Genomic DNA, 57,671 nt, shown 5'->3' with positions numbered 1-57,671 from the left:
CGCGAGGTGCGCCTGCTCGCTCCACAACTCGAACTTGTCGCCCATGCCCACGAGCACGGCCTTCTTCTCGATGCCGACCGCGTTGCGGTGGCTGGCCGGGATGCTGATGCGGCCGCTGCCGTCGGGCTCGACGAAGGTGGCCGCGCCGACCAGCTTCAGCTGCAGCAGGCGGCTGTTCTTCTTGGTCCGCGGCAGCTTGTTGATCCCGTCGCGCACGCCTTCCCAGACCGGCAGCGGGTACAGGTACAGGCAGCCGGCCTCGAAGGGGTTGTAGGTCAGGACCAGGTGGTTGCCGCACTCGCGCGCAACGACGTCCCGGTAGCCGGTCGGGACTGCCAACCGGCCCTTGTCGTCGATGGTGATCGCGGTCTCGCCCTGGAACACAACAACCCTGGCCCACTCATGTCCGTCTTCGGGCGGACTTCAGCACAGGAAAACCACGAATCTCCCGGTTTTCCCACGAGTCGCCACCTTATGGGCGGCCCACAGGGTTGTCAACAGCTTCACGCGTGATTTTCGCCAATGGCGTCAATGACTTGCGCGATACTTGAGAGAATTGTTCAAGCTTTATCCACAAGCACCTGATTCGTCTCAAATTTTGAGAATTGGGTTCTGCGTCGCAGTCTGAACGGGGTCTCGACATTGCTGAAGGGCGGGCCGCAGGGATCGCGCCCTGGGCCGGTCGACTGCGCATTGTTCCGGATATCGAGACAATCGCGTGCTTGCCCGGCAATCGTCCCGGAACTCTCTCAGACCGCAACGTCACAGTCCGCAGGATCTGCTTCTTCCCCGGTCGTAGGTCGGGGCTACTGCCCCGACGGCTTTTGACCTTTGGCTCCGGAAGATCCGCGGGTGTCGGGGGCGTAGCCCCGACCTGCGGCAATTCGAGTGGCGGAGCCGGCCGATAAGCCGGGTCCTGTCTTGGACAGTCATTCCTCTAGGCGCAGCGTCACCGCTACGCTCAAGCAGCCTACCCGGACCCGACGCGGGCAACGTCATGAGGTCCCTATTTGGCCTTGCTCCCGGTGGGGTTTGCCGTGCCGGCCTGTTGCCAGGCTCGCGGTGCGCTCTTACCGCACCATTTCACCCTTGCCACGCGCCCTTGCGGACCGTTCGGCGGTTTGCTTTCTGTTGCACTTTCCGTCGGCTCGCGCCGCCCAGGCGTTACCTGGCACCGTGCCCTGTGGAGCCCGGACTTTCCTCGGCATTCTTGCGAATGACGCGACTGCCTGGCCGACTCCGCCAAGGCCATTATCTCACGTTGCCCCGCCCGGCAGCGGCGAATCGGGACCACCTCTGGAGCCGACGCGAGACGGCTGCGGCTGCTGTTGCTGTTGATCTGAACTTGACCTTCAGGGGCCCCTCCGCAGCGGCGGAGTCGGCGGACAAGACCCCGCAGGGCGCCGCACATGGATGTGCGGCGTTTTTCGCAGGGGCAGGATGCCCCTTCGAAAAATTCCCGCCGGCTCCGCGGACCCGACGCGTAGCGTCGGGCGCGAAGGCGGGGTGTGTTTCTTTGCGCCAGGTTTCTTTGCACAAGCAAAGAAAGGTGGCTCGCGCCGTCACGGCGCGAAAGCTTTTGATCTTTCTTGATCTCAGTGGAACCGGAACAGCAGGCGGGTCAAGACCCGCCCTACGACGGCGCCGCGACGCGAAAAGCGCGTCGGGGGCGTAGCCCCGACCTACGGCAGCTACCCTGGTCCTCGGGAAAATCTCGCCCCTAGGATCCGTACAGAGCCTTCCGCGGCGCCCCGCTGATCTCGGCAGCCAGCTTCGCCGCAGTCGACGGCGGCAGGTGCTCGCCAAGCTTCGCGTACACCCGCCGGCCTTCGGCAATGCGCGCATCGGCATCGTCGCCCGCGCCCTGCACCAGCAGCACGAACTCGCCCTTGCGCTGGTTGGCATCGGCGGCAACACGTGCATGCACGTCGGCCAGCGTCCCATCGAGCACGGTCTCGAACAGCTTGGTCAGCTCCCGCGCGACCACGGCCGGGCGATCCGCGCCGAACGCGGCCACGCAGTCGGCCAGCGTGTCCTCGATGCGGTGCGAGGATTCGTAGAACAGCAGCGTGCGCGGCTCCCCGGCCAGGGACGTCAGGCGCGCGCGGCGGGCGCCGGACTTCGCCGGCAGGAAGCCTTCGAACACGAAGCGGTCGCTCGGCAGCCCCGCCACGCTCAGCGCGGCGACCAGCGCGCTGGCACCGGGTACCGGGCTGACCCTCACGCCGGCCTCGCGGGCGGCGCGCACCAGCCGGAAGCCGGGATCGCTGACCAGCGGCGTGCCGGCGTCCGACACCAGCGCCAGCGACTCGCCGGCCAACAGCCGCGCCACCAGTCGCCCGGCCATCTCGTCCTCGTTGTGCTCGTGCAGGGCGACCAGCGACTGCTCGATGCCGAAGTGCGCCAGCAGCTGGCGCGTGTGGCGGGTGTCCTCGGCGCAGATCGCCGCGACCGCGCGCAGGGTGTCGAGGGCACGCGGCGACAGGTCGGCCAGGTTGCCGATCGGCGTGGCGACGACGTGCAGCGTGCCGGCGGCGCCGCCCGGGGCGGTGCTTGCGGCGGGATCGTGGTCGGGGACAGGCATCGTTCTCCTTCTGGCGCTGGCGCCGGTGGACCGGGCGCGACGGCGGCCGGCGTCGCTTCAGCTTCCGGCCCCTGCATCGCGCATGGAACGGTAGAATCCTAGCCGTTCTCGCTTCCGGGCCGGCATATGCGTCATTCATCGAAACGGATCTTCGCCCTCGCGCTGCTCGCCACGCTCGTCGCGGGCTGCTCGACCGTGACGGTCGCGCCGACCGCGCCGCCGGCCGAGGCGCCTGAAGACACCACGCTGCGCAACGCGCACTGGCAGTTCGACGACTCGATCCGCCCGCCGGCCGAGCGCGACGGCTACCGGCCGCCGCTGAAGCTGGCCGTGCTGCTGCCGCTGAGCGGCGACCTGGCCACCGCCGCGGCCTCGGTGCGCGACGGCCTGCTCGCCGCCTACTACGGCGAACGCCGCACGCGCCCGGAAATCCGTTTCTACGACACCGCCAACAGCAGCGGCGGCGCGATCGCGGCCTACAACCGGGCCGTGGCCGACGGCGCCGACCAGGTGCTCGGGCCGCTCGGCCGCGACGGCGTGGACGCGGTGTTCCGCAATGTCCAGCCGGGCGTGCCGGTGCTGGCGCTCAACCGCGGCACGGTCGCGCCGCCTTTCAACAGCGCGAGCTTCTCGCTGGCGCCGGAAGACGAGGGCAGCAGCGCCGCCGACCACGTCGCATCACTCGGCGCCAAACGCGTGCTGGTGCTCAGCTCCGGCGACGACTATGCGCGCCGCAGCGCGAGCGCCTTCGCCACCCAGCTGACGACGCACGGCGGCAGCGTGGTGCAGACGCTGGCCGTGGTCAGCGACGAGCCGGCCGACATGACGCCGCTGCTGCAGTCGGTGGCCACGCGCGACGGCGGAATCGACGCGGTGTTCATTGCCCTGCGCGGCAACCAGGCGCGCGCGATCGCGCCGCAGCTGGCCGCGGCCGGGCTGTCGTACAAGCCGCGCGTGGCAACCTCGCAGCTGCTGTCGGGCACCGGCAAGGCCGAGGAAGACCGCGTGCTGGACGGCATCAAGTTCCCGACCGAGCGCTGGGGGCTGGTGCAGGTGAACGGCCTGCCCAACGCCGCCGAGACGCAGAAGTCGCTGCCCACCGCGCACGGCCCGGGCGCGAAGCTGTTCGCCTTCGGCGCCGACGCCTGGCTGCTCACCGCCTACCTGCAGCACCTGGCGCTGACGCCCGAGGCCACGGTGGAAGGCGCGACCGGCGCACTGCGCATCGGCCCGGAAGGCAACGTGCTGCGCACGCCGCTGTGGTCGACCTTCAGCAACGGCTACGTGGTCTCGCTCGGCGCCGGCGGTTGAGCGGCACCCGCGCGCGCGGCGCCGAAGTCGAGGCCGCCGCACGTGATTTCCTGCTTGGCCAGGGGCTGCGCGCGGTCGCGGCGAACGCGAACTACCGCTTCGGCGAACTCGACCTGGTGATGCTCGACGGCGACACGCTGGTGTTCGTCGAGGTGCGCTTTCGCCGCAACGCGGGCTTCGGCGGCGGCGTGGCCTCGGTCGACGCGCGCAAGCGGCGCAAGCTGGTCACGGCGGCGCGGGCGTTCCTCCACTCACACCGCAGCCTTGCCGACGCGACCTGCCGCTTCGACGTGATCGATGCCAGCGGCGACCCGGCCGCGCCGGCATTCGACTGGCTGCGCGACGCGTTCCGCGCCGACGACTGAGCGCGGGCGTCGGGCGCGTAGGCCCGACCTACGGCAAAGCGATCTGGCGGAGGACGGACGTAGATCGGGGCTACGTCCCCGACGGCTTTCGCACCGCGCGGGTCATCGGGCACGCAGGCCCGGCGCCTACAATGGCGTCCATGGATACGCCGCTTCTTCCCGAACGCCTCGACGCCGCGCTGCGCGCACGGCTGGGCGACGGCTGGCTGCTGGGCGAGGATACGCGCCGCCGCCATGGCGAGGACAGTTCGAAGCGATGGGCACTGCCGGCCGCGGTGGCGCTGCCGCGCAGCGTCGAGGACGTGGTCGCGATCGTGCGCGCCTGCCACGAACACCGCGTGCCGATTGTCGCGCGCGGTGCCGGCACCAGCAGCACCGGCGCGGCGATTCCCTACGGCGGCGGCGTGGTGGTCTCGTTCGAACGCATGGCGCGCGTGCTCGAAATCCGCGCCGACGATCGCCAGGCCGTGGTGCAGCCGGGCGTGCTCAACGGCGACCTGCAGCACGCGCTCGCCCCACGCGGATTGTTCTGGCCGCCCGACCCGGCCAGCGCCGGCCAGTGCACGATCGGCGGCAACCTCGCCTGCAACGCCGGCGGTCCGCACGCGGTGAAGTACGGCGCCACGCGTGACAACGTGCTCGGGCTGGTCGCCGTCACCGGCACGGGCGAGATCATCCGCGTCGGCAGCAGCACCACCAAGGACGCCACCGGCTACGACCTCACCCATTTGCTGGTCGGCAGCGAAGGCACGCTGGCGCTGATCGTCGAGGCGACGCTCAAGCTCGCGCCGCTGCCTACGCGCCGCGCCAGCCTGCGCGCGTCGTACGCCGATGTCGCCAGCGCCGGCGCGGCGGTGGCGCGGATCATGGCGCAGCCGGCGACGCCGTCGATGCTCGAATTCATGGATGCAGCCTGCATCCGGCTGGTGCGCGAAGTGGGCGGCGCCGACATCGCCGACGCCGGCGCGCTGCTGATGATCGAGGCCGACGGCGACGCGGGGACGCTGCCGCACGTGGTCGAAGCATTGGAGCGCGCCGCGCGCGGCGATGGCATGGTCGAACTCGCTTCGGCCAGTGACCCGGCCGCCAACGAGGCGCTGTGGGCGGCGCGCAAGGCGCTGTCGCCGGCGCTGCGCACGATCGCGGCAGGCAAGATCAACGAGGACGTCGTGGTGCCCGTCTCGCGCCTGCCGGCGCTGGTCGCCGGCATCGAGGCGCTCGCGCGCGAGTTCGACCTGCCGATCGTCGCCTTCGGCCACGCCGGCAACGGCAACCTGCACGCCAACATCCTGTTCGATCCCGACGACGCCGCACAGTCGGCACGCGCGCACGCCGCGCTGCCGCGGCTGTTCACGCTGACCCTCTCGCTCGGCGGCACGCTGTCGGGCGAACACGGCATCGGCGTGGCCAAGCGCGACTTCATGACCGAAGCGTTCGACGCGCCGACGCTGGCCGCGATGCGCGCGGTGAAGGCGGCGCTCGATCCGGACGGCATCCTCAATCCCGGAAAAGTCCTGCCGCCGTGAGCGGCGCGCTGGACGGGTTGCTGCGTGACATCCGCGCCTGCCGCATCTGCGAGGCGCACCTGCCGCTGGGGCCGCGCCCGGTGCTGCAGGCAAGCGCCACCGCGCGCATCCTGATCGCCTCGCAGGCGCCGGGCGTGCGCGTGCACGAAACCGGCATCCCTTGGAACGATGCCAGCGGCCGGCGCCTGCGCGACTGGCTGCAGATGGACGACGCGACCTTCTACGACCCGCGCAAGGTCGCGATCGTGCCGATGGGCTTCTGCTATCCGGGCAAGGCCGGTTCCGGCGACGCGCCGCCGCGGCCGGAGTGTCGCGCGACCTGGCATCCGCGCCTGTTGCCGCTGCTGCCCGACATCCGGCTGACCTTGCTGGTGGGCCAGTACGCGCAGGCGTATTTCCTCGGCAAGCGACGCAAGGCGAGCCTCACCGACACCGTGCGCGCGTGGCGCGAGTACATGCCGACCATTCTGCCGCTGCCGCATCCGAGTCCGCGCAACGTGGGCTGGTTCAAGGCCAATCCGTGGTTCGAGGACGATGTGTTGCCGGCGCTGCGCGTGCGGGTGCGCAAGGTGTTGGCATCGTAGGTCGGGGCTACGCCCCCGACGGGGGATGTCCAACCTTCGCGGTCGTCGGGGGCGTAGCCCCGACCTACGGCTGGTTCGACCTTCGCTGGTGTCGGGGGCGTAGCCCCGACCTACGGCGGGGTCGACCTTCGCGGGTGTCAGGGGCGTAGCCCCGACCTACGAGGCGAAATGGTCGAAACCCTGCCGCGGCGGTTTCCAGCGCCGGCCGTCGCGTTCCAGCGCGACCGCCGCGTCGCCGGGAACCACGCGCCCGATGCGCGTCATCGCGACGCCCACCGCTTCGGCGATCGCCGCGATGTCGTCGCGCCGTTCGCGCGCGGCGGTGAAGCACAGTTCGTAATCATCGCCGCCCGTGCACTGCAGTACGCGCCGCTGCCCGGGATCGAAGGCCGCCGCCAGCATCGGCGACACCGGCAGCGCTTCCAGTTCGATCTCAAACCCCACGCCGCTGGCGGCGCAGACGTGGCCGAGATCGGCGAGCAGGCCGTCGGACACATCGATCGCCGCATGCGCAAGGCCGGCAAGCGCCAGCCCGGCCTCGACCCGCGGCGCCGGCCGCTCCAGGCGCGCGCGCAGCGCGGCGTCGCGTTCGCTTCCTTCGCGCCACTGCGCCAGCGCGCCGGCCGCGTCGCCCGGCGTTCCCGTCACCCAGACATCGTCGCCGACGCGAGCGCCGTCGCGCCGCAGCGCCCTGCCCGGCTCGACCAAACCATGCGCGGTGACGCACACCGACAGCGGCCCGCGCGTGGTGTCGCCGCCGACCAGCGCAACATCGTGCTGCGTGGCGAGGGCCAGGAACCCGTCTAGAAAACCGTCGATCCATGCCGTGTCACCGTCGGGCAGCGACAGCGACAGCGTGCACCACGCCGGCTGCGCGCCCATCGCGGCCAGGTCGGACAGGTTCACCGCCAGCGCCTTCCAGCCGATGTCGGCTGGCGCGGTGTCTTCGGGGAAATGCACGCCGGCGTTGAGCGTGTCCATCGCCACCGCCAGCTGGCGGCCGGCGGGCACGGCGAGGATCGCGGCGTCGTCGCCGATGCCGAGCACCACGTCGGCGCGCGCGGACGCGCGGCGGGCGATGGCGTCGATCAGGGAGAATTCGCCGGGCATGCGCTTCAAGCCAGCAACGACCATGCCGAGCGCAATGCCAGCGCGAGCAGCGCCCACGCGAACACGCCCAGGACGTTGATCGAATTGGCGCAGCCGCGGCACCAGTCGTTGCGATCGGCGCGCAGGCCGAACAGGCGCAGCGGCAGCATCAGCAGCGGATGGCCGGCGCCGGGCACCGCTTCACGCTGCTTGCATTCGCGGCAGCGCGCCATGGCCGCTCACTTCCCGCGCGCGGCCTGCATCTCGAGCGCGCGCCATTCCGCGGCCGCATTGTCGAGCACGCCGTTGACGTAGGTGTGGCCGTGTTCGGATCCGAAGCGCTTCACCGCCTTGAGCGCCTCGTCGATGATCACCCGGTAGGGCACGTCGAGACGGTGCTGCAGTTCGTAGGCCGAGATGCGCAGCATGGCGCGCTCGATCTGGTCGACTTCCTCGATGCCGCGGTCGAGGAACGGCTGCAGCGCGGCATCCAGCTCGCGCCGGTGCTTCTCGACACCGCGCACCAGGTCCTCGAAGTATTCGAGGTCGGCAACCTCGTGCGCCTGTTCGTGCGCGAACTGCGCGATCGCGTTCTTCGCGTCGGCGCCGGAGAGCTGCATGGCGTACACCGCCTGCAGCGCGCGCCGGCGCGAGCGCGAACGCGCGGCGTGGTCGATTCCGTCCCTGCCGCGGTGGGTGCGCTGGCGGTTCACGGCAGCTTGCCCAGCAGGCTGGACATCTCGAGCGCGACCAGCGCGCACTCCTCGCCCTTGTTGCCGTGGCTGCCGCCGGCGCGGCGTTCGGCGTCTTCCTGCTCGTCGACGGCGAGCACGCCGTTGGCGACCGGCAGGCGGTAATCCAGCGCCACGCGCATCAGGCCGTCGGCGCAGCGGTCGGCAACGTGTTCGAAGTGGCGCGTGTCGCCGCGGATCACGCAGCCCAGCGCGATGATCGCCGCGTACCCGCCGCCGGCGGCGATGCGCGCGGCCACGGCGGGGATTTCCCACGCACCGGGCACCCGCACCACGTCGACGGCATCCTCGGCGACGCCGTGGCTGGCGAAGGTTTCACGCGCGCCGGCCACCAGCGCATCGCTGATGCGCGGGTTCCAGCGGCTGGCGATGATCGCGAAGCGCGCGCCGTCGGGTGCGCGCAGGTCGCCTTCGTAGTGGGCCATGGGGAAACTTGCGGGAAAGGGCGGACAGTTTAACCCGCGTGGTCGGGGTCAGCGCCGACACCAGTCGAACGGAGCGGAGTAGGTCGGGGCTACGCCCCCGACACCGGGCGAACGCCATGGTCGTGGATAAAAGCTCGCGGCTGAAGCCGCTCCCACAAGGAGCGGCGCGGGCGTCGGGGGCGTAGCCCCGACCTGCGACTTGCCGCGATGGCGGTCGGGCGTAGCCCCGACCTACAGGTATTCGACGACTTCCAGGCCGTAGCCGGCCAGGCCGACCTGCTTGCGCGGGGTGCCCATGACGCGCAGCTTTCCCAGGCCGAGGTCGGCGAGGATCTGGCTGCCGGCGCCGTTGCGGCGCCATTCGGCCAGCGCACCGGCGCGCGCCGGCTCGGCCTGGGGCTGCTGGCGGATGCGCGCCAGCAGCGCCTGCGCCTGCTCGGCCTCGCTGCGGTGGGACTCGCCCAGCAGCACCAGCGCGCCGCGGCCTTCCCGGTCGATCGCGGCCAGCACGTCGCCCACCAGCGGGCCGAAGTCGACGCGCCGCCAGTGCAGGCCATCGGCCAAGCGGTTCTGCACGTGCACCCGCACCAGGGTCGGCGTGGCCGGATCGGGCTCGCCGCGCAGCAGGGCGAAGTGCAGCGTGTGGCTGAGCCGGTCGCGGTAGGTATGCAGGCGGAACGCGCCGTGCTCGGTGTCGATCTCGCGCTCGTCGACGCGCTCGACCGTGTGCTCGGTTTCCAGGCGATGGCGGATCAGATCCTCGATCGAGCCGATCTTCAGCCCGTGTTCGCGCGCGAATGCCTCCAGCTGCGGCCGCCGCGCCATGCTGCCGTCGGCGTTGAGGATCTCGACCAGCACCCCGGCCGGCTCCAGCCCGGCGAGCATCGCCAGGTCCGCCGCCGCCTCGGTGTGTCCGGCGCGGCTGAGCACGCCGCCCGGCTGCGCGGTGAGCGGGAAGATGTGGCCGGGCTGGGCGAGGTCGCGCGGCTGCGCGTCGGGGCGCACCGCGGTGCGGATGGTGTGCGCGCGGTCGTACGCGGAGATGCCGGTGGTCACGCCCTCGGCGGCCTCGATGCTGACGGTGAAGTTGGTGTGGTGCGAGGAGGTGTTGTCGCGCACCATCGGCGGCAGCCCGAGCTGGGCGCAGCGCTCGCGGGTCAGCGACAGGCACACCAGGCCGCGCGCGTGGGTGACCATGAAATTGATGTCGGACGGCTTGACCAGCTCGGCGGCCATGATCAGGTCGCCCTCGTTCTCGCGGTCCTCGTCGTCGACCACCACGACCATGCGCCCGGCGCGCAGCTCTTCGAGCAGCTCGGGGATCGGGGCGAAGCTCATGCGCCTGCTCCTGCAGCCAGCAGTCGCTCCACGTAGCGCGCGACCAGGTCGATCTCCAGGTTCACCGGATCGCCCACCTTCGCCTGCGCGAACGCCGTGTGCGCGACCGTGTGCGGGATCAGCGCGACCTCGAAACCCGCGTCGTCGACCGCGTTGACGGTCAGGCTGACGCCGTCCACGCAGATCGAACCCTTCCGCGCGATGTACCGGTGCAGCGATGCCGGCGCATCGAACGCCCAGCGCTGCGCGCGCGCGTCGTCGGCGATGCTGCGCACCCGCCCCATCCCGTCGACGTGGCCGCTGACCAGGTGACCGCCCAGACGATCGTCCGCGCGCATCGCGCGCTCCAGGTTCACCGCCGCGCCGACCGGCAGGTCGCCGAGCGTGGTCAGCGCCAGCGTCTCGGTCGAGGCATCGACATCGAAATGCGTCTCGCCGAACGCCACCACGGTCAGGCAGGCGCCATTGACGCTGATGCTTTCGCCCAGCGCGACATTGTCGAACGGCAGCGTGCCCACGGCGATCCGCAGCCGCGCATCGCCGTCGCGCGGCTCGCGGGCGGCCAGGCGGCCGACGCCTTCCACCAGCCCGGTAAACATCAACATGCCACCGCAAAGGACGCGCGGATGGCCGGCGGAACGACTCCCGCATGGCACGCGCTCGCCTTCCCCCGCATGCGGGGGAAGGATGGGATGGGGGCGCACGCAGACGTTGGCCTGTTTGTCGGCAAACGCATGGCAAATGACAGGGACTGGAACATGAAACGTTTTCCTCGCACTGGGCAATGAAAAACGCCTCGGGGCATGCGGCGGCACGCGGCTCCGGGCCGCGCGCTGCTGTCTTCTTTCATCCGGACTGTGAGGAAGCGTGCCGCTTCCAACCGTCGGCTCCGGCATCGGACCGGATCTGCTGGCCTTCCGATGCCTGCGAAGGACTCGCAAACCACGGAAGCGCTCGCGGGCTCGCGCGTGGCCTCGTGGAGGCGCCGCGCCTACCGCCGGTGGGGAATTTCGCCCCGCCCTGAAGACGTCTGGTTCTGGTGGATCGCCGGCAAATCCGGCAGCGCGATTCTAGCATCCGGGGCGCGGTGAACCGGTGCGACGGAGCATTCCACCGCCGCGCCGCGTAGGTCGGGGCTACGCCCCCGACGGCTTTCGATTCTGTCCCAGACCCCGATCGCGAAGATCGAAGATCAAGAGCCGTCGGGGACGCAGCCCCGACCTACGGTGACGGGTTGGCTTTCGGCCGCAGCAGCAGGCGCAGGTCGTCGCCAACCTGGCGGGTCTCGACCAGCTGCAGCTGCAGCCGCTGCGCCATCGTTTCGATGCCCAGGCCGGCGAACAGCGGACGGGCGTCGCCGCCGAGCAGCACCGGCGCCATGTAGACCAGCAGTTCGTCGACCAGCCCGGCGCGGAGGAAAGCGCCAGCCAAGGTGGCGCCGGTTTCCACCTGCGCCTCGTTGATCCCGCGCGCGGCCAGCAGCGCCAGCACCGCCGCAAGATCCAGCTCGCCCTCACGCAGCCGTACGGCCGCGCGCTCGGCGGCGAAATCGCGTGGCGGCTTCACGTCCGGCGCGTGCAGGTACAAAGTGGGCGCGTCGCCTTCGCGGACCTTGCCGCGGGCAATGGTCGCCAGGCCGGTGTCGAGCACCACGCGCAGCGGCGGCACAAATTCAGTGTCGTCACCGAAGCGCACTGTGAGCTGCGGGTCGTCGGTCAGCACGGTGCCCGAGCCGGTCAGGATCGCGCCGCTGCGCGCGCGCCAGTGCATCACGTCGGCGCGCGCGGCCTCACCGGTGATCCACTTCGAATCGCCATTGGCCATCGCAGTGCGGCCGTCGAGGCTGCTGCCGAGCTTGATCCGCAGCCACGGCCGGCCGCGCCGGATGCGCGAGAGGAAGCCGCGGTTGAGCGCCTGCGCCTGCGCTTCCATCAGCCCCGACTGGACCTGCACGCCCGCCGCGCGCAGGCGTTCGAATCCCTTGCCATCGACGGCCTCGAACGGGTCGCGCATCGCCGCGACCACGCGCGCGACGCCGGCGGCGATCAGCGCATCGGCACACGGGCCGGTGCTGCCGGTGTGCGCGCACGGCTCAAGCGTCACGTAGGCGGTGGCGCCCTTCGCGCGTTCACCGGCCTGTTCCAGCGCGAACACCTCCGCATGCGGCCCGCCCTGGCGCTGGTGCCAGCCCTCCCCCACCACGTCGTCGCCCTGCACGATCACGCAGCCGACCATCGGGTTGGGACGCGTCGTGTACGCCCCCCGCTCGGCCAGGCGCAGCGCGCGCGCCATCAATGCATGGTCATTCGCCGTGAAATCGCTCATTGCTTCTCCAGTGACGACGGCGTGGTTATCCGTCGGGGAAAAGGACCAGAGTCACTTTCCCTTGTCCCCGTTCGGCTGCCATGAGCCTTGGGGGAAGGTGACTCTGGCCCCTTTTTCAGCGCTTCTTGCCCTTGCCGGCGTTCTTGTCGAACGGCACGACCTCGGCGCCGAGCAGCGGCAGCTGGCCTTCGCCGGGCAGGTCGCGTTCGAGGCGGTCGAGTTCTTCGCGGAAGTCGGCCACGTCCTCGAACGAGCGGTAGACCGAGGCGAAGCGCACGTAGGCAACGTGGTCGAGCTTGCGCAGCTCGGCCATCACGAACTCGCCCACCCGGCGCGATGGCAGTTCGCGTTCGGTGGTCATGCGCAGCTGGTGGATCACCGCGCGCACCGCGGCCTCGGTCTGCTCTTCCGACACCGGGCGCTTGTGCAGCGCGCGGTCGAAGCTTTGGCGCAGCTTGCGCGCGTCGAAGGTGTCGCGGCGCCCGTCGGACTTGATGATCCCCGGCAGCTTGAGCTCGATCGTCTCGAGCGTGCTGAAACGCTCGCCACAAGCCTCGCACTCGCGCCGGCGCCGGATCGTCGCCCCGTCCTCGCTGACGCGCGAGTCGATGACGCGGGTGTCGGAGTGCTGGCAGAAGGGGCAATGCATCAGTCGCCGTCAACCATAGACCGGGAACTGCGCGCACTGCTTCTTCACGTTCTCGCGCACGCCGGCGATGACGTTCTCGTCATTCGGCGCATCGAGCACGTCGCACATCCAGTTCGCCAGCGCCACGCAGTCGGGCTCCTTGTAGCCACGCGTGGTGACCGCCGGGGTGCCGATGCGCAGGCCCGAGGTGACGAAGGGCTTCTGCGGGTCGTTGGGCACCGCGTTCTTGTTGACGGTGATGTTGGCCTTGCCCAGCGCGGCTTCCGCATCCTTGCCGGTGATGCCCTTGCCGATCATGTCGACCAGCATCAGGTGGTTCTGGGTGCCGCCGGAGACGATCCGGTAGCCGCGGTCGATGATCACCTTCGCCATCGCCTGCGCGTTCTTCACGACCTGCTGCTGGTAGGCCTTGAACTCCGGCTCCAGCGCTTCCTTGAAGGCGACCGCCTTGGCCGCGATCACGTGCATCAGCGGGCCGCCCTGGATGCCGGGGAAGACGATGCTCTGCAGCTTCTTGGTCATCTCGTCGAACCTGTCGCCCGCGCCCTCGCGGCTGGCCACGATGATGCCGCCGCGCGGGCCGCGCAGGGTCTTGTGGGTGGTCGAGGTGACCACGTGCGCGTGCGGCACCGGATTGGGGTATTCGCCGGCGGCGATGAGGCCGGCGACATGGGCCATGTCCACGAAGAACCACGCGCCCACCTTGTCGGCGATCGCGCGGAAACGCGCCCAGTCGATTTCCTGCGAATAGGCCGAGAAGCCGGCCACGACCATCTTCGGCTTGTGTTCGACCGCGAGGCGCTCGACCTCGTCGTAATCGATCAAACCATCGTCATTGACGCCGTACTGCACGGCGTCGAGGACCTTGCCGCTGATGTTGGGCTTGGCCCCGTGGGTGAGGTGGCCGCCGTGCGCCAGCGACATGCCGAGGATGGTGTCGCCCGGCTGCAGCAGCGCGAAATACACGGCCTGGTTGGCCTGCGAACCCGAATGCGGCTGCACGTTGGCGTACATCCCTTCCGTGGAGCCTGCACCGAACAGCTGCTTGACCCGGTCGATTGCCAGCTGCTCGGCCACGTCCACGTACTCGCAGCCGCCGTAGTAGCGCTTGCCCGGATAGCCCTCGGCGTACTTGTTGGTCAACTGGCTGCCCTGGGCCTCCATGACCCGCGGGCTGGCGTAGTTTTCCGACGCGATCAGCTCGACGTGGTCTTCCTGGCGGCGATTCTCGGACGCGATCGCCGCGGCCAGTTCGGGGTCGTAGCCTTCGATGCGGGCATCGCGCGGGAACATCGTCATCTCCGGGACAGGGCAGGGTTGCGCCAATTGTAGCCCGCGCCCCGGCGGGAACGGCCGTCGCCGGGGATCGCATGCCGCTGCCTGGTCGCCGGCCATCGCTTCCACGAAAAAGGGCGCGCCGGCCGGCGCGCCCTCGGTTCGGCCCCGCCCTGCCCCGGCTCAGTGGCTCAGGATCAGGTCGGCGATGATGCCCGTGGCGATCGCCACCAGCAGGTAGTCGCCGGCGTCGCTGCGGCGCCAGTAGTAGCCGCTCGGCGGACGACGCAGGCCATAGCTGTAGTAGTCGTTGACGACGTAGGTGCGGCCGTAGCCGGGACCGTAGTAGCGGTGGCCGCGGGCCCAGCGCGGCGGGCCGCGATGCACGACCACCGGGCGCGACACGTAGCGGTCGCGGTAGACCACGCGCGGCGCGGGCCGGAAGACGATCCGCCGGTCATGGCGCCGATCGTGGCGGCGGTCGCGGCGATCGTCCCGGCGGTCGTGGCGTCGACCGTCGCGGTAGCCGTCGTAGTAGGCGCTGCGGCGGTCGTGGCCGCGGTCGTAATGGCCATGGCGGTCGTGGCCGCGATGGCCACGATCGTTGTCGCGGCCGGCCGCGGACGCCGGCATTGCGACTACGGCCAGGGCGAGCAGCAGGGCGGAAAGCTTCAGGGTCGCGGACATGCGGCGGATCCTCCACGGTGTGTGCGTGGTGTGAGCATGGCCCGGCGATGCTGAATCCAGTCCGCCCCGGGCCGGTTCGGGGCGGACGCGTTCAGCGTCCGGCAAGCCCTCGGCTATCCCCGTCAGCCGGTATAATCACGGACTTCCCAAGTCCCCTGCCGCCGGCGCTCCACAGCGCGGGCGCGGCTGGTTTCACCCCGCCGGTCCGCCGGCGGCTGTCCACCGGAGCCTCCATGTCGCAATACATCTACACCATGAACGGCGTCAGCAAGACCGTGCCGCCGAAGCGCCAGATCATCAAGGACATCTCGCTGTCGTTCTTCCCCGGCGCCAAGATCGGCCTGCTGGGCCTGAACGGCGCCGGCAAGTCGACGGTGCTCAAGATCATGGCCGGCGTGGATACCGACTTCTCCGGCGAGGCGCGGCCGCAGGCCGGCATCAAGGTCGGCTACCTGGCGCAGGAACCGCAGCTTGACCCGGACAAGACCGTGCGCGAAGCGGTCGAGGAAGGCGTCGGCGACATCCTGCAGGCGCAGGCGCGCCTGGACGAGGTGTATGCCGCCTACGCCGAGGAAGGCGCCGATTTCGACGCGCTGGCCAAGGAACAGGAGCGGCTGGAGGCGATCCTCGCCGCCGGCGACGCACACACCCTGGAGAACCAGCTGGAAGTCGCCGCCGATGCACTGCGCCTGCCGCCGTGGGACGCGAAGATCAGCAAGCTCTCCGGCGGCGAGAAGCGCCGCGTGGCGCTGTGCCGCCTGCTGCTGCAGAAGCCGGACATGCTGCTGCTCGACGAACCGACCAACCACCTCGACGCCGAGTCGGTCGAGTGGCTGGAACAGTTCCTCGCCCGCTACACCGGCACCGTGGTGGCCGTCACCCATGACCGCTACTTCCTCGACAACGCCGCCGAGTGGATCCTCGAGCTGGATCGGGGTAGAGGCATCCCGTGGAAGGGCAACTACACCGAGTGGCTGGTGCAGAAGGAAGACCGCCTCAAGCGCGAGGAATCGCAGGAGAAGGCGCGCCAGAAGGCGATCGCCAAGGAGCTCGAGTGGGCCCGCAGCAACGCCAAGGGCGGCCGCAGCAAGGGCAAGGCGCGCCTGGCCAGGATCGAAGAACTGCAGTCGGTCGACTACCAGAAGCGCCAGGAAACCAACGAGATCTTCATCCCGCCGGGCGAGCGCCTGGGCAGCAAGGTGATGGAGTTCAAGAACGTCTCCAAGAGCTTCGGCGACCGCCTGCTGATCGACAACCTGAGCTTCCTGGTGCCGCCGGGCGCGATCGTCGGCATCATCGGCCCCAACGGCGCCGGCAAGTCGACCCTGTTCAAGATGATCACCGGGCAGGAGAAGCCGGACTCGGGCTCGATCGAGATGGGGCCGACGGTCAACATCGCCTACGTCGACCAGAGCCGCGACAAGCTGGAAGGCAACCACAACGTCTTCCAGGAAGTCTCCGGCGGCGCCGACATCCTCAACATCAACGGCATCGAGATCCAGTCGCGCGCCTACATCGGCCGCTTCAACTTCAAGGGCCAGGACCAGCAGAAGCTGGTCGGCACGCTGTCGGGCGGCGAACGCGGCCGCCTGCACCTGGCCAAGACCCTGCTGCAGGGCGGCAACGTGCTGTTGCTCGACGAACCGTCCAACGACCTCGACATCGAGACCCTGCGCGCGCTCGAAGACGCGCTGCTGGAGTTCCCGGGCAACACGTTCGTGATCTCGCATGACCGCTGGTTCCTGGACCGCATCGCGACCCACATCCTCGCCTTCGAAGGCGACTCGCACGTGGAGTTCTTCCAGGGCAACTACCGCGAGTACGAGGAAGACAAGAAGCGCCGTCTGGGCGACGACGCCGGCCCGCATCGGCTGCGGTTCAAGGCGCTGAAGTAGTGACGATCCGGCACCAGCACGAACTCGACGGCCTGCGCCGGGCCGGTGCGCTGGTGTCCGGCATCCTGGCGGCGATGCGCGAACAGGCGATCGCCGGCGCGGTGTCGCGTGACCTCGACGCCTACGGCGCAGAACTGATGCGCAACGCCGGGGCACGCTCGGCGCCGGCCTTGACCTATGACTTCCCCGGCGCGACCTGCATCAGCGTCAATGCGGTCGCCGCGCACGGCATTCCCGACGGCACGATCCTGCGCGACGGCGACCTGGTCAACATTGACGTCTCCGCCGAACTGGACGGCTATTTCGCCGACACGGGCGCCAGCTTCGTGGTCGGCGAGGCCAGCCCGGCACAGCAACGACTGCTCGACGCGACCCGCGAGGCGCGCGACACGGCAATCACGCAACTGCGCGCGGGCGGCCTGCTCAATGGAATCGGCCGCACCGTGGAAACGGTCGCGGCCAAACGCGGCTTCCGGGTGATCCGCAACCTCGGCAGCCACGGCGTCGGCCGCGCGCTGCATGAGGCGCCGGGGACGATTCCCGGCCACTACGAACCGCGCGACACGCGGCGGCTGCACGACGGCATGGTGATCACGGTCGAACCGTTCCTGGCCACGCACTGCAGCCAAACCCGCGAAGGCGACGACGGCTGGTCCATGGTCTGCCCGCGGGGCTTCGCCGCGCAGTTCGAGCACACGGTCGTCGTCACCCACGGCGAACCGATCATCGTCACCTGATGCCGGCCGGTCCGGGGAGATCGCGATGACCTTCATCATGCAATTGCGTGAACGCTGGGCAAGCAGCGACAGCATGGTCTGCGTCGGCCTCGACCCAGAGCCGGCGAAGTTCCCGCCGAAGTTCGCCGGCGAACCCGATGCGCTGTTCGCCTTCTGCCGCGACATCGTCGACGCCACCGCCGAGTACGCTTGCGCCTTCAAGCCGCAGATCGCCCACTTCGCCGCGCGCGGCGCCGAGGATGCGCTCGAAAGGCTCATCGCGCACATCCACGCCACGCATCCCGGCATCCCGGTGATCCTCGACGCCAAGCGCGGCGACATCGGCAGCACCGCGCAGCATTACGCGGCCGAAGCCTTCGACCGCTTCCGCGCCGACGCCGTCACCGCCAATCCGTACCTAGGCCGCGACTCGGTGCAGCCCTTCCTCAACCGCGCCGACAGGGGCGTGGTGATCCTGTGCCACACATCCAATCCCGGCGCCGGCGATTTCCAGGACCTGGACGTTGGCGGCCGTCCGCTCTACCAGCACGTCGCCGAACGGGTCGCCCGCGACTGGAACGGCCACGGCAACTGCGCGCTGGTGGTCGGCGCGACCTGGCCGGAGCAACTGCGCGAGGTTCGCGCGATCGTCGGCGACATGCCGCTGCTGATCCCCGGCGTCGGCGCGCAGGGCGGCGACGTCGCCGCGGTGGTCGCCAACGGGCTCGCCGCCGATGGCGCCGGCCTGCTCGTCAGCTCCTCGCGCGCGATCCTGTATGCCTCAAGCGGCGACGATTCCGCCGACGCCGCGGCAAGCGCCGCGAAGTCGCTGCGCGATGAAATCAACCGTCATCGCTGAGCTCCGACAACGCCCGTAGGAGCGGCTTTATCCGCGAGCTCTTGCCCCTCCCCCTGCGACGGCGGAGGAGGTTGGGAGGGGGTGCTCTCGGTTCAGGATGATCCCAAACGACACCCCTCCCCGACCCTCCCGTGCCGTCGCAGGGGAGGGAGCAAGGCTCGCTGGGAGCCGATCAAGATGCACCAGCCCCGAGGTTGGCGAGCAGGACGGCCGGAAGCCGCGTGGCCCAGTGCAACCAGATCGCCAGCCACACGCCTGCGCGGACGAAGATGTTCCGTTTCGGCGCCTCGAACTTGCGGAAGTAACGCCACATCCCACGATGCTTGTGCCACTCCGAGAAGCCCGGCCGCGAGCGGCTGGATACGCCGCGCACGTGCACCACGCGCACGTCGTTGGCGACGGCGACCATCGCGCCGGCCTCGCGCGCGCGGCGGCACAGGTCGAGGTCCTCGACGTGCAGGCGGTAGCCTTCGTCGAAGCCGCCGATGCGATCGAACAGCGCGCGCGGCAGCAGCATCAGCGCACCGGAGATCGCCTCCACCCGCTGCAATGGCCGTGCGTCGTCGGCCTGCACGTCCAGCGGCCGGCCGCCACGCACACGCAGCGGGCCGCGCAGCATCGCGCCGAAGTCGGGGTCGTTGCGCCGCGCGGCGCCGTCGCGCACGCCGACCTCGTCCACCAGGTCGGCACCGAGCAGCGTGTCGCCGTCGATCTCATGCGCGTACGCGAGCAGCCGCGCCAGTGCGTCCGGTTCGACGAGGCAGTCGGGATTGACGAAGGCCAGCCACGGCGCGTCGCTGTCGCGCGCGCCCTGGTTGCAGGCCACCGCGAAGCCGGGGTTGTCGGGGTTGGCGATGAAGTGCACGCGCGGGTCGGCGGCGGCGTGGCGCTGGACGATCGCCAGGGTTTCGTCGCGCGAACCGTTGTCCACGACGCGGACCTGCGACACGCCGCGCGCGGCAAGCAGCCGCGCCAGGCAGTCGTCGATCGTCTCCGCACTCTCGTGGGTGACGACGATGGCGGCGATGCCCTCGCCCGCGGGGGCCTGGACGCTTGCGGCGCCCGACATCAGCCCTTCTCCGCACTTGTGGCGGTCGTGGCCTCCGCCACACCCCCGCCGTCGTTGCATCCGTTGGCCACGGGCGCATCGATCGCGGCATCGGCATCATCCTCGCGCGGGGTCGCTTGCAGTCCGTCCGTTTCGACGACGGCATCGTGGCCGGCGGCGAACAGGTCGCGCTGGGCCTGCGGCGCATCGATCCCGCGTTCGATTCGCAGCAGCAATTCGCGCGTTTCGTGCAGCGGGTCGTGCATGAGGAAGTTCGCCAGCCGCGCGTGCCACGCCGGCCAGCGTGCGGCCAGCGCATCGAGGTCGCCATCGGCCGGGCCGCCTTCGCCGCCGCGTGCGACGAACGCCGTCTCGCACAGGGCATTGCGCCAGCCCAGGCCAGACAGCCGCAGCGACAGGTCGATCAACGCCGCATACCACGACGCATAGCTGGCCGTGTCCAGGCCGCCGGCCTTGTGCCGCGCACTGCCGCGCAGCATCACCGCGTGGTCGACCGCGGCCGGCAGCTCCGGGTGCCGGGGTGGCATCGATCCCGCGGCCCGGGCCACGCGATCCAGGTCGCCCGGGATCGGCATGATCTCGCCGCAGCGCGGCCAGCCCGCCGCCTCGCCCGCGTTGCACCAGGGCGTGGCGGTGGCGATCGAAGCATCGCGCGCGAAGCAGGCGGCCAGCTGCGCGGCCCATCCCGGTGCCGGGATCGCATCGGGCGCGAGCACGATGACGTCCGAGTCGCCGCAGGCGCGGAGCATCTCGTCCAGGTGCGCGACCTGGCCGATCGAACGCGGGCGCCTGGTGTAGTCCGCGCGCAGCGGCGTGCTCGCGATCCAGCGCTCGATGATCGCGTAGCCGCGCGGCCCGGATTGCGCGTCGTCGGCCAGCCACACGCGCGTGCCGGCCGGCGTGCCCGCGTCGAGGGCGGCCAGGCAGGCGTCGAGCGCGTCATCGTCGACGCCGACCGGCAGAAGCACGATGGGCAGTTCACTCATGGCGGCAGGCTCGGCACGTCGGGCGTGGCACCGCCGGGCTCAGGCCATGCCCCGTGCGTGCATCAGTTCTTCCGTTTCGGATTCAGCGGCTCCATCGCGCGGAAGCGACGGCTGTATTCGTCGGTCAGCTCGCGCGCGTCCTGCGGATTGCGGATGATCACCGGCGTCAGCAGGATGATGACCTCGCTGCGGCCGGTGCCCGAGGTCTGCTGGCCGAACAGGCCGCCGATGATCGGGATCCGGCTCAGGCCGGGGAAGCCGCTGGAGCGCCGTCCCACCTCGTCCTTGATCAGGCCGGCGAGCATCACCGTGTCGCCGCTGCGCACGGCGGCCTGGGTCTTGAGCTTGCGCGTATCGATGCGCACGTTGCCGTTCTCGTCGGCAGTCGACTCCGGTGCCGGGGTGCTGACTTCCTGGACGATGTCGAGGAACACCATGCCGTCCTTGGTCACCCGCGGACGCACGTTGAGGATGGTGCCGGTCTCCATGTACTGCACGTTGTTGTACGTGCCGCTGCTGCCGACGCCGGGGTCGAAGGACACCGACGAGATCGGGATCTTGCTGCCGACGTTGAACGTGGCCTCCGCGTTGTTGCGCACCATCACCGAGGGCGACTGCAGGATCTGCACGTCGGTCACCTCGTCAAGCGCACTGATCACCGCCGCCGCGTTGCGGCCCAGGAAGGTCCAGCTCAGGCCGCCCCCCCCACCGGAAACCGCCGGGATGACACTGCCGGCCAGCGTGCTCCAGGTACTGCGGCCGACGGCGTTGGGCAAGCCCGCGTCGGTGACGGCTCGTTCGAAATACCAGTTGACGCCGTACTTCAGGTCACCGGTGAGGGTGACCTCGGCGATCTGCGCCTCGATGTGCACCTGCATCGGCATCACGTCCAGGCGCTCGACCACGTCGCGGATCGATTTCCACGCGCGCGAGGTGGTGCGCACCAGCAGGGTGTTGGTTTCGTCGACCGCGGACACGCCGACGCGATCGCCCTCGACCTGGAGGGTGACGCTGGCGTTGCCGTCCTCGCGCGGATCCAGGCTCAGCGAACCGTCGCCGAGGCCACTACCGCTTCCCATGCCGCTGTTCATGCCCGAATCGATGCCGCCGGTGTCGCTGTAATCCCCGTCCTTGCCGCCGGCGCCGCTGATCGAGAACGGATCCGAGCCCGGCATCAGCGACACGTTCCCGTCGCCGCCGGTCGCGCGGCCACCGCCGCTGCTGCTGCCGCCGAACACCTCGGCCAGCCGGTCGGCCAGGTCCTTGGCCTTGATGTACTTGAGCTCGTACGAGAACAGCTGCACGCCCGCGCCTGCGCCGTCGATGCGTTCGAGCCACTGCTGGATCTGGTCGAGATAGCTGGCCTGCGGGGTGATCACCAGCACCGCGTTGGCGCCTTCCAGCGGCATGAAGCGGAACATGCCGGCCACCGGCGTCTTGCTCTGCTCGCCGAAGACCTTCTCCAGGTCCTGCACCACCTTGCTCGCCTTGCCGTACTGCAGCGGGAACACGCCCACCGACATGCTCGACATCCAGTCGACGTCGAAGATGCGGATGGTGCGCAGGTAGTTCTCCAGCTCGGTGCGGCTGCCGGCGACGGTGATGACGTTGCGGCCGGAGTCGACGTTGACGATCGAGTTGGGGCGCGCGTACGGCTTGAGGATCTTCTCCATCTCGGCGGCCGAGATGTACTGCAGCTGCACCACCCGCGACTCGAAGCCGCGCGCGTTGACCGGCGACCCGGTGCGCGGCGCCACCGCGCCGGTGGCCATCGCGGTGTCAGCCGGGACGATGTTGTAGCGGCCGTCGCTGTAGATCATGCGGGCGTTGTTCCAGCCCAGCACCATCTCCAGCAGGCTCAGCGCCTCGGCCGGGCTCACCGGCCTGGACGTCACGTAGGTCACCGTGCCCTGCACGCCCGGCGCGATGACGTAGTTCTGGCCGAGCATGTCGCCGAGGATCGCCTTGACCACGGCCTGCAGAGATTCGCCCTCGAAGTTGAAGGTGGTCTCGCCCGTGGTGCCGCCCAGGTTCGGCGGCGGCGAGGCGGCCACGGCGTTGTTGATCGTGCGGCCGGTGCCGCGGCGGATCTGCGCCTGCGGCAGGCCGGCGTCGCCCTCCGGCATGGCCTCGGCGGACACCGGCCCCGCGGCGGTGCCGGCCTGGCCTGCATCAGCGGTGGCGGCGCGGGCGCCGTCGCGGCTCAGGCTGGGCGCGGGCATCGTGGAGCAAGCCGCCAGCACGGTGGCGATGAGGGCGGCGGCGAACGCCTTGGACAGGGAGCGTGGGTTCATTGCGTGCACTCTACGGTGTCTGGCCGGACGATGACGAGTCGCGCGCGTCCTGCCGCAGCTTGGCGCGCCGGGCCTCGATGCGCTTGCGGATGGCGTCGATCTGCTCGGCCGAGGCGCGATTGTCCGTTTCCGCGGCGTCGGGCGGCGGCTGGTCGGGACCCGCGGGCGCAGGCGCGGGGTCGTCGGCATCGCGCACCGCCGGCTCGGTACCGCCTGGCGGCGCGACGCCGGGCGGCGAGGGCCGCGAAGCGCCTGGCATGTTCGCCCCGGCAGACGTCGGGGTCGGCGGAATGCCGCCCTCGCCGTCGAACACGCGCAGTTCGAGCTTGCGCTCGCCTTCGGGGCCGTCGAACACGGCCCTGCGTGGTTCGAGCGACACCAGCTGCCACCCCGGCGCGGCCTCCGGCGCCGTGCCGACGCGCACGCGGATCGAATCGCCACCTTCCCTGGGCTGCAGGATCGCCATGCGGAAGTCCGGCGCGATCAGCACGCTGGTCAGCACGTAGTCGAAGTCGTTCCTGCCCTCGCCCTGTTCGTCGGGATTGATGACGAACGGCTGCGGGCGGCGGTCCGAGGTGAACAGCGGGCGGCGTCCGATCTCCGAGTACTGCTGCAGCGGCCCGAGCCGCTCCGGCGGCGGCTTGCTCGCCTGCGGCAGCGGCTGCAGCAGCGCGGGATCCTCGGCCAGCCTGCTCACGCCGCCGCCCATGCCCAGCAGCGCCAGCAGCCAGGCGCCAAGCGCCCAGGCCGCGGCGGCGCCGAGCAGCCAGGTCTTCGCGCTGGCGGTATCAGCGCGCATCGGTCGCGGCTCCTGGCGGCGGCTGCAGGTAGCCGTACAGGTCGAAGCTGACATCGAGCCCGCCACCACCCTGCATTTCCATCCCGCGGCGCGAGCGGAAGTTGCCCAGCGTCAGCACGTTGAGATTGTCGACGAACAGCCGCGGCGATCCGCTCTCGAGCGAATGCAGCACCGTGGCCAGTTCGGGATTGCCGCAGCGCAGCCGCACCTGCACCGCCACGCGCGGAAAACGCGGCTGCCGCGCCTCGGTCAACGGCGAACGGTTGATGATCGCGCAGCTGCGGTTGCCGGGACTGGCTTCGAGCACGACCGTTTCCAACCGCTGCACCAGCGCGGAGGTGGCCAGTTCCGGGCTGCGCTGGGGCATGAAGCCGGGCACGCGCTCGGCCTCCGCGCGCACCGCCTGCAGGCGCTTGTCGACCTCGGGCGCCTGGCGCAGTTCCATGCGCGCGCGCAGGTCGCGCTGCTGGAGGTCGTCGATGCGCCCTTCGACCTCCAGCATCGGCACCGTCCACCACGGATGCACCAGCACCAGGTAGGCCAGCAGCAGCAGGCCGCCGAGGATGGCCAGCGCCAGCCAGCGGTCGCGGTCAGGGTTGGCTGCGCGCATCGGCCGCTCCCTTGTTTGCCGGTGTGTTCGCCGGCGCGTTGTCGATCGCCAGCTGCGCGGTCATCGTGAAGCGGTCGCGGCCGGTGCGCGGATCCGGCTGCAGCGCGCCGGTCAGCGCCGGCGAGCGCCACAGCTTCGAGCCTTCGAGCTGGCCGACCAGCGCCGAGGCTTCGCTGCTCTGGCCGATCAGCAGGATCTGGTCGCCTTCGATCGACAGCTTTTCAAGATACGTCGAATCCGGCAGGAGGCGGCCGAGTTCGTCGAGCACTTCCACCGTGGTCGGCCGCGCGGCGCGCGCGTTCTGCAGGTACGCCATGCCTTCGACCAGGTCGACCAGCTGGCGCTTGTCGACGGCCACGGCGCGCGCTTCGCGGGCGCGGGCGTTGGCCTGTTCGGCGAGGGCGTCGGCGGCGGCGCGGCGATTGGACAGCAGCTGCCACATCGTCATCGCGACGGCGATCACGGCGATCGCGGCGAACGCCCAGTTCCATCCCCGCCACGGATCGGCGCGGCGGCGGCGAACGGCGTCGGCCAGCAGGTTGACGCCCAGCGGCGCGCCGTCGTCGCCGGCCACGTCGACGCCGGCCACGGTGCCGGCGACGGTGCCCAGCGCGGCCATCGCCGAATCGAACGTCGCCCGCGGCACGACCACGAGCTCGGCGTCGATCTGTTCGCCATGACGCTCGAGCACGCGCGCGTCGTAGTGCACGTCGGCGGCGGCGAACGGCGTCTGCCGGTCGATCTCGAACGCCACCACGTCGCGCAACCGGTCGGCGGCGGCGGCCGGCAGGAGCAGGCGCCGGCGCAGCGCGGCGCCGGCGGGGAGCAGCAGCCAGCGCGGCAGTTCGGCCACGCGCGGCGCCAGCAGCGAACCGAGCAGCGCGTCGCCACGCTCGGCTTCCTGCGCGGTCCACGGCAGCTGCCCGATGTCCTGCACACCGTCGCCACGGCGCAGCGCCAGCCGCAGCTCTTCGCCGCCGTACTGGAGCAGTACGCGTTCGTGGGCGAGCCCGAGCAGCGTGCGCAGGCGCGGCGGCAGCCAACTTGCCAGTGCGTGCGTCCACCAGGTCAGGGCGCTGCCGACGCCGGGGCGCAGGCGGCCGCCCGCGCGGCCGATGCGCTGCCGGAGCGAAGGCGTCGCGGACTGGTTGTCGACTGCCGCCGTCATCGTGAGGCCGAGGCTCCCTGTTCCCATCGCAATGCGGTGTAGGACGAACCGGGTACGGTCCCGATCCCCGCGCGCACGACGACCCGCAAGATCGCCTGGCGGCCGTTCGGAAGCCGCGCACGGCTGTCGATACTATACGTGCCGCTGCCGCCGCCCAAGAACGCGTCCTCCGGCGACGGCACGCGTGCCTTGCGCCGCGCCAGGATCGGCTCCGGGTCCTCGCCCAGCGCCTGCAGTACCTCGCTGGCGGCGAAGTTCGGGTCAGGCCGCGCCTGGCCGCTGTAAACGGTGAGCAGCGGCGCGACCTTCGCGTAGATCGCCGGGGTCATGCCCAGCACCTGCTCGACCTCGGCCACGGTATCGAACTGCGCGTCCTTGGCGCCCCACGCCAATCCGGCGCTGGCGTAGGCCGGATCCTCGGCTCCGCCCTGCGGCTGGGTGAGGTCGTCCGCGTCGCGCCAGTCGGCGATGGCCGCGGCGATGTCGCCCGCCGCGGCCTGGTCGACGCCGACCACGGTGAACAGCCGCGTGAGCAGGTCGACGTCGGCGGCGTTGAGGTCGACCTTGCCAGATTCGTCGATCACTTCGATGCGCACGCTGGTATCGCCGAACGCCCAGTCGTAGGGGCGCCCGTCGGGCAGCCAGCGCCGCTTCGGGTCGGTCTCGGTGAGCCGGGTCAGCGCGTACTCGACGCCGGCGCGCGCGGCCTGTTCGGCGACGACGCCGCGGCTGAGCGTGCGGCCCTGCAGCTTCTCCATCTGCGCGGTCAGCGCGAACGTGCCCACCACCGCGGCCAGCAGCATGGTCAGCCACATCACCAGCAGCAGCGCGATGCCGCGTTCGCGTTTCATCGGAACAGCCCTCCCGCGCCGCCCGCCCCCGCCTGCGGCAGGGCCACCACCAGCGTCGGCCAGCTGCGGCCGTCGGCGTCGACGATCTCGATCGAGACCTGCAGCGGCAGGACGCCGGGCGATTCCCACTGCTCCTGCCATTCGCCCAGCGCGTTGTCCTCGTCGAGCCCGCGGTAGCGGAAGCGCACCTCGGACAGCTCCGCGGCGAGCGTGTCGGGCGGGCGAGGCCGCGACTCGGGCCATGCCTGTCCGGCCGCAACCACGGTGAACGACACCGCCAGGCGATTGCTGTCGCCGTCATCGAACAGCTCCACGTCGTGCAGGTGCGGGCCGCCGCGGCCGAGGTAGTCCGGCAGGTCGGCGACGAAACGCATGCGCGTGGGTTCGCCGACGAAGCGCAGCTGCTCGCCGGTGTCGGGCAGGGTTTCGAATCCGATCGGCAGCGCCGAGGCGATCCGCCGGCGCAGGAAGCCCTCGACCGCGCGCATGCGTTCGCTGCGCTGCGACAGCTGCTCGCCGCGCTGCGCGGTCGCGGTGGCCGCGCGCACGGTAGCGAACGCGAGCGCCAGGCCGGCGGCGAGCAGCGCGGTGGCCACCAGCACTTCCAGCAGGGTGAAGCCGCGCTGCGCGTGCATCGGGACGGCCCTGGCGGTGTTCAAAACGAACCGCCCCCGAATGCATCCGGCTGCGAAAGCCGCAGCGTCTGCAGCTGCAGGCTCTGGCGCGGGCCGCCGTCGCCCCACTCCACGTCCAATGCCAGCAGCATCAGCCGCGCCGCGCCGGGTTCGATGGTGTCGCGGGTACGCATGGTGGGGTCGACGTAGGGATCGATGCGCAGGTGCCAGCGATAGCGGCCGTCCTCGAACTCGCCGTCGCGGCTCCCCGGGCTTAGCGCCTCGCCGACGCCGACCTGGTCGAGCAGCGACTGTGCGTGCAGCGCCGCGCGCCCGGCATCGGCCGACGCGCGCACCTCGCGCGCCGAGCCCGACAGCGTGCCCAGCAGCAGGGTCAGCGCCAGCGCCAGCACGGCGAAGGCGATGATGACTTCCAGCAGGGTGAAGCCGCGCTGGCGCGCGGGCGGGACTCGGGACGACCGGCCCGCGCTCATTGCCCGCGCTCCGCGCGACGCAGCGTGACCTCGCCGGTCAGCCAAGCCACGTCGACATTCCACGCCGCGTCGCCACGCGCCAGCTGCACGCGGCCGCCGGTGGAGGCACCGTCGTCGAAGAACATGATCGCGCCGACGCCCGCCTGCGGCTGCACCTGGCGCGCGCCGGTGAAGTTGACTTCCAGCGCCTCCGGGATCGCGCCGTGGCGCCCGTTCGGCGCCTGCCAGGCGTGTCCTTGCGGATCGATCGTGAAGCGCTGCGGCTCGCCGGTGGCGATCGCCTGCGCCCGGGTGTAGCGCAGGTTGGCGGCAATCTGCTTGGTGCTCGAATGCAGCTGCATGCGCGCCGTGCCGCCGGTGGTCGCCATCGCGCCCAGCAGCATCGCCGCGGCGATGATCACCATCACCACCACCATTTCCAGGAGAGTGAATCCGGCAGCGCGCGCACGTCGCGCGGGGCAACGACCCAAGCCATGCACGGATGCACGGCGGCCGGCCCGGCGCACGGCTTCATGCACGCGTCGCGGCGACGCATGCCGTGATCCTTGCGCCGCCACGCCTGCCATCGATCCCTACTCGTACTTGATGTCGGCGTCGACGCTGGTCCCGCCATCCTTGCGGTCGGCCCCAAGGCTGACCAGGTCGAAGGCGCCGTTCTCGCCCGGCACGCGATACACGTACGGCGTGTTCCACGGATCCTTCAGGTCGCCTTCCTTTGCGTACGGGCCGAGCCAGCCGCTGGCGTTGCCCGGCTGCCGCACCAGGTCCTCGAGCGAAGCGGGCAGGCTGCCGGTGTCCATCTGGTAGGACTGGATCTTCTCGGCCATGGTCTGCACCGTCGACTGCGCCAGCCGGTAGCGCGCCTTGTCGCCGCCGCCCAGGATCCGGCTGGCCGCGAACGCCACGATGCCGCCGATCAGCACGGTGACGATGATGATCTCGATCAGGCTGAAGCCCGACTGCGCGGCACGGCGCGGGGAGCGGGTGATGGAACGGTTGCGTTGCACTGTGTGATTCCTCTTCAACTGTGTGTCTTTCTTTCCGGACAACCCCGTTGTCCTTGTGGGAGCGGCTTCAGCCGCGAGCTTTTCGGGCTGGACCGATCGTTCAAAAGCTCGCGGCTGAAGCCGCTCCCACAAGAGCCATGGAATGTGCTTTCGTCCATCATGAAATCGAATTGGTCAGGTCGTAGATCGGGATCAGCACGGCCAGGATCACCGCGCCCACGATGCCCGCGAGCACCAGCGTGATCAACGGCACCAGCGCGGCAAGCATGCGGTCCAGCGCCTGGCCGGTTTCCTGCTCGAAGGTGTCGGCGGTCTTGAGCAGCATCGTGTCGAGCGCGCCCGACTCCTCGCCCACCTGGATCATCTGCAGCGCCAGCCGCGGAAAGCGCTTGCCCTTGGCCAGCGCCGTGGACAGGCCGCCGCCGTTCTTCACGTCCTCGGCGGCGGCGGCCAGGTCGCTGGCCAGCGAGCGGTTGAGCAGCACGTTGCGGCCGATGCCGATCGCGGTCAGCAGCGGCACGCCGTTCTTCAGCAGCGTCCCGAGCGTGCGCATCAGGCGCGCGGTGTCGAGCTTGGCGACCAGCGAGCCGGCCAGCTTGCGGTGCAGGATCCATTCGTCCAGCCGTGCGCGGAACGCCGGATCGCGGCGCTTGCGGTCGAGCCACCACGCCAGCAGCGCGGGCACCACCAGCAGCACGATCCACCAGTCGCGCACGAACAGGCCCAGCCCCAGCACGATCTGCGTGAACCACGGCATCTGCGCATCCAGGCTCTCGTACATGCCGGCGAACTGCGGCACCACGTAGCCGAGCAGGAACAGCAGCGAGCCGCTCACCATCACCAGCAGGATCACCGGGTAGATCAGCGCATTGACCACGCGCCCGCGCAGCGCGTTGCTGCGCTCGTAGTAGTCGGCCAGCCGCTGCAGGGTTTCCTGCAGGCTGCCGCCCGCCTCGCCGGCGCGCACCATGTTGATGTACAGGCGCGAGAACGCGCCGTGCTGGCGCTCGAGCGCCGTCGACAGCGATGCGCCGCCGCGCACCGCGTCGCGGATGTCGGTGACGATGCGCCGGGCCGCCTCGTCTTCCGGCAGTTCCAGCAGGATGGTCAGCGCGCGGTCCAGCGGCTGCCCGGCGCCAAGCAGGGTCGCCAGCTGCTGCGTGAACTGCACCAGCCGCTCACCCGCGAACGGCCTGGACTTGAACAACGCGCGCCACGCCGGCTCGCCGCCGCCCTCGCTGGCCAGCCGCGCCTCGATCGGCAGGTGCCCCTGCTCCTGCAGGCGCAGCACCACTTCGGCATCGCTGGCGGCTTCCATCTGGCCGTCGAGCGCCTCGCCGCGGCTGTTGAGTGCCTTGTAGTGGTAGAGGGGCATCACGCGTCCTCGGTCACCCGCAGCACTTCCTCGATCGTCGTCTCGCCCGCCAGCGCCTTGGCGATGCCGTCCTCGTACATCGTGCGCATGCCGGACTGGCGGGCGATCTGTTCGAGTTCGCCCATGCCGGCGTGGCGCATCACCGCGCGGCGCAGCTCGTCGTTCATCACCAGGAATTCCATGATCGTGGTGCGGCCGAGGTAGCCGGTGGACGCGATCGCCGAGCTGCCCGGGCGGCAGAGGAAGATCTCGCCCTCGGGCTGGTAGCGGCGCAGGCCGAACTTCTCGATTTCCTCGGGCGATGCCGGATAGCGCTCCGCATGCGTGGGCTCGAGCCGGCGCACCAGGCGCTGGGCGAGGATGCCGTTGATGGTGGAAGTGAGCAGGTAGTCCTCCACGCCCATGTCCAGCATGCGGGTGATGCCGCCGGCGGCGTTGTTGGTGTGCAGCGTGCTCAGCACCAGGTGGCCGGTGAGCGCGGACTGGATCGCGATGCGCGCGGTTTCCAGGTCGCGCATCTCGCCGATCATGATGATGTCCGGGTCCTGGCGCACGATGCTGCGCAGCGCGCTGGCAAAGTCCAGTCCGATCTGCGGCTTGGCCTGGATCTGGTTGATGCCCTCGATCTGGTACTCGACCGGGTCCTCGACGGTGATGATCTTGACGTCGCTGGTGTTGAGCTTGCTCAGCGCGGTGTACAGCGTCGTCGTCTTGCCCGAACCGGTCGGCCCGGTCACCAGCAGGATGCCGTGCGGCTGCTCGAGCACCTTCTGGAACTGCGGCAGGAAGTGGTCGGTGAAGCCGAGCCGCTGGAAATCGAACACCACCGTTTCGCGGTCGAGCAGGCGCATGACCACGCTTTCGCCGTGCGCGGTGGGCATCGTGCTCACGCGCAGGTCCAGCTCCTTGCCCTGCACACGCAGCATGATGCGGCCGTCCTGCGGCAGGCGGCGCTCGGCGATGTTGAGCCGGGCCATGATCTTGATGCGGCTGATCACCGCGGCGGTCAGGTTGGTCGGCGGGCTCTCGCCCTCTGCCAGCACGCCGTCGATGCGGTAGCGCACTTTCAAGCGGTTTTCGAACGGTTCGATGTGGATGTCGGACGCGCGCATCTCGACCGCGCGCTGGATGATGAGGTTGACCAGGCGGATCACCGGCGCTTCGGACGCCAGGTCGCGCAGGTGTTCGACGTCGTCCATGTCGCCGGACGCTTCGCCGTCGGCGGTCTCGATGATGGTGCCCATCGCGCTGCGGCCCTGGCCGTGCCAGCGCTCGATCAGGTCGTCGATCTCCGAGCGCAGGCCGACGCACAGCTCGACCTCGCTGCCCGTCGCCAGTCGCACTGCGTCGATGGCGTAGCGGTCGTGCGGATCGGCCATCCACAGCAGCAGCCTGCCGCCGCGCTCGCCGAGCGGGCACAGGTGGAACTGCTTGAGGAAGCGCAGCGACAGCGGCTGCGATTCGGAGACCAGCTCCGGCGGTGTTTCAGGCGCGTCCTTGCCCGCGACCAGCGGCAGGCCCATCACTTCGGCGCAGGTTTCGGCGTGGTCGCGTTCGGACACCAGGCCGAGCCGGCCCAGCAGCGACAGCAGGTTGCCGCCGGTTTCCTCCTGCAGGCGCCGGGCGCGGGCGAGGTCGGGTTCCTTCAGGCGACCCTTGTCGAGCAGGGCGGCGACGATGCGCTCGTCCATTCCCGCTTCGAGGTCGCGGTCGCTTGCGATGGTGTCGGCAGCCGCGTTCACGTTCCACTCCTGCAGGGGGAGTCGACTTTAACAGCTTGCCGGACGTGCCAGCCGGGCGCGCGGCGGGATAGTTCAGTTGCGGGAAAAACCACGGGAATGCAGGCCGTCGGCAGTAATGGCAGGTGTCGACACCGGGCGGTCGCCGTGTGCAGGCTCGCGGCTGGTGTTCCCACTGGCGCGCCACGGCCCTGCTTCGGAGAACCACCGGGGAAAGCGCCGCCCCCAAGATCGCTGAGCGCCGGGACAGTCAGGTAGCGGCGAACCAGGCAATCGGACATGAGGCAGGGCACCTCTCCGGAATCGTAAGGTCGAACAAAAGAAGACCCCGGCCGAAGCCGGGGTCTGGTACTGCTTGATCGGAAACCCGATCGTTGACGGCTACTGGCGCGCGACCAGGGTCAGGCGGCTGTAGGTACCGGTCAGCTTGATGTAGTACGTCCCCGCCTCGGGGGCGGTGAAGCGCACGGTCTCGCTGTTGCCGGCACGCGTCGACCTGCTGTCGTAGGAGTCGGTGGTCGGCTCCTCGCCCAGGCTGACGTACACCGACACGTTGCCGGTGCCGCCGTAGGTCATGATGCTGAGCACCGAACCGGCCTCGGCCTCGAAGCTGTACAGCGCTTCGCCGCCGCTGCCCGACAGACCACCCACCGGGACCTTGTTGGTCAGGGCGATGGCGTCCGGACCGCAGTCCTCGGTTTCCGGATCGCAGGGCTCGCCGGTGTCGCCGTTGCCCCATTCCTCGAACTGGGCAGCGGTGGCTTCGTCCGTGAGGCACGCAAGCACCGAGGTGTGCTGGTCTGGCGTGATCACTTCACCGTCGGCGAGCACGTCCGCGTGGGCGCGGATTTCGTCGCGGTAGACCAGCAGGTTCTCCGCACCGCCGGCGAACGCCTTGGCGCTGGCGTAGATGTTCGCACCCGCGATCAGGCCGCCGGCAACGCTGGTCGGCACGCCGGTGTCGCAGGTGAGCAGCATCTGGTTGTTGCCGGGGATGGTCCAGCCGATGTCCTTGAACAAGGCCGGGGTCAGGTCGACCAGTACGTCCGCCGACAGCGAGTCGTTGATGAACGGCTCCATCAGGGCGTCCATCGTCAGCCTCGTGTCGTAATGCGAGAACGACGAACCGGTCGCGAGCGCGGTCGGCGCGTACAGCAACACGTTGCCTTCCTCGTCGGTACCGGCCAGGCCCGGCTGCTGCACGAGCCCCGCGGTGACCGGCAGGTTGGCCTTGAAGGTGTTGCCGACCGACAGCGTCACCGCGATCACCGGGATCGTGATCGACGGATCCTCGCCGATCGGGATGATCCCGACGTCCTCGTTGTTGGCGATGATCAGGCCGGTGGCCCCGCCCGCCTGGGCATTGGCCGCCTTCTCGGTGAAGGCACAGGTGCCGCGGTCGATCAGCGCCAGCTTGCCGGACACGCCCGGGATCGGCGTCGACACGCCGCAACCCAGGTTGTCGGCACCGGTGGAAACGGCCATTTCGCCGGAGAAGTTGGCCGGCGTCGGCGATGCACCGAACTGCGCCGCGTTGTAGGCGTACTCACCGGCAATCCCCGCCGGCGCAGTCACCTCGAACGTCATCGCCGCATCCAGCACCAGCGGCGCCTCGGCCTTGACCGTTGCACCGGTGAAGATCAGGTGCGTGTCGTCGACCGCCGAAGCCTGGCGCTCGGCATCGGTCATGTCGATCCAGTTCTTGCCGGTGTCGTTGTTCGCCACGTAGGTCGAATAAATGTCCGGCACGCCCTGGAAGAAGGCGCCCGTGCTGAGATTGTTGAACCCGGAGAAGCCCAGGCCGTGCGACATCTCGTGCATGATCACGTCAAGCAGGCTGATCTGGTTGTCAGGCGCATTGCCGTCGATGCCGAAGTACCAGCCCGAAGCGCTCATGCAGCCAGGCTTGCCGAGGTCGCCGTTGAAGCGGCTGATGATGTCGGGCTCGTCGGGCGGCAGGCCATTTTCGGTTCCCGCGTCCGTACCCAGGAGCGCATCGGTCAGTGCCGAGTGGTACCAGGTATCGACGATCGCGCCGTCCGGCGCCGGGTCGTTGAAGCTGAAGATGTAGTTGGTGCCGGACGAGCCCAGCACGCCTGAGGTCTCGGTGCAGCTGAGCGGCTGGAAGGTGACGGTGTTGTGGATCGGCACGTCGCTGTCCAGCACCGAGCCCCACAGGTCGGCCGCGAACTGGAAGACGATCTGCGCCTGCTCGCCGCGGGTGGTGCCCGGGTTGCCGCCGATCGGCGTGGCGGGCGTCGGGTCGTCCAGACCCTGTCCGGTGCCTTCGTCGAGATTGACGATGTTGATCGTGGCGTCGGCATGGGCGGCGTTGGCGTGCATCATCCCGCTGGCGGCGAGCAATGCGGTGAACAGAAGGGTGCGGTTCATTGCGTCACCTCCTGCGGGGCCGCGTCGTGGTCGGCATCACCCTCGTGGCGGATGCTGATGCTGCCATCGGCATTGCGCTGGGCGGTGAGGTAGTTGAACTGGTTCTCGGGCACCTGCACGGACATGTTGATCCTGCCCTTCCTGTGGACCCGGAGCGTGGACAACGCCTCGCTTTCGTTGCGCGGCCTCTGGCCGGCAACTGACCCGGTCGACCGGCTGCTGGTCATGCGGGTATTAGCGAGCGCCTGGCGTTCGGCGGCGGTGGGTGCGCGCACGCGCCCGGTGGCCGGATCGATCGCGACCTGCACCCCCGGCTGGACCACGGTCGCCTGCCTGGCCTTCGACCCCTTGGACGCCGGCGGCCCGGCCATTGCGGCGCTGCTTGCAGCAAGCGCGGCGACGGCGGCCACGGCCACCGCGCCCATCAGTTTCTTCTGCATCACTGGATTCCTCCCGTTGAAAAAACGTACTGGAGCGGGTCGGCTTTCCCAATGCCCCTGCCACGGGATTACCGGTATTGCGGGAGCCGGCGCGATGCCGGCTCCGATTCTTGCGTTACCAACCGAAGCCGGCGCCGACGCCCACCGAGGACTCGTCACCGCTGAACGCACCGCCGATGGTGATCACCGCGCGATCGCTGATCGCACGCTGGTAACCGACCGAAAGCGCACTCTCGCCGCCCTGGAAGCCGACGCCCACGCCCACGCGGTTCTGCGTGCGGATGCCGGCGGCACTGGTCGCCATGTTGAGCATGGCCGCGCCCATCGCGCCCTGTTTGTCGATGCGGCGATCCTGCTCGGCCAGACGGTGGTCGATCTCGCCCTGGAACGCGGCGAACGTGTCGTCCCATTCCGCGAACTTGGCGTCGGTGTAGGCGTTGGCCTGCGACAGCGTCTGGGTGGCGGTGGTGTCGACGTAGCTCTTCGTCTCGGCATCCATGGCGGCCACGCTACCGCCGCCGTTGCTGGCGACCTGCTGGTTGCCGCCGGTCACCGCAGCCCCCTGGCCAACCGAGGTATCACCGGTCCCGGTGGCCACGGTGTCTGCATTGCCACCGGCGTCGTCATTGCCGGCGATGACACTGCTCCTGCTGCCGCTCCCGGTCGGCTGGCCATCGCCATTGCCGCTGGCGCTGCTGCCGGAGGGGGATTCAAGCTGGCTGACACGGCTATCCAGGCCGCTGATCGCACCATCAAGCGCACTGAGCGCATCGCCGACGTTGAAGTAGCTGCCGCCCTGGATCATGTACGTCGGCGCCGAGATCGTGCCGAACGCCGTCACCGCCGCGCCGCCGCCCAGCATCTGGGCGGTGCTGTCGAGCGCACCGTACAGCTGGCCTCCATTGACCGCGTCCATGCTCCCGGCGCTGACCGAACCGGCAGCGACGTTGCCGATCACGGTGCCCTCCTCTCCCGCCAGGGTCACGGTGTCCTTGCTCTCGTCGTCGTACTGCACGACGCCGTCGGCAAGGTCGCCGATGCTGCCGGCGACTTCGTCAAGCTGGGACTTGTTGACGGCGTCCGTGGCTTCGGTACCGGCGGCCACGTTGGTGACCTGGCGCTCGCTTCCGACGTCGCCGACGGAAACGGTGTTGTCGCGATCGGCAACCGAGTAGGCACCCAGCGCGACGCTGTTGTCCGCGTTGGCGATCGAGTATGCACCTGCCGCGAGGCTATCGACGCCGTACGCGGTGCTGTAGAAGCCCAGCGCGACGCTGTTCGCACCGCTGGCCCAGGACTCCGCGCCGAGCGCGCTGGCGTTGTCGCCGGCCGCGTACGCGAAGTAGCCGAGTGCCGTGCTTTCGGCGCCTTCGGCCGCGGTCAATGTGCCGACCGAGGTGCTGTAGTCACCGGACGCGCCCGCGCCCGCGCCAAACGCCGCGGCACTCTCTCCCGTGGCCTGGGTGGAAACGAAGAAGCCAGCCCCCGGGATCAGGTCCACCACACCGCCGACTGCGACGCTGCTGGTGCCCACTGCGGCCGACGAGGTGCCGACCGCCGTGCTGTAGTCGCCGATCGCGTTGGCCACCGCGCCGAACGCCGACGACTGCGCACCGGTCGCGTACGCGCCCACGCCCGCCGCCGTCGCCGCGAACCCGTCGGCATTCGCGCTCGCGCCGATGGCCGTGCCACCGACGCCTGCGCTGGTTGCGCCGGTATCCACCGGCACGCCGCCGCTGGTGATCAGCGGGTCGCCGTTCTCGTCCACCGCGTTGCCGCCCACCGCCACCGCGGCCGGGCCGGTCGCCTGCGCGTTCTGGCCGAACGCGGCGCTGTTCATGCCCGTGGCCAGCGAGTTGAAGCCCACCGCCGTCGCGCCGTCGGCCAGCGCGTTCGCGCCGCTGCCGTACGCCGAGGCACCTGCGCCGATCGCATTGGTCGCCTCGCCCGCGGCCGTGGCGTTGATCCCTTCCACGTACGCGCCCACGCCCGGGTTGTCCGGGTCGTCGCTGGCCTGGAAGAAGTGGTCGGTGTTGTCCGCCGTCTTCGCCACTTCCTGCAGCTGCGCCACGTTCACCGCGTCGTTGTCTTCGATGCCGTCGCTGACGTTGGTGATCCGGCGCGTGGCCGGGTAGCCGCCGTTGCCGGTGCCGTTACCCACCGACACCACGTTCGCCTCGCTGGCGCGCGAGCCCGAACCCAGGGCCACGCTGTTCTCGCCGTTCGACCACGCGCTCGCGCCGATCGCCGTGGCGCCGTCCGCGTAGGCGAACGTGTCCTGGCCCAGCGCGGTCGCGCCGTCGCTGGTCGCCCAGGCGAACTGGCCCAGCGCCGTGCTCTGGTCGCCCGTCGCCCACGCCGTGCCACCCACCGCCGTGCCGTCTTCGCCGCTGGCCAGGGCGCCGGAACCGACGCCGACCGACGCGTAGCCGCTGGCTTCGGACGATTCACCCACCGCCGTGCTGCCATCGCCCAGCGCCAGTGCCTGCGTACCCACGGCGGTGCTGAAGTCACCGATCGCGTTGGCCACCGCGCCGAACGCCGACGACTGTGCGCCGGTCGCGTACGCGCCCACGCCGACCGCCGTCGCCGCGAAGCCTTCGGCGTTCGCGCTCGCGCCCAGCGCCGTACCGCCAACGCCCGCGCTCGTCGCGCCGGTGGTCACCGGCTCGCCGTTCATCGTGATCAGGGGATCGCCGTTCTCGTCGACCGCGTTGCCGCCCACCGCCACCGCGGCCGGGCCGGTCGCTTGCGCGTTCTGGCCGAAGGCCGCGCTGTTCATGCCCGTGGCCAGCGAGTTGTAACCCACCGCCGTCGCGCCGTCGGCCAGGGCAAAGGAGCCGCTGCCGTAGGCCGATGCGCCGTCGCCGATCGCGTTGGCTGCTTCACCGGCCGCCGTGGCGTTGATGCCTTCCACGTACGCGCCCACCCCCGGGTTGTCCGGGTCGTCACTGGCCTGGAAGAAGTGATCGGTGTTGTCCGCCGTCTTCGCCACTTCCTGCAGCTGCGCCACGTTCACCGCATCGGTGTCCTCCGTGCCCGCCGCCACGTTCGTGACCTGGCGCTCTGCGCCGGCGCTGCCGACCGACACGCTATTGTCGCGGTCGGCAACCGAACCCGCACCAAGCGCCACGCTGTTCACGCCCGAAGCGTTCGCGCCTGCGCCCAGCGCGGTCGCACCGTCCGCGGTCGCGAACGCGCTCTCGCCCAGCGACGTGCTGCTCGCACCGCTCGACCAGCTGTTCCAGCCGATCGCCGTCGCGTACTCGCCCGTTGCCCACGCGCCATTGCCGAATGCCGCCGCACCCGTGCCGCTGGCTTCTGTCGAGATCAGGCCGAAGAGCGTGCTGCCGCCCACCGCAGTCGACTCCTCGCCCGTCGCCAGGCTGTACTCGCCTACCGCCGTGGCGCTCACGCCACTGGCATTGGCCGCCACGCCCACCGCCGTGGCGTAGTCGCCACCGGCGTCGGCGCCGTAGCCGATCGCCGAGCCCAGGTAACCGGCTGCCGCGCTGTAGCTGCCGATCGCCGAGGCCCCCACGCCCGATGCGTCGCTGCGGAAGCCGGTCGCCGTCGCCTGCTGGCCCGATGCGATCGATTCGCTGCCCAGCGCGGACGCGTACGCACCCGAGGCGTCCGCGCCTTCACCGAAGGCGCTCGCCCCGATCTGGCTTGCGTTCGACGCAAAGCCAACCGCAGTCGAGTCCTCGCCGCTGGCCGTCGACTCCGCGCCCAGCGCGGTCGCCCCGTCGGCGCTGGCGGTGCTGAAGTAGCCCACCGCCGTCGACTCGACGCCGCTGGCTTCGCTCAGCGCGCCATTGGCTGTGCTGCCGTCGCCGATCGCATACGCCGCCGCGCCCGTCGCCGTGCTCTGCTCGCCCAGCGCCGCGCTCTCGGCGCCGACTGCGGTCGAGTACTCCGCGGCCGCCTGCGCCATCGCGCCCAGCGCCGCACTGTTGGCGCCGTTGGCCGTGGCGTTGAAGCCGATCGCCGTGGCGTTCAGCTCCATCGCCATCGCGCCGCTGCCATAGGCCGATGCGCCGTCGCCGATCGCGTTGGCTGCCTCACCGGCCGCCGTGGCGTTGATGCCTTCCACGTACGCGCCCACGCCCGGGTTGTCCGGGTCGTCGCTGGCCTGGAAGAAGTGGTCGGTGTTGTCCGCCGTCTTCGCCACTTCCTGCAGCTGCGCCAGGTTCACCGCGTCGGTGTCTTCGGTGCCCGCCGCCACGTTGGTGACCTGGCGCTCTGCGCCGGCGCTGCCGACCGACACGCTGTTGTCGCGGTCCGCCACCGAACCTGCGCCCAGCGCGACGCTGTTGTCAGCCAGCGCAGCCGACAGGAAGCCGACTGCGGTACTGTCGACGTTGGCCGCATAGCTGCCGCTGCCCAGCGCGCTCGCGCCGTCCGCGTCGGCCGTCGCCACCGCGCCGATCGCGGTCGACTGCACGCCCCAGGCTTCCGCCTGCGCGCCCACCGTCGTCGCGCCCAGCTCCATCGCGTAGGCGCTTTCGCCCACCGCGGTCGCGCTGTCGCCTGCGGAATAACTGTTCCAGCCCAGCGCCGTCGAATACTCACCGGTCGCCCAGGCGCCGTTGCCGAACGCCGAGGCGCCGGTGCCGGTGGCCTGCGTCGGGATCAGGCCGAAGAACGTCGCGCCACCCACCGCGGTCGATTCCTCTCCCGTGGCCTGGCTCGATTCGCCCACGGCCGTGCTGCTCGCGCCCTGCGCGACCGAGGCGTAGCCCACCGCCGTGCTGTAGTCGCCCAGCGCGTTGGACACCGCGCCGACCGCGGTCGATATCTCGCCGGCCGCCGTCGCGCCGACGCCGAACGCCGACGCCGCGAAGCCGGCCGCGTTTGCCGTCGCGCCCACGGCGGTGCCGCCCACGCCTGCGCTGGTCGCCGCCAGTTCGATCGGGTCGCCGTTACCGTCGACGATCAGCGGGTCGCCGTTCTCGTCGACCGCGGTGCCGCCGATCGCCACGCTGGCTGGACCGTCGGCCTGTGCGCCCTGGCCGAAGGCCGCGCTGTTCTGGCCTACCGCCAGGGCGTTGAAGCCCACTGCGGTCGCGTTCTGGCCGATGGCATTGGCGCCGCTGCCGAACGCGGATGAGCCGTCGCCGATGGCATTGCTCGCCTCGCCCGCCGCCGTGGCGTTGATCCCTTCCACGTATGCGCCCACGCCCGGGTTGTCCGGGTCGTCGCTGGCCTGGAAGAAGTGGTCGGTGTTGTCCGCCGTCTTCGCCACTTCCTGCAGCTGCGCCAGGTTCACCGCATCGGTGTCTTCGGTGCCCGCCGCCACGTTGGTGACCTGGCGTTCGTTGCCGATGTCGCCCACCGATACCGTGTTGGCACGGTCGGTGTACGAGTTCGCACCCAGCGCCACGCTGTTGTCCGCGTCGGCCCAGGCCAGGAAGCCGACTGCGGTGCTGTCCGTCGCCGCCGCATAGCTGCCGCTGCCCAGCGCGCTTGCGCCGTCCGCATCGGCCGTCGCCACCGCGCCCACCGCGGTCGACTGCACCCCCCAGGCTTCCGATTGCGCGCCAATGGCGCTGGCGCCCAGTGCCGAGGCGTAGCTGTTTTCACCCAGCGCCACCGACGAATCGCCGCTCGACGTGGCCAGCAGGCCGATCGCCGTGCTGGAATCCCCCGACGCATAGGCGCCCGCGCCGAACGCCGAGGCGCCATAACCGCTGGCCTCGGTGCCGACCAGGAAGCCCCAGCCCGGGATCAGGTCGGCCAGGCCGCCGACGGCCACGCTCGACTCGCCCGTCGCCGCGCTGCCGTAACCCACCGCCGATCCATAGTTGCCTTGCGCATTCGCGAATGCACCCAGGGCCATCGAATAGTCGGTCATCGCGGTCGCGCTGTAGCCGAATGCGGTCGACTGCAGCCCCATGGCCTGCGCACCGGCGCCACCGGCCGAACTGAACGCGCCCAGCGCCTGCGCGCCCGCGCCCAGCGCCGTCGCCCCTACTTCGCCCGCGAGGGTCTGGCTGTCCAGCAGCACTTCGCCGGTGTCCGGATCCTCGTAATACAGCTGGCCGCCGATCGCGGTGGTGGAATCACCCGCGGCCTGCGCCCCCTGGCCGAATGCGGCACTGTTCTGCCCGTCCGCCACGCTGTTGTAGCCCACTGCCGTGGCGCCGGTGCCGAATGCATACGTATTGGCGCCGTAGACCGAAGTCCCGTCGCCGAACGCGTTGCTGTTCTCACCCGCGGCCGTGGCGTTGTCGCCGTCGATGAACGCACCAAGGCCCGGGTTGTCCGGATCGTCGCTGGCCTTGAAGAAGTGGTCGGTGTTCTCCGCCGTCTTGGCCACCTCGTCGAGTTGGGCCTTGTTCACCGCATCGGTGTCTTCGGTGCCCGCCGCCACGTTGGTGACCTGGCGCTCGTTGCCTTCGCTACCCACCGATACCGTGTTCTCCCGGTCGGCCAGCGAGCCCTGGCCCAGCGCCACGCTGCCGTCCGCGCTCGCCGTCGAATCGCCGCCCAGTGCCAGGCTGTTGTCGCCCGAGGCCGTGGACAGGTTGCCCACCGCCGTGGCGTTGCTGCCCGGTGCCCAGGCCCCACCACCCACGGCGACCGCGAAGTCGCCCGAAGCTTCGGTCGGCAGGAACCCCAGCAGCGCGCCGCCCACCGCCACGCTGTTGTAACCGCTGGCGATCGCGTTTGAACCCAGCGCGGTCGCATCTCCGCCGCTTGCCGCTGCCGCGAAGCCCAGCGCGGTATCCGTGCCGCCGGTGGCTTCGGCGCCGTAGCCGAATGCCGAATCGCCGAAGCCGCTGGCTACGCTGTAGCCGCCCACCGCCGTGGAACCGTCGCCCGCGGCGTCGCTGCGGAAGCCGTTGGCCGTGGCCTGAAGGCCCGAGGCCGATGCCTCGGTGCCGGTCGCGGTGCTGTACGCGCCCGAGGCGTTCGCACCCGCACCGGTCGCGGTTGCGCCGATCCCGGTTGCCATCGCGCCCGCGCCCAGCGCGGTGCTGTCTTCGCCCGAGGCGACACTCCCCTGGCCCAGCGCGGTCGAGCCGTCGCCGCTCGCGTCACTGCCCTGGCCGAACGCGGAGGCACCATCGCCGGTCGCGCGCGCGCCGGCGCCGGCGGCAATCGCATTGGCGCCGCTGGCGTACGCGGTGAAACCGATCGCCACCGAATCCAGGCCACGTGCCTGCGCGCTGTAGCCAAGCGCGGTGCCGTGCAGGCCGTAGGCCTGCGCATTCGAGCCCACGGCCGTGCTGGCGGCGGTGTTGGCGATGGCGTTGGAGCCGAGCGAAGTGGCGTTAGCCTGTAGCGCGCGTGCGTTGTTGCCCATTGCGGTGGTGCTGACACCGACCGCCTGGGCGGCATGGCCGACCGCGGTCGCTGCCGCGCCATTGGCCACGGCAGCATCGCCGCAGGCGAGCGAAGCGGGCCCGGTCGCGGTCCCTGCCGCATTCCCCTGATTGCTCCCTTGGTCGCAGACCTGCTTGGCCAAGGCCGGCGCCGAGACCACCACACCGGCAAGGATCACCGCCTGGAGCAGTCGTGCGCCCTTGCCCTTGCCCTTTGCCTTCGCCAGTTCCGATGCAACGACGACACCACGCTCGACACTCCAGATCTTGCGGTAAATGCGGTTCATGGACTCATTCCCCTACGGATTTTGATGGCGAAGATGACGCTGGCCGCTCGGCTTGCCGCCGGGCGGTCAATGGATGGTGACGACTCCGAATTTGCTGGTTGTGCAGGGGGAACGCCGTTCCCCACGACGAACAATTGCCTGGCGGCCATGTGGCTGAACGGGCCCCAAACCGCAGCTGTCCTCCCCGATACTCGCCGCTCGGATTTTGGGCGTCAAGTTGCGGCACTTTCCGCCTGATTTTGTCAGCTGGCGACGGAGCGGGAATTTTTACAGGAAGAATTACATTCCTTTTCAATAAGTTGAGATGTGAAAGCAAGGTGTCGCGGAACGTCATCTTCTGACGCAGCGCACAACGAAAAAGCCCGCCATCTCACGATGCCGGGCTTCGGGTGCAGCCGATCAGGGATCGGAAGACTCAGTCCATGCGCATCCGCACGTTGCGGAACATCCGCAGCCACGGCGAATCCTCCGGCCAGCCGTCCGGCGCCCAGCTGAGGTTGGCAGTGCGCGGGGTGCGTTCGGGGTGCGGCATCAGGATCGTGGCGCGGCCGTCCTCGCTGGACAGGCCGGCGATGGCGTCGGCGGAGCCGTTGGGGTTGGCGGGATAGTTGGTCGCCGGGCGGCCATCGCCCTGCACGTAGCGCAGCGCGACGCGGGCAGCGGCCTGGTCGGTCGCGCTGGCGAACTCGGCGCGACCTTCGCCGTGGGCGATGGCGACGGGGACCCGCGAACCGGCCATGCCGCGGAAGAACAGCGACGGCGACTCGACCACTTCCAGCATCCCGAAGCGTGCCTCGAACTGCTCGCTGCGGTTGCGCAGGAACTGCGGCCAGTGCGCCGCGCCCGGGATGATGTCCCGCAGCTGCGACATCATCTGGCAGCCGTTGCACACGCCCAGCGAGAACGTGTCGCCGCGGGCGAAGAAGGCTTCGAACATGTCGCGCAGCGCCGTGCGCTCGAGGATCGAGGTGGCCCAGCCGCGGCCGGCGCCGAGCACGTCGCCGTAGCTGAAACCGCCGCAGGCGACCATGCCGGCGAACGACGCCAGGTCGGCGCGGCCGGCAATCAGGTCGCTCATGTGCACGTCGACGGCCTCGAAGCCGCTGCGCACGAACGCCGACGCCATCTCGACCTGGCCGTTGACGCCCTGCTCGCGCAGGATCGCCACGCGCGGCTTGGCGCCGGTGTTCACGTAGGCCGCGGCGACATCGTCGGCTGGATCGAACGTGAGCTTCGGCTGCAGCCCGGGCGCGTCGAAACGGCGCGCGGCGGCACGCTCCTCGTCGGCGCATTCGGGATCGTCTCGCAGCTTCTGCATCGCGTGGCTGGTCGACCACCAGGCATCGAACAGCGTCTCCCAGTGCCACTCGACCAGGGTCTTGCCGTCGTCGGTGATGCGGATCGCCGGCGCGGTGCTGGGTCGGGCGATGCGCTGGGCACATTCGATCAGGCCGTGGCGCGCGACGAGGTCGGCGAATTCGGCGCGGTGCTCGCCGCGGATCTGCACGATCGCGCCGAGTTCCTCGTTGAACAGCGTGCGGCACACGTCGTCGGCGCGGTCGCCTCCCCAGCCTTCGAGCGAGATGTCGAGGCCCAGGTGCGAGCAGAACGCCATCTCGCACAGCGCGGCGAAGGCTCCGCCGTCGGAGCGGTCGTGGTAGGCGAGCAGCAGGCCCGCCTGGCGCGCGTCGCAGACCAGTTCGAACAGCCGGCGCAGGCGCTGCGGGTCATCGAGGTCGGGCGCGGCGCCGCCGAAGGCGTCGAAGCACTGCGACAGGATCGAGCCGCCCAGGCGCTGGCGCCCGGCGCCGAGGCCGAGCAGCCAGATCTCGGTGTCGGCATCGCGCGACAGCAGCGGCGTGAGCTGGCCGCGCACGTCGGGCACCGCGGCGAACGCGGTCACCACCAGTGACACCGGCGAGACGGATTTGTGCGCAACGCCATCTGCGTGCCACTGCGCCTGCATCGACAGCGAGTCCTTGCCGACCGGGATCGACAGGTCGATGTCCGGACACAGCCCCATGCCCACCGCCTTCACCGCGTCGAACAGGCGCGCATCCTCGCCGGGGTGGCCGGCAGCGGCCATCCAGTTGGCGGAGAGCTTGATCCGGTCGAGCGATTCGACCGGCGCGGCGCACAGGTTGGTGATCGCCTCGCCCACGGCCATGCGCGCAGCGGCGGCCGGGTCGATCAGCGCGACCGGCGTGCGTTCACCGATCGCCATCGCCTCGCCGGCGTGGCCCTCGAAATCCGCCAGCGTGATCGCGCAGTCGGCCACCGGCAGCTGCCACGGCCCGACCATCTGGTCGCGCGCGGTCAGCCCGCCGACGCTGCGGTCGCCGATGGTGACCAGGAAACTCTTCGACGCCACCGTCGGATGCGCGAGCACGCGCAGGCCGGCCTCGTGCAGGTCGAGCGTGTCGGTCGACAGCGACGCCCAGCGCGAGTGGCGCGGGCGGCGGGCGTCGCGGTGCATCTTCGGCGGCTTGCCGAAGAGGACGTCCATGGGCAGGTCGATGGGGTGAGGCCTGCCCGCATCGGCGGCCTCCACGATCGCACCGTACCCCACGACCAACCGTTCCTCCGCCGTCGCCGTGCCCACCACCGCGAACGGGCAGCGCTCGCGCTCGCACAGCGCGGAAAACTCGGCCAGCTGCGCCTGCGACACCCCGAGCACGTAGCGCTCCTGCGATTCGTTGCACCACAGCTGCAGCGGCGACAGCGAGGGGTCGTCGCTGGGCACCTTGTCGAGGTCGATCACGCCGCCCACACCGGAGTCGTGCAGCAGCTCGGGAATCGCGTTCGACAGGCCACCGGCACCGACGTCGTGGCACCACAGGATCGGGTTGTCGTCGCCGAGCGCGACGCAGCGGTCGATCACTTCCTGGCAGCGGCGCTCCATCTCCGGGTTGTCGCGCTGCACGGAGGCGAAGTCGAGGTCCTCGGCGCTTTCGCCCGAGGCCACCGAACTGGCCGCGCCACCGCCCAGGCCGATCAGCATCGCCGGGCCGCCGAGCACGATCACCGCATCGCCCGGTGACAGCAGGGTCTTCTCGACCATTGCGCGGTCGATCGCGCCGAGGCCGCCTGCGAGCATGATCGGCTTGTCGTAGGCGCGCACCAGCGGCGCGTCGCCGCCGTGCGCGGGCTGCTCGAGTTCGAACGAGCGGAAATAGCCGGTGAGGTTCGGCCGCCCGAACTCGTTGTTGAACGCGGCCGCGCCGAGCGGGCCGTCGAGCATGATCTCCAGCGCCGGCGCCATGCGCGGGTTCAGCGCGCGCGGGTGTTCCCACGGCTGCGGCAGCGCGGGAATGCGCAGGTGTGAAACGGAAAACCCGCACAGCCCGGCCTTGGGCTTGCCGCCGCGGCCGGTCGCGCCCTCGTCGCGGATCTCGCCGCCGGCACCGGTGGACGCGCCGGCGAAGGGCGAGATCGCGGTCGGGTGGTTGTGGGTTTCGACCTTGATGCAGAACGCGCTGTCGCGCATCGGCTCGGCGCGATATGCATTCGTCTTCGGATCGGGACGGAAGCGCTTCGCGGGGTAGCCCTCGACCACCGCGGCGTTGTCGCTGTAGGCCGACAGCGTGTATTGCGGCGTCTGCGCGTGGGTGTGCTTGATCATCTTGAACAGCGTCTGCGGCGCGCCATCGCGCTGCATGTCCTGCCCGTCGATGGTCCACGAGGCGTTGAAGATCTTGTGCCGACAGTGCTCGGAGTTGGCCTGCGCGAACATCATCAGCTCGACGTCGCTGGGGTCGCGGCCGAGCTCGCCGAAGCGTTCGCGCAGGTACTCGATCTCGTCGTCGGCCAGCGCCAGGCCGAGGCGTGCGTTGGCTTCCTCGAGCCCGGAAAGCGCGATGCGCTCGACCTCGCCGCGCACGGGGACGCGGAACAGTTCGCCGGCCTCGTCGTGCGAGGCGAGCAGCGACTGCGTCATCGGATCGTGCAGCAGCTGCGCCAGCGCCGATTGCACGCCGGGATTGTCCGGCCAGCCGGCAACGTCGATGCGCAGGCCGCGCTCGACGCGCTTGACGGCCAGGCCTGCGCCGCGCAGCAGTTCGCCGGCCTTGCTGGCCCACGGCGAGATCGTGCCCAGGCGCGGGGCGACGTAGCGCGAAACCGCCTCGTCGTCGCGCGGCGCGACGGCGTCGCCTGCCTGCAGGATGCGGTGCAGGACGGCGCTGTCGATGGATTGCCCAGCGTCGACCGGTTCGACCCAGTAGACGTGCCAGGCGCCGGCCACGCGGACGTTCGGCGACAGGGCGCGCAGGCGGGATTCGAGGCGTTCGCGGCGGAACGGCGACAGGGCCGGCTGGCCCTCGAGGACGATCATGTCCGGAGGCGGTCGGGAGCTGCGGGGGGCGTCATTGTAGCCGGAGCCGGGAACCCGGAAGCAGGCAATCGGCGGCCGTGCGTGGCGTACGCCTTCACCGATTCCGGATTCCCGATCCCGCCTCCGATTACCGGCTCCCGGCGGCGCCCGCGCCCGTCGCCCGTGCCGCCAGCTTGTCGAGCGCGGCGCGCAGCTCCTTCGGCGGCATGTAGCCGGGCATCGCCGTGCCGTCGGGTGCGACGATCAGCGGCGTGCCGGCCAGGCCGATGCGCTGGCCGACGTCGTATTCCATCGTCACCGGGTTGGTGCAGTTGCGCGTGGGCACCCTGCGGTCGTTCTTGGCGTCGGTGAGGGCCTGCTTGCGATCGCTCGCGCACCAGACGTTGACCATCTTCTGGAAGTCCGCGCTGCCCAGCCCCATGCGCGGGAACGCCAGGTACTGCACCGCGATGCCCTCGCGGTTGTAGTCGTCGATCTGCGAATGCAGCTTGCGGCAGTAGCCACATTCGACGTCGGTGAACACTGCCACGGTGTACTTCGGGTTCGGCGGCGAGAACACGATGCGGTCCTTGACCGGGATCGTCTTGAGCAGGTCGCGGCGCAACCCGGCCAGGCTGGCCTCGCTCAGGTCGCGCTTGGCGTCCATGTCGTACAGGCTGCCCTGCAGCATGTAGCGGCCGTCGTCGCTGACGTACAGCGTCTGCCCGCCGACGATGACCTCGCGGAACCCGGCCAGCGGCGCCGCGTCGATGTGCTCGATCCGGATGTGCGGGTTGAGCTTGCGAATCGCGTCGCGCGCGCGCTCGTCGGCGGAGCCCGGTTCGACCTTCGGCGCGCTGGCCGTGGCGGCCGGCTGCGTGGCGGACGCGGGGGCGGCGGGATCGGCTGCCGGCGGGCTGTCGGTCTGGGCGCAGGCGCTCAGGCTGAAGGCGCCGAGCACGGCGAGGAGATAGGGTTTCATGCGGGTTCCGGGGGCAAGACGCGAATGCGCGCATTGTCGCACGCGGTCCGACCGTCGCGACCTGCGGGCGGTCCCCGCGTTCAGCCCCGGCTGGCCGGCTCAGGCGCGCGGATGGTGCTTCGAATGCAACTGCTTGAGGTGCTCGCGCGCGACCAGGGTGTAGATCTGCGTGGTCGACAGCGAGCTGTGCCCGAGCAGCATCTGCAACGCGCGCAGGTCGGCGCCGTGGTTGAGCAGGTGGGTGGCGAAGCTGTGGCGCAGGCCGTGCGGGCTGACCTTGGCCGGATCGATGCCTGCGGCGGCGGCGTAGCGCTTGACCAGGGTCCAGAACTGCTGCCGGCTGGGCGCCTCGCCACGGGTGCCCAGGAACAGCGGAAGCAGGCTGCGCCTGCCGGCCAGCTGCAGGCGGGATTCGGCGAGATAACGCTCCAGCCAATGCTGCGACTCCTCGCCCAGCGGCACCAGCCGCTCCTTGCTGCCCTTGCCGGTCACGCGCAGCACGCCCTGGCGCAGGTTCACCGCGGTGGCCGGCAGGCCGACCAGTTCGCTCACGCGCAGGCCGGCGGCGTACATCAGTTCGAGCATGGCGCGGTCGCGCAGGCCCAGCGGCGTGGCGACGTCGGGGGCGGCGAGCAGGGCGTCGATCTGGCTTTCGGCCAGCGCCTTGGGCAGCGAGCGGGGCAGTTTCGGGGGTTCGAGCAGCGCGGTGGGGTCGTCCCGGCGCTGGCCCTGGCGCACGCGATGGCCGAAGAACGCCCGCAGCGCCGACAGCAGGCGCGCGTTGCTGCGCGGCGACCAGCCGTGCCGGGTCCGCCAGGCGAGGTATTCGAACAACCCTGCCCGGTCCGCGCCGGCCAGCCCGCCCTGCGCCCCGTCGCGCCAGCGTGCATAGCCTTCGAGGTCGCGGCGGTAGCTGTCCAGCGTCTGCCGGGCCAGGCCGCTCTCGGCCCAGATCGCGTCGATGAATGCTTCGATCGCCCGCGCGTCGGCGTCCTGCAGCGGTGGCAGGTTGGTGGTGAGTGCGCGGCGGTCGGCGGGGGTGGTCACTGGGGGCTGGGGGCTGGGGGCTGGGGGCTGGGGGCTGGGGGCTGGGGTGAAGCGTAGCGCGACAGTTCGGGATGAGGCCGCGCTTGCCCGCGCCGGAGCTTTTGCATCTGCATTTGCAGGAGCGGCGGAAGCCGCGAGCTCTTGCCTTGGCCCCTCCCCCTGCGAAGGCAGGGGGAGGTTGGGAGGGGGTGTCCACGGTTCAACCTGATCCGAAAGACACCCCTCCCCGGCCCTCCCCTGCCTTCGCAGGGGAGGGAGCAAGGAACCGTGGCTCCCGGGCGGCGCCCGGTATCCTGTCGCGCATGTCCGACGAAACACCCGGGAACGCCACCACCCCACCCCGTCCGCTCATCGGCTGGCGCCTGCTGGCCCTGTTCTACGACTTGTGGCCGGCGCTGGCGCTGTGGATGCTGGCGTCGCTGTGCTTCACCCTCGGCTACACCATCGCCGGGCACCACGATCCGCACGAGAACATCGCCCCGCTCAGCGGCTTGCAGTGGCTGCTCTGGCTCACCTGCTGGCTGCTCAGCGGGCTGTACGCGGTGCTCAGCTGGCGCCGCGGCGGGCAGACGCTGGGAATGCGGCCATGGCGGCTGGTGGTGGCAGGCGCGAACGGGAACTTGCCCTCGTGGCGGGCGCTGTGCGTGCGCTACGCGGTGGGGACGGTGTCGCTGCTGGCGGCGGGGCTGGGGTTCTGGTGGGCGTGGGTCGATCGCGACCGCCTGGCCTGGCATGACCGCGCCAGCGGCACGCGGATGCTGAGGAAGCCCAAGCCGTAGAGCCTGCCCCGGACTTGATCCGGGTCGGGGCTACGCCCCCGACGGTTTTCGTGACAGCGAGTCGTACGGGTCGAGCCGCCAATCGCGGCTGCCATCCTTGGCGTCACATTGCCGGCTTCGGATCGCCCTGCCCGGCCATCCATGGCCGGGCGTTGGCCCACGCGCGAGGCAATGCCTCGCAAACGCGCGTGCTCACCCGCTCCTGCGCCTGAACAGCCACGCCGAAACGCCCAGCATCACCACCGGCGGCATCAGGTAGGCGATGCGGTAGTCGAAGCGGTACACGCCGGCCAGCTTCACGAACTGCATCTGCAACAGCCAGAAGCCGAGTGCGAACACGATGCCGATGAACAGCCGCTTGCCGGCGCCGCCGCTGCGCAGCGTGCCGAAGGCGAACGGGATCGCCGCCAGGCACAGCGCCAGCACGTTGAGCGGGTAGAACCAGCGACCCCAGTAATGCTCTTCGAACTCGCTGGCATCCAGGCCGTTGCGCTTGCGGTAGTTGATGCCGTCGCGCAGGTCGCGCGCGGACATGTAGCGCGGGCGCCACAGGTTGCTGGCGCTGGCGGCCAGCGCGGCCGCGTCGAGCTGCGAGGTCCAGTGCTCCTCCATCACCTCGGTCTGGGTGACGGAATTGCCTTCGAAGTAGGTGCGCTTGACTCCGCGCAGCAGCCAGCCGCTCTTGCGGTGCTCGGCGGTGGCCACGCGCGCGATCGATTCAAGCCGGCCGTCGTCCGCGAACTCGAACAGGCGCACGTCGTCGAGCTCCAGCCAGGTGTCCTTGCCGTCGGCGTGTTCCTGCCCGTTCTGCGCGTTGAGGAAGATGTCGCCCTCGCGCGCCCACAGCCCCGAGAACTGCGCCACGGCCATGTCCTTCGACTTGGCCGCGGTCTTCATGCCGTCGGCGCTGCGCTGTCCCCAGGGGCCGAGCGTCTCGCCGTTGACCATCATCAGCGCGGTCAGCACCAGCAAGGGCGCCGCCACCGACAGGCTCAGCCGCCGCCGCGACAGGCCCAGCGCGCGCAGCGCGGTGAGCTCGGAACTGGCGGCCAGCTGCCCCAGCGCCATCAGCGCGCCGATCACTGCCACCGTGGGGAACATCGTGTAGGCGCGGCGCGGGATGGTGTAGACGATGTAGGTCACCGCATCGAGCAGGCCGTAGTTGCCTTTGCCGACATCGCCGAACTCACTGATCATGGCGTTGACCACGTCCAGGCCCACCAGCACGGTCCAGGTCAGCAGCACGGTCATCACGACCATGCGGCTGACGTACAGGTCGTGGATCTTCGGGAACGGCGCCATCACGCGCCCCCCCTGGCCGCGCGCCCGACCCTCGGCCGGCGCATGCGGCCGTCGCGCAGGTAGGCCCACGCCGCGAACGCCAGCAGCGGCAGCAGCAGCCACCACAGGCCCATCGCCAGCGGCAGCTTGCCCTTGGCCAGCCAGTCAGTGCCCATCCACATCAGGTTGGTGCCGACCATGTAGGCGAGGAAGCCGAGCATCACCCGGCCATAGCGCGTCTGCCGCGGCGAGCTGCGTCCCAGCGGCACCGCCAGCAGCGCGAACGCCAGCGCCAGCAGCGGCGGCCCCAGCCGGTAGTGCAGCTGCGCGACCGCCTCCGGGCGCGGGTCTCCCAGCAGCGCGCTGGTGGGCATGCGCTCGGGATCGGTGTCGTCCGACTCGGCGTCGACGTCGGGCAGCCTCAGGTCGTTGCTGGCGTAGCGCATCAGGCGGTAGTCGCGGCCGGCGCCCAGGGGGCCTTCGACCTCGAAGCCCTGGTCAAGCGTCAGGTAGCGCTCCTCGCCGTCGACGTTGAGCTGGCCGTGGCGCGCGGTGGTGACGTCGAGGCGGTCGCCGTCCTGCCGGTAGACGAACACGCGCGACAGCCGGGTGCCGTCGTTGGACATCGAACCCACGTACACCACCCCGCCGCCGCCGGGCAGCTCGATGAAGCGCCCCGGCTCCAGGCCCGCCACCAGCAGGCTGCGGTTGCCGGCCTCGACCATCCCCCGCGCGTAATCCCGCGCCCACGGCCCCAGCCACAGCGAGCACAGCGCGATCACCGCCACCACCGGCAGCACCAGCATCATCAGCGGCCGCAGCAGGCGCCGCGGGCCGACCCCGATGGCAGTGAGCACCGGCATCTCCGAGTCGCGGTACAGCCGCCCGACCGCCAGCAGCAGCCCCAGCATCAACCCCAGCGGCAGGATCAGCGGCAGGTAGTTGAGCAGCTGCAGGCCCAGCTGGGCCAGCATCATCCCCGCCGGCACCCGCCCGCGGGCGATATCGCCCAGCACGTCGGCGAACACCCCGCCCAGGCTGACGATCATCAGCACCACCAGGGTAGCGAAGGTGGCCTGCGCGAACTCACGGAACAGCCAGGAATCGAGCTTTTTCGGCATCGGGCGGGGGTTGCCTTAGAATTGGGGGTCCAACCGCGTCATGTCAGCCGCAGCGCCAGCGGCCTCCGGCCGCCATGGTGAACGGGCAATTGTAAGGAACACTTCCCGGGACCTGTGAGGATTCGTTCATGCCAGCCATGGACGAGCCGGGCTTCACTTTCCGTTCGCTGCCGCGCGGCCATCCGCTTTTCCAGAAGAGACCCATAAAGACCCCATGACCCTCGAATTCGCGCTGAACCCGTCCGCACCCGTCTCCGCCACCACCGATTGCCTCGTCGTCGGGGTCTTCGCCGACAAGTCGCTGTCCCCGGCCGCGCAGGCCGTCGACGGTGCGAGCAGCGGCCGCCTGCAGGCCCTGGTCGAGCGCGGCGACGTGTCCGGCAAGACCGGCCGCACCGCGCTGCTGCACGACCTGCCCGGCGTCACCGCGCCGCGCGTGCTGGTCGTCGGCCTGGGCGAGAAGGCCAAGTTCGCGGTGCCGCAGTACCTGAAGGCCGTCGCCGACGCCGCGCGCGCGCTCAAGGGCGGCGCCGGCGCGAGCGCGCTGTTCACCCTGTCCGAACTCGAGGTCCCCGGCCGCGACAAGGCCTGGAACATCCGCCAGGCCGTGATCGCCGCCGATCACGCCAGCTACCGTTACACCGCCACCCTGGGTGACAAGAACAAGGCGAAGCACGACGACAGCGGGCTGAAGTCGCTGGCCATCGCCGGCGACGACGCCACCGCGCTGGCGCAGGGCGTCGCGATCGCCGAAGGCGTCGAGTTCGCGCGCGGCCTGGGCAACCTGCCGGCCAACATCTGCAACCCGGCGTACATCGCCGAACAGGCGCGCAAGTTCGCCGCCGACAACGGCGCCGAGTCCGAGATCCTCGACGAGCAGCGGATGGAAGCGCTCGGCATGGGCTCGCTGCTGGCCGTCGCGCGCGGCTCGGCCAACCGCCCGCGCCTGGTGGTGCTGCGCTGGAACGGCGGCGGCGACGCCAAGCCCTTCGCGCTGGTCGGCAAGGGCATCACCTTCGACACCGGCGGCGTCAACCTCAAGACGCAGGGCGGCATCGAGGAAATGAAGTACGACATGTGCGGCGGCGCCACCGTGATCGGCACCTTCGTCGCGGCGGTGAAGATGAAGCTGCCGATCAACCTCGTCGTGGTGGTGCCTGCGGTGGAGAACGCCATCGACGGCAACGCCTACCGCCCGTCCGACGTGATCACCAGCATGTCCGGCAAGACCATCGAGGTCGGCAACACCGACGCCGAGGGCCGCCTGATCCTGTGCGACGCGCTGACCTACGTGCAGAAATACGAACCGCAGGCGACCGTCGACGTCGCCACGCTGACCGGCGCGTGCATGGTCGCGCTGGGCCGCTACGCCTCGGGCCTGATGACCAAGCACGACGACCTCGGCAACGAACTGCTGGCCGCGGGCGAGAACGTCTTCGACCGCGCCTGGCGCCTGCCGCTGTGGGACGAATACCAGGGCATGCTCGATTCCACCTTCGCCGACGTCTACAACATCGGCGGCCGCTGGGCCGGCGCGATCACCGCCGGCTGCTTCCTGTCGCGCTTCACCGAAGGCCAGCGCTGGGCGCACCTGGACGTCGCCGGCACCGCCAGCGGCGAAGGCAAGCGCGGCATGGCGACCGGCCGGCCGGTGGGCCTGCTGAGCCAGTGGCTGCTGGACCGCGCCTCCGGCGCGGCGTGATTCGTCATTGGTGATTGGTGATTCGAAACGGCAAAAGCCGCCTTTGAAACGCCGATCACCACACACCTGCTCTTGCCAATCACCAATCACCAGTCACTCTCGATGCCGCGCGCCGACTTCTACCTCATCGCCAAGCCGCGCTTCCGCGACGAACCGCTGAAGCTGGTCTGCGAACTTGCACGCAAGGCCCACGATGCCGGGCTGTGGACGCTGGTGCTGGCGCGTGACGCGGGCCAGGCCGAGGCACTGGACGACATGCTGTGGGACATGGGCGAGGACGCCTACATCCCGCACCAGATCGCCGGTGCCGACGTGGACGAGGACGAAGCGGCGGTGCTGATCGCACCACCCGAGGTCGACGCGCCGCTGCGCCCGCTGGTGATCAACCTGCGCGACGCGGCGGTGGAAGGCAGCTTCGAGCGCGTGCTTGAAGTGGTGCCGGCCGACGACTCCGCGCGCGAACCGCTGCGCGAGCGCTGGAAGCAGTACAAGGCGCGCGGACTGGACGTGGCCAAGCACGACATGTAGTGGAAGCGCCAGGGCCATGCCCTTGGCGCTTTCTCCCCCTTTGAAAAAGGGGGATTGAGGGGGATTTGCCGTTGCTCTTGCCATTCCGCAAGAGCAAATCCCCCATACCCCCTTTTGCAAAGGGGGTAAAAGCAGATGGTTTCCTTTTAACCGCAGTCCCACTCCGCCATTCGAACCATGACCACCCTCGCCACCGGCTACGACCCCAAGTCCTTCGAAACCCGCCTCTACGCTCAGTGGGAATCCAGCGGCGTGTTCGCGCCGGCGGGCGACGGGCCGGCGTACACGATCCTGCTGCCGCCGCCGAACGTCACCGGCACCCTGCACATGGGCCACGCGTTCCAGCACACGCTGATGGACGCGCTGGTGCGCTACCACCGCATGCGCGGCTTCCGCACGCTGTGGCAGATGGGCAGCGACCACGCCGGCATCGCCACCGAGATGGTGGTCGGCCGCAACCTGGCGCTCGAAGGCAAGGGCGAAACCCGTGATTCCCTGGGCCGCGAGAAGTTCATCGAAAAAGTCTGGGAGTGGAAGGCGCAGTCGGGCGACACCATCGAACGCCAGATGCGCCGCCTGGGCGCCAGCGGCGACTGGTCGCGCAGCGTGTTCACCATGGACCCGATGGCGTCGGACGCGGTCATCGAGGCCTTCGTGCGCCTGTACGAGCAGGGCCTGGTCTATCGCGGCAAGCGGCTGGTGAACTGGGACCCGGTGCTGAAGACGGCGATTTCGGACCTGGAAGTCGAGAACCGCGAAGTGCCCGGCCACATGTGGCACTTCAAGTACCCGCTGGCCGGCAGCGAAACCTACGAGTACATCGAGCGCGACGCCGACGGCAACGTCACCCTGCGCGAGACCCGCGACTACATCGCCATCGCCACCACCCGTCCGGAAACCATGCTCGGCGACGGCGCGGTGGCGGTGCATCCGTCCGACGCGCGCTACGCGCCGATCGTCGGCAAGCTGTGCGAGATCCCGGTCGGGCCGAAGCAGCATCGCCGCCAGATCCCGATCATCGCCGACGAGCACCCGGACCCGGACTTCGGCTCCGGCGCGGTCAAGATCACCGGCGCGCACGATTTCAACGACTACCAGGTCGCGCGCCGCCACGACATCCCGCTCTACGCGCTGATGGACGACGCGGCGCGGATGCGCACCGACGGACTCGGCTACGGGGAGAGTGCGGCCATTGCCGGGCGTGCCGCGCGCGGCGAGGACGTCGGCGACGTGTCGGCCGTGAACCTGGTCCCCGACGACCTGCGCGGCCTGGACCGCTACGAGGCCCGCGCCCGCGTGATCGAAGCAATCACCGCCGAAGGCCTGGCCGTCACCGACGCCGAAGGCGCGCCGGTGGTCGACAACAAGCCGATCATGCAGCCGTTCGGCGACCGCAGCGGCCAGGTGATCGAGCCGTTCCTGACCGACCAGTGGTTCGTGAAGATGGACGGGCTGGCCAAGCGCGGCCTCGAACTGGTCGAAGGCGTCGATGGAAAGCCGGGCGAAGTGAAGTTCGTCCCGCCGAACTGGATCAACACCTACCGCCACTGGATGGAGAACATCCAGGACTGGACCATCAGCCGCCAGCTCTGGTGGGGCCACCGCATCCCGGCGTGGTTCGACGACGCGGGCAACGTGTACGTGGCCCGCACCGAAGAAGAGGCCTACCGTAGGGCGGGTTTCAACCCGCCGGGCAAGGGCGGTGATGCGGAAGGCGGTTCGAAGGACGGCGGGTCAAGACCCGCCCTACGGCAGGATCCGGACGTGCTGGAGACATGGTTCTCGTCGGCGATGTTCCCCTTCAGCACCCAGGGCTGGCCCAACGAGGACGCGATGGGCGAGCGCGGCTTCGACGTCGCGCTGCCGACCAGCGTGCTGGTCACCGGCTTCGACATCATCTTCTTCTGGGTCGCGCGGATGATCATGATGACCGACCACCTGGTCGGCCGCGTGCCGTTCCGCGATGTCTACATCACCGGCCTGGTGCGCGACTCGCACGGGCAGAAGATGTCCAAGTCCAAGGGCAACGTGCTCGATCCGCTGGACATCATCGACGGCATCACCGCGGACGCGCTGGTCGCCAAGCGCACCACCGGCCTGATGAAGCCGCAGGACGCGCCGAGGATCGAAAAGGCCACGCGCAAGGAGTTCCCGAACGGCATCAACGCCCATGGCGCCGACGCACTGCGCTTCACCATGGCCGCGCTGGCCGGGCCGGGCCGCGACATCAAGTTCGACCTCTCTCGCGCCGAGGGCTACAAGAACTTCTGCAACAAGCTGTGGAACGCGACCCGCTTCGCGCTGATGAACACCGAGGGTTTCCAGCCCTCCCCTTCAAGGGGAGGGTTGGGTGGGGATGGGTGTGCCCTGCAACCCGTCACCGACGCGGAGAAGTGGATCCTCGCGCGCCTGGACGCGGTCAGCGCCGAGGCCGCCGGACACTTCGCCAGCTACCGCTTCGACCTGCTCGCGCAGGCGCTGTACGAGTTCGCCTGGAACGAAGTCTGCGACTGGTTCGTGGAGCTGGCCAAGCCCGCCCTGCTGGGCGACGACAAGGCCGCCGCCGACAGCACCCGCCACACCCTGCTCCACGTGCTCGACGCGCTGCTGCGGCTGCTGCATCCGCTGGTGCCGTTCGTCACCGAGGAGCTGTGGCAGGCGATTGCGCCGAAGCTTGGCAAGTCCGGCAGCATCATGGTCGAGCCGTACCCGCAGGCCGGCGACCTCGACACCGCCGCCTACGCGCGCGCCGATGCCGACATCGAGTGGCTCAAGGCGATGGTCTCGGCCGTGCGCCGGATCCGCAGCGAGCTGGGCGTGTCGCCGTCGAAGCAGGTGGCGCTGCTGGTCCGCGGCGGCGGCGCCGACGATGCCGCGCGCATCGCCCACCTCGACGCGCAGCTGCGCTTCCTGTGCCGCGTCGAACGCATCGAAACGCTGGACGGCGAACCGCCGGCCGCCGCGCCCGCCCTGGTCGGCGAACTGCAGCTGTTCGTCCCGCTCGAAGGCCTGGTCGACCTCGCCGCCGAGCGCACCCGGCTGGACAAGGAGCTGGCCAAGGTCGCCGCCGAGAAGGGCAAGAGCGAGACGAAGCTGGCGAAGTTCGGCGGCAACGTCCCTCCGGCCGTGGTCGAGCAGGAGCGCAAGCGCCTGGCCGACTGGAGCAGCAAGCTCGAGGCGCTCACCGCGCAGCGCGCGCGGCTGGACTGACCGCTCGCGGCCGCCGTTCGCGTAGCTTCCTGCATCCATCCCAGGAGGGGCTCGCATGCTTCGATTGCTTGGCTGTGCCCTGTTGCTGGCCTCCGCGCCGGCACTCGCGATCGACCTGGTCCTCCACAATGGCAAGGTCTGGACCGGCGACCCGACGCGTCCCACGGCCAGCGCGGTCGCCATCGACGACGGCCGCATCACGGCGGTGGGCAACGATGCCGACATCCTCGCGCTGGCCGATGCCGGCGCCCGTCGCATCGACCTGGCAGGCCGCCGGGTCGTGCCAGGCATCAACGACGCCCATGTCCACCTGGGCGCCTGGTGGCAATCCAGTTACCTGGCGCTGCCATCCCCCGACCCGGACCGCGCCGAACTCGAAGATGCCCTCGGCGCGCAGCCAAAGGACGGCGACGGCTGGCTGAGCGCGTCGATCGGCGCGAAAGTGCTGGAGGACCCCGGCTTCACGATCGCGTCGCTGGACGCCCTGCAGCCCACGCGCCCGGTGATCCTGATGGCCATGACCGGGCACGGCACGATGGTCAATTCCGCCGCCCGGCGCGCGCTGGGGATCGATCCCGGCGCGCCGGTCCCCGGCGGCTGGTACGGCAAGGACGCGGACGGGAACTTCGACGGGCGCCTGTACGAATACGCGCAATGGCGGATGCGCGCCACCCAGCCGCCGCTGCCCGATGCTGCCGAAGTGACCGCGATCCAGGCCCATGCACGGGAAGCGCTGGAGGCCGGCACCACCTCGCTGCAGGTCATGACGATGCTGCCCGCCGAGCGCTTCGTCGCGCTCTGGCAGCAGTCCGGCATGCCGCAGCGGCTGCGCCTGATCCGGCTGCCGATCCCGGCGGCGTTCGGCGACCCGGTC

At 70.2% G+C, this 57,671-nt stretch carries 44 protein-coding genes, 1 other RNA gene, 1 pseudogene and 1 riboswitch (2 of these 47 only partly in view); of the genes and pseudogenes, 12 read left to right on the top strand and 34 right to left on the bottom strand.

Features of this window, described 5'->3' with window-relative positions:
- From mraZ to rsmI, 3 genes are all read right to left on the bottom strand, one after another.
- On the bottom strand, positions 1-384 hold the 5' portion of the coding sequence (gene mraZ, locus ACFONC_RS01765; protein ID WP_386741851.1) for a division/cell wall cluster transcriptional repressor MraZ. 63 nt of this gene lie to the left of the window's left edge; 384 of the gene's 447 nt are visible here — the first part of the coding sequence; the start codon lies at positions 382-384; its stop codon lies beyond the left edge, outside the window.
- A 505-nt stretch (positions 385-889) separates the two neighbouring features.
- Positions 890-1,241, bottom strand: an RNA gene (gene rnpB, locus ACFONC_RS01760) — RNase P RNA component class A.
- Between the two features lie 479 nt (positions 1,242-1,720).
- Positions 1,721-2,584 (bottom strand): 16S rRNA (cytidine(1402)-2'-O)-methyltransferase, encoded by an 864-nt coding sequence (gene rsmI, locus ACFONC_RS01755; RefSeq protein ID WP_386741850.1) that lies wholly within the window; start codon positions 2,582-2,584, stop codon positions 1,721-1,723.
- Positions 2,585-2,710: 126 nt separating this feature from the next.
- On the opposite strand from rsmI, the gene ACFONC_RS01750 reads away from it, so the two are divergent.
- From ACFONC_RS01750 to ACFONC_RS01735, 4 genes are all read left to right on the top strand, one after another.
- A complete protein-coding gene (locus ACFONC_RS01750) occupies positions 2,711-3,895 on the top strand; it encodes a penicillin-binding protein activator (protein ID WP_386741849.1) in 1,185 nt (394 codons plus the stop codon).
- A complete protein-coding gene (locus ACFONC_RS01745) occupies positions 3,892-4,260 on the top strand; it encodes a YraN family protein (protein ID WP_386741848.1) in 369 nt (122 codons plus the stop codon). The genes ACFONC_RS01750 and ACFONC_RS01745 overlap by 4 nt, the downstream gene beginning before the upstream one ends.
- A gap of 140 nt (positions 4,261-4,400) precedes the next feature.
- A complete protein-coding gene (locus ACFONC_RS01740; RefSeq protein ID WP_386741846.1) occupies positions 4,401-5,786 on the top strand; it encodes an FAD-binding oxidoreductase in 1,386 nt (461 codons plus the stop codon).
- On the top strand, positions 5,783-6,370 hold the full coding sequence (locus ACFONC_RS01735; RefSeq protein WP_386741845.1) for a uracil-DNA glycosylase family protein: 588 nt from the start codon (positions 5,783-5,785) through the stop codon (positions 6,368-6,370). The genes ACFONC_RS01740 and ACFONC_RS01735 overlap by 4 nt, the downstream gene beginning before the upstream one ends.
- A gap of 156 nt (positions 6,371-6,526) precedes the next feature.
- Here ACFONC_RS01735 and thiL read toward each other — a convergent pair whose 3' ends face one another.
- The 10 genes from thiL to ACFONC_RS01685 form a co-directional block, all read right to left on the bottom strand.
- Complete coding sequence (gene thiL, locus ACFONC_RS01730; protein ID WP_386741844.1) at positions 6,527-7,480, bottom strand: thiamine-phosphate kinase; 954 nt, start codon at positions 7,478-7,480, stop codon at positions 6,527-6,529.
- A 5-nt stretch (positions 7,481-7,485) separates the two neighbouring features.
- Positions 7,486-7,692, bottom strand: coding sequence for a hypothetical protein (locus tag ACFONC_RS01725; RefSeq protein WP_386741843.1), 207 nt, complete (start codon positions 7,690-7,692; stop codon positions 7,486-7,488).
- Between the two features lie 6 nt (positions 7,693-7,698).
- Complete coding sequence (nusB, locus tag ACFONC_RS01720) at positions 7,699-8,172, bottom strand: transcription antitermination factor NusB (RefSeq protein ID WP_386741842.1); 474 nt, start codon at positions 8,170-8,172, stop codon at positions 7,699-7,701.
- A complete protein-coding gene (gene ribH, locus ACFONC_RS01715; RefSeq protein WP_386741840.1) occupies positions 8,169-8,636 on the bottom strand; it encodes a 6,7-dimethyl-8-ribityllumazine synthase in 468 nt (155 codons plus the stop codon). Before ribH ends, nusB begins: the two co-directional genes overlap by 4 nt.
- A 231-nt stretch (positions 8,637-8,867) precedes the next feature.
- The gene (gene ribB / locus ACFONC_RS01710) at positions 8,868-9,974 is read right to left on the bottom strand and encodes a 3,4-dihydroxy-2-butanone-4-phosphate synthase (protein ID WP_386741839.1); all 1,107 of its coding nucleotides are present in this window, start codon (positions 9,972-9,974) and stop codon (positions 8,868-8,870) included.
- Positions 9,971-10,573: a riboflavin synthase gene (locus tag ACFONC_RS01705; protein ID WP_386742209.1), complete on the bottom strand. Its 603-nt coding sequence runs from the start codon at positions 10,571-10,573 to the stop codon at positions 9,971-9,973. The genes ribB and ACFONC_RS01705 overlap by 4 nt, the downstream gene beginning before the upstream one ends.
- 235 nt (positions 10,574-10,808) lie before the next feature.
- Positions 10,809-11,006: riboswitch (FMN riboswitch) on the bottom strand.
- Positions 11,007-11,195: 189 nt separating this feature from the next.
- Complete coding sequence (ribD, locus tag ACFONC_RS01700; protein ID WP_386741838.1) at positions 11,196-12,299, bottom strand: bifunctional diaminohydroxyphosphoribosylaminopyrimidine deaminase/5-amino-6-(5-phosphoribosylamino)uracil reductase RibD; 1,104 nt, start codon at positions 12,297-12,299, stop codon at positions 11,196-11,198.
- 115 nt (positions 12,300-12,414) lie between these two features.
- Entirely contained in the window at positions 12,415-12,948 is a 534-nt protein-coding gene (gene nrdR, locus ACFONC_RS01695) for a transcriptional regulator NrdR (RefSeq protein WP_386741836.1), read from the bottom strand.
- A 9-nt stretch (positions 12,949-12,957) separates the two neighbouring features.
- Positions 12,958-14,241: a serine hydroxymethyltransferase gene (gene glyA / locus ACFONC_RS01690; RefSeq protein WP_386741835.1), complete on the bottom strand. Its 1,284-nt coding sequence runs from the start codon at positions 14,239-14,241 to the stop codon at positions 12,958-12,960.
- 165 nt (positions 14,242-14,406) lie between these two features.
- On the bottom strand, positions 14,407-14,910 hold the full coding sequence (locus ACFONC_RS01685) for an RcnB family protein (protein ID WP_386741833.1): 504 nt from the start codon (positions 14,908-14,910) through the stop codon (positions 14,407-14,409).
- Positions 14,911-15,143: 233 nt separating this feature from the next.
- Between ACFONC_RS01685 and ettA the strand changes: the two genes are divergently transcribed.
- The 3 genes from ettA to pyrF are packed head-to-tail and all read left to right on the top strand — an operon-like array spanning position 15,144 to position 18,380.
- On the top strand, positions 15,144-16,805 hold the full coding sequence (gene ettA, locus ACFONC_RS01680; protein ID WP_386741832.1) for an energy-dependent translational throttle protein EttA: 1,662 nt from the start codon (positions 15,144-15,146) through the stop codon (positions 16,803-16,805).
- Positions 16,805-17,542, top strand: coding sequence for a type I methionyl aminopeptidase (gene map / locus ACFONC_RS01675; protein ID WP_386741831.1), 738 nt, complete (start codon positions 16,805-16,807; stop codon positions 17,540-17,542). The genes ettA and map overlap by 1 nt, the downstream gene beginning before the upstream one ends.
- A gap of 25 nt (positions 17,543-17,567) precedes the next feature.
- Positions 17,568-18,380, top strand: a complete 813-nt coding sequence (gene pyrF / locus ACFONC_RS01670; protein ID WP_386741829.1) for an orotidine-5'-phosphate decarboxylase — start codon at positions 17,568-17,570, stop codon at positions 18,378-18,380.
- A 172-nt stretch (positions 18,381-18,552) separates the two neighbouring features.
- Here pyrF and ACFONC_RS01665 read toward each other — a convergent pair whose 3' ends face one another.
- From ACFONC_RS01665 to xerD, 19 genes and pseudogenes are all read right to left on the bottom strand, one after another.
- Positions 18,553-19,449, bottom strand: a complete 897-nt coding sequence (locus tag ACFONC_RS01665) for a glycosyltransferase family 2 protein (protein WP_386741828.1) — start codon at positions 19,447-19,449, stop codon at positions 18,553-18,555.
- A gap of 152 nt (positions 19,450-19,601) precedes the next feature.
- Positions 19,602-20,435: pseudogene (locus ACFONC_RS01660) on the bottom strand (glycosyltransferase family 2 protein); the annotation flags it as partial.
- Between the two features lie 62 nt (positions 20,436-20,497).
- Positions 20,498-22,729 (bottom strand): type II secretion system secretin GspD, encoded by a 2,232-nt coding sequence (gene gspD / locus ACFONC_RS01655; protein ID WP_386741827.1) that lies wholly within the window; start codon positions 22,727-22,729, stop codon positions 20,498-20,500.
- Between the two features lie 10 nt (positions 22,730-22,739).
- Positions 22,740-23,528, bottom strand: a complete 789-nt coding sequence (locus tag ACFONC_RS01650; protein WP_386741826.1) for a hypothetical protein — start codon at positions 23,526-23,528, stop codon at positions 22,740-22,742.
- A complete protein-coding gene (gene gspM, locus ACFONC_RS01645; protein ID WP_386741825.1) occupies positions 23,518-24,138 on the bottom strand; it encodes a type II secretion system protein GspM in 621 nt (206 codons plus the stop codon). Before gspM ends, ACFONC_RS01650 begins: the two co-directional genes overlap by 11 nt.
- Positions 24,119-25,306, bottom strand: a complete 1,188-nt coding sequence (locus tag ACFONC_RS01640) for a PilN domain-containing protein (protein ID WP_386741824.1) — start codon at positions 25,304-25,306, stop codon at positions 24,119-24,121. The genes gspM and ACFONC_RS01640 overlap by 20 nt, the downstream gene beginning before the upstream one ends.
- Positions 25,303-26,157, bottom strand: a complete 855-nt coding sequence (locus tag ACFONC_RS01635; RefSeq protein WP_386741823.1) for a type II secretion system minor pseudopilin — start codon at positions 26,155-26,157, stop codon at positions 25,303-25,305. The genes ACFONC_RS01640 and ACFONC_RS01635 overlap by 4 nt, the downstream gene beginning before the upstream one ends.
- Positions 26,154-26,792, bottom strand: coding sequence for a prepilin-type N-terminal cleavage/methylation domain-containing protein (locus ACFONC_RS01630; RefSeq protein ID WP_386741821.1), 639 nt, complete (start codon positions 26,790-26,792; stop codon positions 26,154-26,156). Before ACFONC_RS01630 ends, ACFONC_RS01635 begins: the two co-directional genes overlap by 4 nt.
- 20 nt (positions 26,793-26,812) lie before the next feature.
- Positions 26,813-27,265, bottom strand: a complete 453-nt coding sequence (xpsI, locus tag ACFONC_RS01625) for a type II secretion system protein XpsI (protein ID WP_386741820.1) — start codon at positions 27,263-27,265, stop codon at positions 26,813-26,815.
- Complete coding sequence (gene xpsH, locus ACFONC_RS01620; protein ID WP_386741819.1) at positions 27,262-27,771, bottom strand: type II secretion system protein XpsH; 510 nt, start codon at positions 27,769-27,771, stop codon at positions 27,262-27,264. Before xpsH ends, xpsI begins: the two co-directional genes overlap by 4 nt.
- Before the next feature lie 66 nt (positions 27,772-27,837).
- Positions 27,838-28,272 (bottom strand): type II secretion system major pseudopilin GspG, encoded by a 435-nt coding sequence (gene gspG / locus ACFONC_RS01615; RefSeq protein WP_386741818.1) that lies wholly within the window; start codon positions 28,270-28,272, stop codon positions 27,838-27,840.
- A gap of 157 nt (positions 28,273-28,429) precedes the next feature.
- Positions 28,430-29,647: a type II secretion system protein XpsF gene (gene xpsF / locus ACFONC_RS01610; RefSeq protein ID WP_386741817.1), complete on the bottom strand. Its 1,218-nt coding sequence runs from the start codon at positions 29,645-29,647 to the stop codon at positions 28,430-28,432.
- Positions 29,647-31,338, bottom strand: coding sequence for a type II secretion system ATPase GspE (gene gspE / locus ACFONC_RS01605; protein WP_386742208.1), 1,692 nt, complete (start codon positions 31,336-31,338; stop codon positions 29,647-29,649). The genes xpsF and gspE overlap by 1 nt, the downstream gene beginning before the upstream one ends.
- A gap of 429 nt (positions 31,339-31,767) precedes the next feature.
- On the bottom strand, positions 31,768-33,777 hold the full coding sequence (locus ACFONC_RS01600; protein ID WP_386741816.1) for a pre-peptidase C-terminal domain-containing protein: 2,010 nt from the start codon (positions 33,775-33,777) through the stop codon (positions 31,768-31,770).
- Entirely contained in the window at positions 33,774-34,217 is a 444-nt protein-coding gene (locus ACFONC_RS01595; protein ID WP_386741815.1) for a post-PEP-CTERM-1 domain-containing protein, read from the bottom strand. The genes ACFONC_RS01600 and ACFONC_RS01595 overlap by 4 nt, the downstream gene beginning before the upstream one ends.
- Positions 34,218-34,332: 115 nt before the next feature.
- Positions 34,333-41,835 (bottom strand): ESPR-type extended signal peptide-containing protein, encoded by a 7,503-nt coding sequence (locus tag ACFONC_RS01590; protein ID WP_386741814.1) that lies wholly within the window; start codon positions 41,833-41,835, stop codon positions 34,333-34,335.
- Positions 41,836-42,250: 415 nt separating this feature from the next.
- Positions 42,251-46,168, bottom strand: a complete 3,918-nt coding sequence (gene purL / locus ACFONC_RS01585; RefSeq protein WP_386741813.1) for a phosphoribosylformylglycinamidine synthase — start codon at positions 46,166-46,168, stop codon at positions 42,251-42,253.
- A 127-nt stretch (positions 46,169-46,295) separates the two neighbouring features.
- The gene (locus ACFONC_RS01580) at positions 46,296-47,129 is read right to left on the bottom strand and encodes a DsbC family protein (RefSeq protein ID WP_386741812.1); all 834 of its coding nucleotides are present in this window, start codon (positions 47,127-47,129) and stop codon (positions 46,296-46,298) included.
- Between the two features lie 99 nt (positions 47,130-47,228).
- On the bottom strand, positions 47,229-48,176 hold the full coding sequence (gene xerD / locus ACFONC_RS01575; RefSeq protein WP_386741811.1) for a site-specific tyrosine recombinase XerD: 948 nt from the start codon (positions 48,174-48,176) through the stop codon (positions 47,229-47,231).
- A 302-nt stretch (positions 48,177-48,478) separates the two neighbouring features.
- On the opposite strand from xerD, the gene ACFONC_RS01570 reads away from it, so the two are divergent.
- Positions 48,479-48,955, top strand: a complete 477-nt coding sequence (locus tag ACFONC_RS01570; RefSeq protein WP_386741810.1) for an RDD family protein — start codon at positions 48,479-48,481, stop codon at positions 48,953-48,955.
- Between the two features lie 192 nt (positions 48,956-49,147).
- Here the strand turns inward: ACFONC_RS01570 and lptG are convergent, their stop codons facing one another.
- Positions 49,148-50,326 carry an LPS export ABC transporter permease LptG gene (gene lptG, locus ACFONC_RS01565; protein ID WP_386741808.1) on the bottom strand — a complete coding sequence of 393 codons (1,179 nt, stop codon included), beginning with the start codon at positions 50,324-50,326 and terminating at the stop codon, positions 49,148-49,150.
- Positions 50,257-51,357 (bottom strand): LPS export ABC transporter permease LptF, encoded by a 1,101-nt coding sequence (gene lptF / locus ACFONC_RS01560; protein WP_386741807.1) that lies wholly within the window; start codon positions 51,355-51,357, stop codon positions 50,257-50,259. Before lptF ends, lptG begins: the two co-directional genes overlap by 70 nt.
- Positions 51,358-51,571: 214 nt before the next feature.
- Here lptF and ACFONC_RS01555 point away from each other — a divergent pair, with 214 nt between their 5' ends.
- The 4 genes from ACFONC_RS01555 to ACFONC_RS01540 all read left to right on the top strand — a co-directional run.
- Positions 51,572-53,059 (top strand): leucyl aminopeptidase, encoded by a 1,488-nt coding sequence (locus ACFONC_RS01555; protein WP_386741806.1) that lies wholly within the window; start codon positions 51,572-51,574, stop codon positions 53,057-53,059.
- A gap of 102 nt (positions 53,060-53,161) precedes the next feature.
- On the top strand, positions 53,162-53,587 hold the full coding sequence (locus tag ACFONC_RS01550; RefSeq protein WP_386742207.1) for a DNA polymerase III subunit chi: 426 nt from the start codon (positions 53,162-53,164) through the stop codon (positions 53,585-53,587).
- Positions 53,588-53,764: 177 nt separating this feature from the next.
- Positions 53,765-56,797, top strand: coding sequence for a valine--tRNA ligase (locus tag ACFONC_RS01545; protein WP_386741804.1), 3,033 nt, complete (start codon positions 53,765-53,767; stop codon positions 56,795-56,797).
- A 55-nt stretch (positions 56,798-56,852) separates the two neighbouring features.
- On the top strand, positions 56,853-57,671 hold the 5' portion of the coding sequence (locus ACFONC_RS01540) for an amidohydrolase (RefSeq protein WP_386741803.1). 798 nt of this gene lie beyond the right edge of the window; 819 of the gene's 1,617 nt are visible here — the first part of the coding sequence; its start codon is at positions 56,853-56,855; its stop codon lies off the right edge, out of view.

This window comes from Luteimonas soli (assembly GCF_042648865.1).
Taxonomy (GTDB): Bacteria; Pseudomonadota; Gammaproteobacteria; order Xanthomonadales; family Xanthomonadaceae; genus Luteimonas; species Luteimonas soli.
Note: the sequence above shows the minus strand (reverse complement) of the source record. Positions and strands in the feature narration are given on the sequence as shown.

Coding starts and splice junctions, on each gene's coding strand:
- ACFONC_RS01650 (WP_386741826.1), bottom strand. CDS start 23,528: ATGCGCGCTGATACCGCCAGCGCGAAGACCTGGCTGCTCGGCGCCGCC.
- ACFONC_RS01750 (WP_386741849.1), top strand. CDS start 2,711: ATGCGTCATTCATCGAAACGGATCTTCGCCCTCGCGCTGCTCGCCACG.
- ACFONC_RS01635 (WP_386741823.1), bottom strand. CDS start 26,157: ATGAAACGCGAACGCGGCATCGCGCTGCTGCTGGTGATGTGGCTGACC.
- ACFONC_RS01740 (WP_386741846.1), top strand. CDS start 4,401: ATGGATACGCCGCTTCTTCCCGAACGCCTCGACGCCGCGCTGCGCGCA.
- ribB (WP_386741839.1), bottom strand. CDS start 9,974: ATGAGCTTCGCCCCGATCCCCGAGCTGCTCGAAGAGCTGCGCGCCGGG.
- ACFONC_RS01570 (WP_386741810.1), top strand. CDS start 48,479: ATGTCCGACGAAACACCCGGGAACGCCACCACCCCACCCCGTCCGCTC.
- ribD (WP_386741838.1), bottom strand. CDS start 12,299: ATGAGCGATTTCACGGCGAATGACCATGCATTGATGGCGCGCGCGCTG.
- ACFONC_RS01580 (WP_386741812.1), bottom strand. CDS start 47,129: ATGAAACCCTATCTCCTCGCCGTGCTCGGCGCCTTCAGCCTGAGCGCC.
- ACFONC_RS01630 (WP_386741821.1), bottom strand. CDS start 26,792: ATGCACGCGCAGCGCGGCTTCACCCTGCTGGAAGTGCTGGTGGCCACC.
- ACFONC_RS01600 (WP_386741816.1), bottom strand. CDS start 33,777: ATGAACCGCACCCTTCTGTTCACCGCATTGCTCGCCGCCAGCGGGATG.
- gspD (WP_386741827.1), bottom strand. CDS start 22,729: ATGAACCCACGCTCCCTGTCCAAGGCGTTCGCCGCCGCCCTCATCGCC.
- ettA (WP_386741832.1), top strand. CDS start 15,144: ATGTCGCAATACATCTACACCATGAACGGCGTCAGCAAGACCGTGCCG.
- xpsI (WP_386741820.1), bottom strand. CDS start 27,265: ATGAGCGCGGGCCGGTCGTCCCGAGTCCCGCCCGCGCGCCAGCGCGGC.
- gspM (WP_386741825.1), bottom strand. CDS start 24,138: ATGCGCGCAGCCAACCCTGACCGCGACCGCTGGCTGGCGCTGGCCATC.
- ACFONC_RS01590 (WP_386741814.1), bottom strand. CDS start 41,835: ATGAACCGCATTTACCGCAAGATCTGGAGTGTCGAGCGTGGTGTCGTC.
- rsmI (WP_386741850.1), bottom strand. CDS start 2,584: ATGCCTGTCCCCGACCACGATCCCGCCGCAAGCACCGCCCCGGGCGGC.
- gspE (WP_386742208.1), bottom strand. CDS start 31,338: ATGGACGAGCGCATCGTCGCCGCCCTGCTCGACAAGGGTCGCCTGAAG.
- ACFONC_RS01555 (WP_386741806.1), top strand. CDS start 51,572: ATGACCCTCGAATTCGCGCTGAACCCGTCCGCACCCGTCTCCGCCACC.
- ribH (WP_386741840.1), bottom strand. CDS start 8,636: ATGGCCCACTACGAAGGCGACCTGCGCGCACCCGACGGCGCGCGCTTC.
- purL (WP_386741813.1), bottom strand. CDS start 46,168: ATGATCGTCCTCGAGGGCCAGCCGGCCCTGTCGCCGTTCCGCCGCGAA.
- xpsF (WP_386741817.1), bottom strand. CDS start 29,647: ATGCCCCTCTACCACTACAAGGCACTCAACAGCCGCGGCGAGGCGCTC.
- ACFONC_RS01665 (WP_386741828.1), bottom strand. CDS start 19,449: ATGTCGGGCGCCGCAAGCGTCCAGGCCCCCGCGGGCGAGGGCATCGCC.
- nrdR (WP_386741836.1), bottom strand. CDS start 12,948: ATGCATTGCCCCTTCTGCCAGCACTCCGACACCCGCGTCATCGACTCG.
- ACFONC_RS01550 (WP_386742207.1), top strand. CDS start 53,162: ATGCCGCGCGCCGACTTCTACCTCATCGCCAAGCCGCGCTTCCGCGAC.
- pyrF (WP_386741829.1), top strand. CDS start 17,568: ATGACCTTCATCATGCAATTGCGTGAACGCTGGGCAAGCAGCGACAGC.
- lptF (WP_386741807.1), bottom strand. CDS start 51,357: ATGCCGAAAAAGCTCGATTCCTGGCTGTTCCGTGAGTTCGCGCAGGCC.
- ACFONC_RS01640 (WP_386741824.1), bottom strand. CDS start 25,306: ATGACGGCGGCAGTCGACAACCAGTCCGCGACGCCTTCGCTCCGGCAG.
- ACFONC_RS01725 (WP_386741843.1), bottom strand. CDS start 7,692: ATGGCGCGCTGCCGCGAATGCAAGCAGCGTGAAGCGGTGCCCGGCGCC.
- ACFONC_RS01545 (WP_386741804.1), top strand. CDS start 53,765: ATGACCACCCTCGCCACCGGCTACGACCCCAAGTCCTTCGAAACCCGC.
- ACFONC_RS01595 (WP_386741815.1), bottom strand. CDS start 34,217: ATGCAGAAGAAACTGATGGGCGCGGTGGCCGTGGCCGCCGTCGCCGCG.
- ACFONC_RS01685 (WP_386741833.1), bottom strand. CDS start 14,910: ATGTCCGCGACCCTGAAGCTTTCCGCCCTGCTGCTCGCCCTGGCCGTA.
- glyA (WP_386741835.1), bottom strand. CDS start 14,241: ATGTTCCCGCGCGATGCCCGCATCGAAGGCTACGACCCCGAACTGGCC.
- thiL (WP_386741844.1), bottom strand. CDS start 7,480: ATGCCCGGCGAATTCTCCCTGATCGACGCCATCGCCCGCCGCGCGTCC.
- ACFONC_RS01705 (WP_386742209.1), bottom strand. CDS start 10,573: ATGTTTACCGGGCTGGTGGAAGGCGTCGGCCGCCTGGCCGCCCGCGAG.